49 protein-coding genes and 1 riboswitch (2 of these 50 running past the window's edge) are annotated in these 57671 nt (G+C 59.3%); of the genes, 26 read left to right on the top strand and 23 right to left on the bottom strand.

The window, feature by feature from the left end:
* On the top strand, nt 1–590 hold the 3' portion of the coding sequence (locus tag PMW67_RS01180) for a KUP/HAK/KT family potassium transporter (RefSeq protein ID WP_334204037.1). 1657 nt of this gene lie to the left of the window's left edge; the window shows 590 of its 2247 coding nt (coding positions 1658–2247); its start codon lies off the left edge, out of view; it ends in the stop codon at nt 588–590.
* Nucleotides 591–671: 81 nt separating this feature from the next.
* Here PMW67_RS01180 and bsh read toward each other — a convergent pair whose 3' ends face one another.
* Both bsh and PMW67_RS01170 read right to left on the bottom strand, forming a co-directional pair.
* Nucleotides 672–1637: a choloylglycine hydrolase gene (gene bsh / locus PMW67_RS01175; RefSeq protein WP_271738564.1), complete on the bottom strand. Its 966-nt coding sequence runs from the start codon at nt 1635–1637 to the stop codon at nt 672–674.
* Nucleotides 1638–1768: 131 nt separating this feature from the next.
* Nucleotides 1769–2188: a peptide deformylase gene (locus PMW67_RS01170; protein WP_117563534.1), complete on the bottom strand. Its 420-nt coding sequence runs from the start codon at nt 2186–2188 to the stop codon at nt 1769–1771.
* 193 nt (nt 2189–2381) lie between these two features.
* Here PMW67_RS01170 and PMW67_RS01165 point away from each other — a divergent pair, with 193 nt between their 5' ends.
* From PMW67_RS01165 to PMW67_RS01150, 4 genes are all read left to right on the top strand, one after another.
* Nucleotides 2382–3695 (top strand): NCS2 family permease, encoded by a 1314-nt coding sequence (locus PMW67_RS01165; RefSeq protein ID WP_117803754.1) that lies wholly within the window; start codon nt 2382–2384, stop codon nt 3693–3695.
* A gap of 208 nt (nt 3696–3903) precedes the next feature.
* Nucleotides 3904–5676: a carbohydrate-binding domain-containing protein gene (locus tag PMW67_RS01160; protein ID WP_253056557.1), complete on the top strand. Its 1773-nt coding sequence runs from the start codon at nt 3904–3906 to the stop codon at nt 5674–5676.
* A gap of 302 nt (nt 5677–5978) precedes the next feature.
* Complete coding sequence (locus tag PMW67_RS01155; protein WP_271738563.1) at nt 5979–7769, top strand: hypothetical protein; 1791 nt, start codon at nt 5979–5981, stop codon at nt 7767–7769.
* 207 nt (nt 7770–7976) lie between these two features.
* Nucleotides 7977–8642, top strand: a complete 666-nt coding sequence (locus PMW67_RS01150) for an alpha/beta hydrolase (protein ID WP_253056563.1) — start codon at nt 7977–7979, stop codon at nt 8640–8642.
* Between the two features lie 60 nt (nt 8643–8702).
* On the opposite strand, the gene PMW67_RS01145 is transcribed toward PMW67_RS01150, so the two are convergent.
* From PMW67_RS01145 to PMW67_RS01130, 4 genes are all read right to left on the bottom strand, one after another.
* Nucleotides 8703–10037: a uracil-xanthine permease family protein gene (locus tag PMW67_RS01145; protein WP_271738562.1), complete on the bottom strand. Its 1335-nt coding sequence runs from the start codon at nt 10035–10037 to the stop codon at nt 8703–8705.
* Between the two features lie 122 nt (nt 10038–10159).
* Complete coding sequence (locus tag PMW67_RS01140) at nt 10160–11293, bottom strand: 5-methyltetrahydropteroyltriglutamate--homocysteine S-methyltransferase (RefSeq protein WP_271738561.1); 1134 nt, start codon at nt 11291–11293, stop codon at nt 10160–10162.
* Nucleotides 11294–11448: 155 nt separating this feature from the next.
* Nucleotides 11449–12345 carry a LysR family transcriptional regulator gene (locus PMW67_RS01135; protein WP_271738560.1) on the bottom strand — a complete coding sequence of 299 codons (897 nt, stop codon included), beginning with the start codon at nt 12343–12345 and terminating at the stop codon, nt 11449–11451.
* A 10-nt stretch (nt 12346–12355) separates the two neighbouring features.
* Nucleotides 12356–13264: an HAD-IIB family hydrolase gene (locus PMW67_RS01130; protein WP_158549063.1), complete on the bottom strand. Its 909-nt coding sequence runs from the start codon at nt 13262–13264 to the stop codon at nt 12356–12358.
* Nucleotides 13265–13427: 163 nt separating this feature from the next.
* Nucleotides 13428–13538: riboswitch (TPP riboswitch) on the top strand.
* A 51-nt stretch (nt 13539–13589) separates the two neighbouring features.
* On the opposite strand from PMW67_RS01130, the gene thiM reads away from it, so the two are divergent.
* The 3 genes from thiM to PMW67_RS01115 are packed head-to-tail and all read left to right on the top strand — an operon-like array spanning nt 13590 to nt 15466.
* On the top strand, nt 13590–14429 hold the full coding sequence (thiM, locus tag PMW67_RS01125) for a hydroxyethylthiazole kinase (protein ID WP_271738559.1): 840 nt from the start codon (nt 13590–13592) through the stop codon (nt 14427–14429).
* Nucleotides 14430–14432: 3 nt separating this feature from the next.
* The gene (locus tag PMW67_RS01120; RefSeq protein WP_225093307.1) at nt 14433–14774 is read left to right on the top strand and encodes a thiamine-binding protein; all 342 of its coding nucleotides are present in this window, start codon (nt 14433–14435) and stop codon (nt 14772–14774) included.
* Complete coding sequence (locus PMW67_RS01115) at nt 14771–15466, top strand: thiamine phosphate synthase (RefSeq protein WP_117736476.1); 696 nt, start codon at nt 14771–14773, stop codon at nt 15464–15466. The genes PMW67_RS01120 and PMW67_RS01115 overlap by 4 nt, the downstream gene beginning before the upstream one ends.
* Nucleotides 15467–15702: 236 nt before the next feature.
* Here the strand turns inward: PMW67_RS01115 and PMW67_RS01110 are convergent, their stop codons facing one another.
* The gene (locus PMW67_RS01110; protein WP_271738558.1) at nt 15703–16572 is read right to left on the bottom strand and encodes a patatin-like phospholipase family protein; all 870 of its coding nucleotides are present in this window, start codon (nt 16570–16572) and stop codon (nt 15703–15705) included.
* A gap of 324 nt (nt 16573–16896) precedes the next feature.
* Between PMW67_RS01110 and PMW67_RS01105 the strand changes: the two genes are divergently transcribed.
* Nucleotides 16897–19614, top strand: a complete 2718-nt coding sequence (locus PMW67_RS01105; RefSeq protein ID WP_271738557.1) for a bifunctional diguanylate cyclase/phosphodiesterase — start codon at nt 16897–16899, stop codon at nt 19612–19614.
* Nucleotides 19615–19739: 125 nt separating this feature from the next.
* Complete coding sequence (locus tag PMW67_RS01100; RefSeq protein WP_271738556.1) at nt 19740–21272, top strand: diguanylate cyclase domain-containing protein; 1533 nt, start codon at nt 19740–19742, stop codon at nt 21270–21272.
* A gap of 286 nt (nt 21273–21558) precedes the next feature.
* Here the strand turns inward: PMW67_RS01100 and PMW67_RS01095 are convergent, their stop codons facing one another.
* Nucleotides 21559–21879: a DUF3784 domain-containing protein gene (locus tag PMW67_RS01095; protein ID WP_117635527.1), complete on the bottom strand. Its 321-nt coding sequence runs from the start codon at nt 21877–21879 to the stop codon at nt 21559–21561.
* A 404-nt stretch (nt 21880–22283) separates the two neighbouring features.
* Between PMW67_RS01095 and PMW67_RS01090 the strand changes: the two genes are divergently transcribed.
* From PMW67_RS01090 to PMW67_RS01075, 4 genes are all read left to right on the top strand, one after another.
* On the top strand, nt 22284–22907 hold the full coding sequence (locus PMW67_RS01090; protein WP_117640601.1) for a flavodoxin family protein: 624 nt from the start codon (nt 22284–22286) through the stop codon (nt 22905–22907).
* A gap of 17 nt (nt 22908–22924) precedes the next feature.
* A complete protein-coding gene (locus tag PMW67_RS01085; RefSeq protein WP_022093957.1) occupies nt 22925–23266 on the top strand; it encodes an arsenate reductase family protein in 342 nt (113 codons plus the stop codon).
* Nucleotides 23267–23352: 86 nt separating this feature from the next.
* A complete protein-coding gene (locus PMW67_RS01080) occupies nt 23353–24483 on the top strand; it encodes a GTP-binding protein (protein ID WP_271738555.1) in 1131 nt (376 codons plus the stop codon).
* A 99-nt stretch (nt 24484–24582) separates the two neighbouring features.
* Nucleotides 24583–25182, top strand: a complete 600-nt coding sequence (locus tag PMW67_RS01075; RefSeq protein ID WP_271738554.1) for a tRNA (cytidine(34)-2'-O)-methyltransferase — start codon at nt 24583–24585, stop codon at nt 25180–25182.
* 29 nt (nt 25183–25211) lie between these two features.
* Here the strand turns inward: PMW67_RS01075 and PMW67_RS01070 are convergent, their stop codons facing one another.
* The 4 genes from PMW67_RS01070 to PMW67_RS01055 all read right to left on the bottom strand — a co-directional run bounded on the left by PMW67_RS01070 (nt 25212) and on the right by PMW67_RS01055 (nt 31717).
* The gene (locus tag PMW67_RS01070; protein ID WP_271738553.1) at nt 25212–27704 is read right to left on the bottom strand and encodes an excinuclease ABC subunit UvrA; all 2493 of its coding nucleotides are present in this window, start codon (nt 27702–27704) and stop codon (nt 25212–25214) included.
* Between the two features lie 51 nt (nt 27705–27755).
* Entirely contained in the window at nt 27756–28874 is a 1119-nt protein-coding gene (locus PMW67_RS01065; protein ID WP_271738552.1) for an AAA family ATPase, read from the bottom strand.
* 93 nt (nt 28875–28967) lie between these two features.
* Nucleotides 28968–30971, bottom strand: a complete 2004-nt coding sequence (locus tag PMW67_RS01060) for a GTP-binding protein (protein WP_271738551.1) — start codon at nt 30969–30971, stop codon at nt 28968–28970.
* Between the two features lie 257 nt (nt 30972–31228).
* Nucleotides 31229–31717: a GNAT family N-acetyltransferase gene (locus tag PMW67_RS01055; protein ID WP_271738550.1), complete on the bottom strand. Its 489-nt coding sequence runs from the start codon at nt 31715–31717 to the stop codon at nt 31229–31231.
* A gap of 76 nt (nt 31718–31793) precedes the next feature.
* Between PMW67_RS01055 and PMW67_RS01050 the strand changes: the two genes are divergently transcribed.
* Complete coding sequence (locus PMW67_RS01050; RefSeq protein WP_271738549.1) at nt 31794–32090, top strand: hypothetical protein; 297 nt, start codon at nt 31794–31796, stop codon at nt 32088–32090.
* A gap of 48 nt (nt 32091–32138) precedes the next feature.
* Here the strand turns inward: PMW67_RS01050 and PMW67_RS01045 are convergent, their stop codons facing one another.
* Nucleotides 32139–32843 carry a class I SAM-dependent methyltransferase gene (locus PMW67_RS01045; RefSeq protein ID WP_271738548.1) on the bottom strand — a complete coding sequence of 235 codons (705 nt, stop codon included), beginning with the start codon at nt 32841–32843 and terminating at the stop codon, nt 32139–32141.
* Nucleotides 32844–33334: 491 nt separating this feature from the next.
* Here PMW67_RS01045 and PMW67_RS01040 point away from each other — a divergent pair, with 491 nt between their 5' ends.
* The 3 genes from PMW67_RS01040 (at nt 33335) to PMW67_RS01030 (ending at nt 37736) form a co-directional block, all read left to right on the top strand.
* Entirely contained in the window at nt 33335–34174 is an 840-nt protein-coding gene (locus tag PMW67_RS01040) for a transporter substrate-binding domain-containing protein (RefSeq protein WP_271738547.1), read from the top strand.
* Between the two features lie 12 nt (nt 34175–34186).
* Nucleotides 34187–37270: a mechanosensitive ion channel domain-containing protein gene (locus tag PMW67_RS01035; protein WP_271738546.1), complete on the top strand. Its 3084-nt coding sequence runs from the start codon at nt 34187–34189 to the stop codon at nt 37268–37270.
* A gap of 67 nt (nt 37271–37337) precedes the next feature.
* Nucleotides 37338–37736: a hypothetical protein gene (locus PMW67_RS01030; protein ID WP_271738545.1), complete on the top strand. Its 399-nt coding sequence runs from the start codon at nt 37338–37340 to the stop codon at nt 37734–37736.
* 240 nt (nt 37737–37976) lie between these two features.
* Here the strand turns inward: PMW67_RS01030 and PMW67_RS01025 are convergent, their stop codons facing one another.
* Nucleotides 37977–38858 carry a LysR family transcriptional regulator gene (locus PMW67_RS01025; protein ID WP_271738544.1) on the bottom strand — a complete coding sequence of 294 codons (882 nt, stop codon included), beginning with the start codon at nt 38856–38858 and terminating at the stop codon, nt 37977–37979.
* Between the two features lie 197 nt (nt 38859–39055).
* Between PMW67_RS01025 and PMW67_RS01020 the strand changes: the two genes are divergently transcribed.
* Nucleotides 39056–39460: a hypothetical protein gene (locus PMW67_RS01020; protein ID WP_271738543.1), complete on the top strand. Its 405-nt coding sequence runs from the start codon at nt 39056–39058 to the stop codon at nt 39458–39460.
* A 128-nt stretch (nt 39461–39588) separates the two neighbouring features.
* Here PMW67_RS01020 and PMW67_RS01015 read toward each other — a convergent pair whose 3' ends face one another.
* A complete protein-coding gene (locus tag PMW67_RS01015) occupies nt 39589–40404 on the bottom strand; it encodes a putative RNA methyltransferase (protein WP_271738542.1) in 816 nt (271 codons plus the stop codon).
* Between the two features lie 205 nt (nt 40405–40609).
* Between PMW67_RS01015 and PMW67_RS01010 the strand changes: the two genes are divergently transcribed.
* Together PMW67_RS01010 and PMW67_RS01005 are read left to right on the top strand one after the other, a co-directional pair.
* Complete coding sequence (locus PMW67_RS01010; RefSeq protein WP_271738541.1) at nt 40610–41992, top strand: MATE family efflux transporter; 1383 nt, start codon at nt 40610–40612, stop codon at nt 41990–41992.
* Nucleotides 41993–42205: 213 nt separating this feature from the next.
* Complete coding sequence (locus PMW67_RS01005; RefSeq protein ID WP_271738540.1) at nt 42206–42931, top strand: uracil-DNA glycosylase; 726 nt, start codon at nt 42206–42208, stop codon at nt 42929–42931.
* 50 nt (nt 42932–42981) lie between these two features.
* Here the strand turns inward: PMW67_RS01005 and PMW67_RS01000 are convergent, their stop codons facing one another.
* From PMW67_RS01000 to PMW67_RS00990, 3 genes are all read right to left on the bottom strand, one after another.
* A complete protein-coding gene (locus tag PMW67_RS01000; RefSeq protein WP_271738539.1) occupies nt 42982–43662 on the bottom strand; it encodes an SDR family NAD(P)-dependent oxidoreductase in 681 nt (226 codons plus the stop codon).
* Nucleotides 43663–43671: 9 nt separating this feature from the next.
* Nucleotides 43672–44394 (bottom strand): VUT family protein, encoded by a 723-nt coding sequence (locus PMW67_RS00995; RefSeq protein WP_226798280.1) that lies wholly within the window; start codon nt 44392–44394, stop codon nt 43672–43674.
* Nucleotides 44395–44550: 156 nt separating this feature from the next.
* Complete coding sequence (locus PMW67_RS00990; RefSeq protein WP_161161758.1) at nt 44551–46164, bottom strand: peptide chain release factor 3; 1614 nt, start codon at nt 46162–46164, stop codon at nt 44551–44553.
* A gap of 548 nt (nt 46165–46712) precedes the next feature.
* Here PMW67_RS00990 and PMW67_RS00985 point away from each other — a divergent pair.
* From PMW67_RS00985 to PMW67_RS00975, 3 genes are read left to right on the top strand one after another with little or no spacing between them, the layout of a single operon-like run.
* Complete coding sequence (locus tag PMW67_RS00985; protein ID WP_117766851.1) at nt 46713–47093, top strand: GntR family transcriptional regulator; 381 nt, start codon at nt 46713–46715, stop codon at nt 47091–47093.
* Between the two features lie 23 nt (nt 47094–47116).
* Nucleotides 47117–47998, top strand: a complete 882-nt coding sequence (locus tag PMW67_RS00980) for an ABC transporter ATP-binding protein (protein ID WP_271738538.1) — start codon at nt 47117–47119, stop codon at nt 47996–47998.
* Nucleotides 47995–48693 (top strand): ABC-2 transporter permease, encoded by a 699-nt coding sequence (locus tag PMW67_RS00975; RefSeq protein ID WP_118267413.1) that lies wholly within the window; start codon nt 47995–47997, stop codon nt 48691–48693. Before PMW67_RS00980 ends, PMW67_RS00975 begins: the two co-directional genes overlap by 4 nt.
* Before the next feature lie 88 nt (nt 48694–48781).
* On the opposite strand, the gene PMW67_RS00970 is transcribed toward PMW67_RS00975, so the two are convergent.
* From PMW67_RS00970 to PMW67_RS00960, 3 genes are all read right to left on the bottom strand, one after another.
* Entirely contained in the window at nt 48782–50083 is a 1302-nt protein-coding gene (locus PMW67_RS00970; protein WP_271738537.1) for a chloride channel protein, read from the bottom strand.
* 126 nt (nt 50084–50209) lie between these two features.
* Nucleotides 50210–50743 carry an LOG family protein gene (locus PMW67_RS00965; RefSeq protein ID WP_117757269.1) on the bottom strand — a complete coding sequence of 178 codons (534 nt, stop codon included), beginning with the start codon at nt 50741–50743 and terminating at the stop codon, nt 50210–50212.
* Between the two features lie 36 nt (nt 50744–50779).
* Nucleotides 50780–51205, bottom strand: coding sequence for a potassium channel family protein (locus tag PMW67_RS00960; protein WP_117862347.1), 426 nt, complete (start codon nt 51203–51205; stop codon nt 50780–50782).
* A 239-nt stretch (nt 51206–51444) separates the two neighbouring features.
* Here PMW67_RS00960 and PMW67_RS00955 point away from each other — a divergent pair, with 239 nt between their 5' ends.
* Both PMW67_RS00955 and PMW67_RS00950 read left to right on the top strand, forming a co-directional pair.
* Entirely contained in the window at nt 51445–54249 is a 2805-nt protein-coding gene (locus PMW67_RS00955; RefSeq protein WP_271738536.1) for a response regulator, read from the top strand.
* A 42-nt stretch (nt 54250–54291) separates the two neighbouring features.
* Nucleotides 54292–54771, top strand: a complete 480-nt coding sequence (locus PMW67_RS00950; RefSeq protein WP_271738535.1) for a pyridoxamine 5'-phosphate oxidase family protein — start codon at nt 54292–54294, stop codon at nt 54769–54771.
* 69 nt (nt 54772–54840) lie between these two features.
* On the opposite strand, the gene PMW67_RS00945 is transcribed toward PMW67_RS00950, so the two are convergent.
* Both PMW67_RS00945 and PMW67_RS00940 read right to left on the bottom strand, forming a co-directional pair.
* The gene (locus PMW67_RS00945) at nt 54841–57033 is read right to left on the bottom strand and encodes an ATP-binding protein (RefSeq protein WP_118205439.1); all 2193 of its coding nucleotides are present in this window, start codon (nt 57031–57033) and stop codon (nt 54841–54843) included.
* Nucleotides 57030–57671, bottom strand: the 3' portion of a protein-coding gene (locus PMW67_RS00940; RefSeq protein WP_271738534.1) for a substrate-binding periplasmic protein. The gene runs 228 nt beyond the window's last position; the window shows 642 of its 870 coding nt (coding positions 229–870); its start codon lies off the right edge, out of view; its stop codon occupies nt 57030–57032. Before PMW67_RS00940 ends, PMW67_RS00945 begins: the two co-directional genes overlap by 4 nt.

The raw sequence follows: 57671 nt of genomic DNA, 5'->3' as shown, positions 1-57671 counted from the left end.
ACGAGTATTCCGTCGAGACCTTTGGCACGGACTTTTTGTTCCGCGTGCGCCTGGACCTGGGCTTTAAGGTCAACCAGCGCGTCAACGCCTATCTGCGTCAGATCGTCGGCGACTTGATGGCATCGGGCGAGCTGCCGCCGCAACATCACACCTACTCCATCTACGAGACGCGCGGCAACGTAGGTGACTTCCGCTTTTGCATGCTGCGCAAGATGCTTGCCCCCGAAACGGACATCAACCGCAATGACCACCGCGTGATGGCCATCAAGTACGCCGTCCGCCGCGCCTGCGGAAGCCCGGCACGCTGGTACGGTCTCGAGAACTCGGCCATCATCATTGAGTACGTACCGCTCTTTGCCCGCATGCGCCCGGCCGTTAAGCTCGTGCGCACCCAAGTGCCGCTCGAGGTTCAGATCGAAGAGGCCGAAGAAATGGAAGTCGACATCTTCTCGGACGACCTGGTCAACGGCAACGAAGCCGGTAAGAATATGAACGTCGATCCCACTGAGCTGCTCGAGAGCGTCGCAGATACGCCCGAACAGCAACTCGACGGACTCGAGAGCACCCAGTTCAACGACGCCAACTTCTAACACGCCACCAGCCATTGACGACAACGGCCTCGCATCTCATAAGAGGTGCGAGGCCGTTTTATGTCGCAACGGACCAGTGAGCTACGAACGACGCGGCTCGGGAACCACGAGCCTATCGGGGCTCGCGCCCTCGGCATCCATCAGGCTCACGTAACGAATCGACGGATCCCCATACATCGCGTAGTAATAATTGCCCGTGCGCGCGCTAAAGCATCCGGTATAGATAGTCTTCTCGAACTTGCCATCGCCCATCCTGGACGCCCCCTCAATCATCACCACGCCCTCGAGCGAGCGGAACATGCGAACGACGTTTTCGGTCTCGCTCTCCTTTTGCGGGTAATTGGCATTGAGGTACGCCGCCTTTACAAAACGGCTCGGCGAATAGCAATCGCCCGGAATGCCGCGCATGCCGGCACCGGCTCCATAGGGCTTAAGCTCGGCGCCACGCCATGTCGCCGTCTGCGGAAAATCGCTTGTGGCGGTGATATAGGTGCGCAGGTTTTCCATGTGCCACGGGAAGGTCGGCTGGTTGGCAAGGGTGTCGACCGGATCGTCGTATACATGCAGGCCGTCAGCCATCATCTCGACCACGATGCTACGCTGGCTGTCGCCGATAATCCAATGAAGCAGCGACACGCCCAGCCCCTCTCCGGCAGATTTGGCGACAATCACCGTGTCGCACAGCGCGGCCTCGACCTCGTCGACCGTCGAAAACGTCGCTGCCACCCACAGGGGAAACTCATAGGCTGCGATATTGGTCTTGCCGTCGACAGGGTCCTCGGCATACTCGGCATAACCCGGGAAATTGAGACCCGCCACGGCGAGGCCCGCATCGTTGCCGCAGTCGAAGAACATAGGGTAGTTCTTGTAATCGATGCACATGCCGATTACCGCGTGTGCCGCCGACGCATCGTCGATAAACGAATACGGGATGTGGAACCCGCGCGGCATCACGCGAACCTGTTGTCCGTAGTCAAAGCTCCAGTCGAGGTTGCGGCCTAGATACATGTGGCCAGAATTATCGGTAAATCGAATGCTCGTGCACATAGCGCCTCCTAGCTTTACGTTCCTGCTAAGGTTATTGTCACCAAACAAAAAGGCGCTAAACACAAAAGCCCGGACATGACAACAATGTCATACCCGGACCAAAAGAGACGAAGTGCGGTGCTTTGGTCCCCTTAGACCAACTTTCCAAGACAGTGGTCGATCATATGCTGGACCATCTGCGCCTCGAAGCCCACAAAGTCCTGCTTGCGCTCGCGCATCTTGCCATCGACGATCTGGTCAAAGGCAACCTTGCACTTGATATAGCGCGTGGACTTGGTGACCTCCTCGTGCGTCAGGCAGCTCTCCTCCATCTTGCTGGCGCCCAGGCCAAACACCAGACGGGGGTTGTAGAGCACGTGGGGCTCGCCGGCGTCGTCCAGGTAGACGCAGACCTTCTTGGTAACGCCAATCTGGTTAGCGGCAAGGCAGCCGGCATCGTCGAGCGACTTGATGGTATCGATCAGGTCCTGAGCAACCGACTCGTCCTCGACGGTCGCAACCTCGCAACGCTGGGACAGGATAGCCTCGTCGTGGCAAAGCTCTTTAATCATACGTTCCTCCATAGGGGTCGTTGTAACCGCTTAAGTATACGGTACCCACACATTTTCATGCGATAAATACCGTCCGTCTGTTACAAAGCGCCGAACATCAACATGCGAGGAACAGCAAGGTTGTAAAGACGATATAGTAAGTGAGTTCGTGTCAATCGGCCTAAACTCGGGGCTGAACAAGGAAAGGGTATGCATGGACGAACTTTTTCACGTCAGTGAGCGCAAGTCCACAATCGGGACCGAACTTCGCGCTGGACTGACAACATTCCTGGCGATGGCCTACATCATCGCCGTCAACCCCGCAGTGCTCTCGGGCGCTGGCATTGATGCGGGAGCGCTCGCCTGCGCCACCTGCCTGGGCGCCGGCATCATGACCATCTGCATGGGCATCTTCGCCAACCGCCCGCTCGCCTGCGCGTCGGGTCTGGGCATCAACGCCATGATCGCGGGCATCGCCACCACCATGTGCGGCGGCGACTGGCACGTGGCCATGAGCGTTATCTTCCTCGAGGGTATCGTCATCTTGCTGCTCGTCCTGTGCGGCCTGCGCGAGGCCATCATGGACGCCATCCCCGTGGTCCTGCGCCACGCCATCTCGGTGGGTCTGGGCCTGTTTATCGCCATGATCGGCCTGTGCGACGCCGGCATCATCACCGCTGGCGCCGGTACGCTCGTCGGCCTGGGCGACATCGCCTCCCCCACCTTTATCGTCGGCATCATCTCCATCGTCGTGACGGTTGCCCTGGCTTCCCGCAACGTGCCGGGCTCGCTGCTCATCGGCATCATCGTCGCCGTTATCGCCGGAATCCCGCTGGGCGTCACCCATGCGCCCGAGGGCCTCATCGCACCGCTCGACTTCTCGACCTTCGGCGCCCCGTTTGCCAGCACTGCCGACGGCAACCTTGCCATCGTGAAGGTCCTGACCGACCCGATGCTGCTCGTCGTGGCCTTCTCGCTGCTCATGAGTGACTTCTTCGACACCATGGGCACCGCGATGGCCGTCGCCAAGCAGGGCGAGTTCCTGACCGAGGACGGCAATGTCGAGGACATCCGTCCCATCCTGGTCGTCGACTCCGTGGCCGCTGCTGCCGGTGGCTTTATGGGCGTCTCCTCCATCACCACTTTCGTCGAGTCCACGTCCGGCGCTGCCGACGGTGGCCGCACGGGTCTCACCTCCGTCACCACCGGCGTGCTGTTCATCCTCGCCGCGTTCTTCTCCCCCATCGTCACCATCGTTTCCAGCGCCGCCACCTGCGGTGCTCTGGTCTACGTCGGCTACCTCATGATGAGCGAGGCCTCCGAGATCGACTGGTCCGACGTGTCGCAAGGTTTCCCGGCGTTCATGATTGTCGCCGGCGTGCCCTTCACTTACTCCATCTCTGCCGGCATTGGCCTGGGCTTTATCGCCTACGTGATCGTCGCGCTCTTTAAGGGCGAGGCCTCCAAGATCAAGCCGCTCATGTGGATCGCAGCCCTTGCCTTCCTCGTCTACTTCTTCGTGGCGTAACAGCATAGTCTGCTAAAGCAAAACAACAAGGCGCGGAGTCGCATCGAGCGGCTCCGCGCTTTTCTTTTAAAGCCAGGCAACGCACGGACGCGCGATGTATTGCTTCCCGAGTTTTGGACATTTTGCCCTCCAAACGGCACTACCGCCGGCTACATCCTGCAGATATGCTGGGCGTAATCGCATAGGCCCTATGAGGATGGGAGTAGCCATGGCCGCCTTGTTCACGACCCCCAAGCGCAATGACAAAACCTCTGGAGCCCATTTTGTCGAGCCCGACGTTCGCCGTCGCATAGGACTCGCGCACAGCAGCTGGCGCCGCGTGACGCGCCGCATCGTCGTGGGTGCCGTGTGCGCGCTCACGGTGAGCTCGCTGCTCATGCCGAGCGTCTCGCTCGCGGCGGAGTGGGTGGACGTCGATGGCGTCCGCCACGAAGCGGCCGCGGGGCCCGCGGGAGACGCCGCCGGCACCTGGTCATGGGACGGCGCCGATGATATGAAGCTCAACGGCTACAACGGCGGTGCGATCGAGGCAGCGGGCAAGCTCAACGTGAGCTACGAGGGCAACAACACCGTCACTAACGACGACGGCCGCGGCATCAAGGTTAAGGATGGCGCGAACGAGAACGCCGAGCTTAATATTCAGGGCGACGCGTCCAGCACGCTCAACGTGGCATCTTCTCGTGACGCCATCACTTCCGTCGGCAACATCAACATCGACGGCGCTGGCACTGTCAACGCCACGAGCACCGAGCACGATGCCATCGATGCCGGGGGCGATGTCACCATCAAGGGCTCGGGAAACGTTAACGCCACGGGCGATTCGGATGGCATCAGGGCCGACGGCAACATCACGATCGACAACAGCGGAACCGTCACCGCCAAGGCCACCGAGGATCAGGGTATCGATGCTAACGAGAACCTCATCATAAAGGGCGGCGGCAAGGTAGAGGCAAGCTCTATCAAAGACAATGCGATTTGGGCCGACGGCAACATCGAGATCTCGGATGGCAGCCAGGTCAAGGCAAGTTCCGAGGAAGACGCCGCCATCGACGGTAAAAACAGCCTCACGGTCACGAACGCTTCCCTCAACGCAAGTGGCGTTGGGTATGGCATCTATGTCTACAAGGGCATCACGCTCGATGGCGCGACCGTGACGGCCCGCGCAAGCTCAGATGGCGGGGAAGTCAGCGCACTCTTCACCGATGAGGACGACATCGTCATCAAGAACGGCTCGACTGTGGATGCGCTCGCAGAAGGCAGGTTCTCGGTTGCAATCTCCACCAGTAATTTCTACTCCGGCGAAGCGGGTGGCCATATCTACATCAGCGACTCCGTTGTCAAGGCCATAGCCCGCTATGCCGAGACCGGCGGCGACGGCCCCGACCACTACAGTGCAGGCCAGGATGGCGAAACTAACCCTCAGCCCCGAGGCATGAACATCGGCATCTTTGCTCAGACCAAGGAGGGCATCACGCCCGCAACCATTTCGATTCTCCGCAGCAAGGTCACGGCCGAGGGAGACACGGCGGCAATCTTCGCCCTTGCCATGAGCGCGGATGGTAAGGCGATTGGCACCATCGAAATCGAAGGAGCCACCATCCAGACGCCTGAAGGCGGCAAGGTCATTGACTATCGCAACAAGGAAGAACTCAGCGACGGCATCGTCTACGAGGCGGGTCAAACCATCGGCACGGGCGACGCTGTGATCGACTCCCCCTATAACGAAGCTGTCGCCAAGAGCACGGTCATCGCGCCTCCCGAAGAGACCAAACCCGGGGAAAAGCCCGGCGAGACCAAGCCGGGTTCCAAGTCTAAGAGCGCGAAGACAACCAAGACCGTTGCAGTTGCAGCCACGGGAGCCAAGATCGCCGGCAAACTCGCAGCGACCGGCGACGCCTCGAGCGCAGCCATCGTGGCAGCCGCCCTTGCGGGAACAGCCGCCATCGCCGCGGGCGCCGTGGTGAGCCGCAAGCGCTCATAGACGCCCTTCATACACGAACCGACACTTTTAAAGCCGCCTAGTCCGCGCACCGTTTAGCAACGCCACCGCCGAGCCCCCCTCCGGCGGTGGCGTTTCCTGTTTGCACTCGTATGGTGCACACGCGAGCGGAGTCGCAACAGGCGGCTCCGCGCTTTGTGATTAATGCCCGACAACGCGTAGGTGCGCAGCTTATTCCTCTTCCGGATTTTGGACATTTTGCCCTCCAAACGGCACTACCGCCGGCAACATCCAGCAGATACGCTGAACCTAGCCGTATAGGCCCTTTGAGAACGGGAGCAACCATGGCAGCCTTGTTCACGACCCCCAAACGCAATGACACTACCGCCGGAACCCATGTTGCCGAACCCGACGTTCGCCGTCGCATAGGACTCGCGCACGGCAGCTGGCGCCGCGTGACGCGCCGCATCGTCGTAGGCGCCGTGTGCGCGCTCACGGCGAGCTCGCTGCTCATGCCGAGCGTCTCGCTCGCGGCGGAATGGGTCAAGGTCGGCGAAACCAAATACAACGCCGGCACTGCGGCGGGCGACGAGACCGGCACCTGGTCGTGGGACGGCGCCGACGACTTGAAGCTCAACAACTATAACGGCGGCGAGATCCAGGCCGCAGGCAAGCTCAACGTGAATTACTCGGGAAACAACATCGTCACTGCCGACTGGATCGAAGGCATCAAGGCTTCTCATGGCAAGAATGAGAACGCCGAGCTCAATATCCAAGGCAACGCGGGCAGCACGCTCAGCGTGACATCTACTGAGGACGCTATCCTCTCCACGGGTAATATCAACATCGACGGAGCCGGATCCGTCAACGCCACGAGCGCTGGATTTGATGCCATCGACGCCGAGGGCGATCTCGCTATCAAAGGTTCGGGCAACGTCAACGCCACGGGCGTATCGGATGGCATCAGGGCAAACGGCAATATCACGATTGACGACAGCGGGGCCGTCACCGCCAGGGCTACCAAGGACAAGGGTATCGGAACCGACAAGAACCTCACCATCAAGGGTGGCGGCACAGTCGAGGCAAGCTCAGCCGATGGTGAGGCCATTTGGAGCGGCGGCAACATCAATATCTCGGACGGCAGCCAGGTCAAGGCGAGCTCCGAGAAAGACGCCGCCGTCGAGGCCAAGGGCAGCCTCGCAGCCACAAACGCCTCCCTCAACGCAAACGGTGTTGAATATGGCGTCTATGCCCACAAGGGCATCACACTCGATCATGCAAACGTGACAGTCCGCGCAAGTAAAGGCAGATACGGTGGCGCCATTGCCCTCTTCACCTACCAAGACGATATCGTCGTCAAGAACGGCTCCACCGTGGACGCGTTTGCGGAAAGCGAGGTTTCGGCTGCATTCTCCACCAGAAACGATCGACCCAACGAGGAGGGTGGCCACATCTACATCAGCGACTCCGTTGTCAAGGCCATAGCCCGCTATGTCGAGAACGGCGACGGCCCCATCCCCTACAGCGAAAACCAAGATGGTGAGACGAGCCCCGAGCCCCAAGGCGAGAACATCGGCATCATCGCCCAGACCAGCGAGGGCGTCACACCCGCAGTCATCTCGATCATCCGCAGCAAGGTAACGGCCGAAGGAGATACAGCGGCAATCTTTGCCCGTGCCATGAGCGCTGACGGCAAGACAATCGGCACCATCAAGATTGAGAACGCCGCCATCCAGACGCCCGAAGGCGGCAAGGTCATTGACTATCGCAAGCTCCGTGACGGCATCTACGAGGCAGGCCAAGCCATCGGCACGGGCGACGCTGTGATCGACTCCCCCTATAACGAAGCTGTCGCCAAGAGCATGGTCATCGCACCTCCCGAGGTAGCCAAGCCGGAAGACCCCAAGCCCGACGAGACCAAGCCCGCAGAAAGCAAGCCCGCGGAGTCCAAGCAGAACCCCAAGCCTGAGGGCTCAAAGCCGACCAAGGCCGTTGCGGCTTCAATCACGAAAGCCAAGACTACCGGCGTGCTCGCGGCAACCGGCGACACCTCGGGTGCGGCCATCGTGGCAACCGTCCTTGCGGGAACAGCCGCTATCGCCGCAGGCACCATGGCGAGCCGCAAGCGCTCTTAGACGCCTCTGCGCACATGGCAGCTCCCGCGAAGGCCCCGAGTCCCAGCACCGTTTAACAACGCCACCGCCGAGCTCCCCTCCGGCGGTGGCGTTTTCCATATGCGTCCGCAGGGTATGCACGAGATTGTCTTTGGTCTAGCCCAACCTGCATGAGCCGGCGTGCGACAATGGGGGCCGTCGATATCACAACGCCGAGAGAAGCCCGTCATGGAAGCGCATCAAAAGCAGATAACCGTTCATGCACAGCATGCCGAAAGCGCACCAGTCATCTATCTTCCCGTGGTCATGGGCGACGGCACGGAGGTTTATGAACGCTGCCGAGAGCTCAACTGCCCGCCCTTCACGCTTGTCGGCATTGGCAGCCTCAACTGGAATCGCGAGCTGAGCCCCTGGGGATGCGACGGAACCGTGCGCGATGCCGAGCCCTTTGGCGGTCAGGCATCCGGATTTCTCGATGAGCTGTTGAACTGGATAATCCCAGAGGCCGAGTCGTCGCTTCCTCAGCCGCCCACCTGGCGCGGCATTGCCGGCTACTCGCTCGCGGGCCTCTTCGCGCTCTGGTCCCTCTGGCAAACCGACGCCTTTAGCCGCGCCGCAAGCGCATCGGGGTCGTTGTGGTTTCCCGACTTTGTCGATCGCGCCAGCACGGCCCCTTTTGCCGGCAACCCACAGGCCGTCTATCTGTCACTCGGCAAAAAGGAAACCAAGACGCCCAACCGCATGATGCGGCACGTGCTCGACGATACGCGCGCGATGGAAGAGCTGTTTATCGAGCGTGACATTCCAACAATGCTGGAGCTCAACCCCGGCAACCACTTTGCCCAAACCGACCTGCGCATGGCGCGCGGCATCCACTGGGTTCTTGCGCACTAAAAAGCCGGCCATGCGCATCGGACGCATGGCCGGCTTTTTTAACTGATTTGGACACAGCCGCTATTCGGTGGACTCCTCGAGCTCGGAGACATCAAACTCAAAGTCGTTACCCGGCAGAATCGCGTTGAGCACGATACCCACCAGCGAGCCCACGGCAAGGCCGGAAAGCGAAATCGTCACGCCGCCCAGCTCCAGCACGATGGCACCGGCGGTGCTATAGGCAATGCCGAGCGAAAGCACGAGCACCAGAGCTGCCACCAGCACGTTGCGGTTGTTCTGGAAATCGACCTGGTTTTCGATAAGGTTGCGTACGCCCACGGCACTGATCATGCCATAGAGCACGAGCGACACGCCGCCGATTACACACGCCGGCATGGCCGCAATGACGGCCGCGAACTTGGGGCAGAACGAAAGCACGATGGCGCAGCACGCGGCAATGCGAATCACGCGCGGGTCGAACACACGCGTCAGAGCAAGCACGCCGGTGTTCTCGCCATAGGTAGTGTTGGCCGGAGCACCAAAGAGCGAAGCCAGAATCGTGGCAAGGCCATCGCCGAGCAGCGTGCGATGCAGGCCGGGATCGGCGATGTAGTTACGCTCGCAAGTGGAGCCAATAGCGGAGATATCACCGATATGCTCGATCATGGTTGCGAAGGCCAGCGGCATGATAGTGATGATGGCCGTCGTGGCGAGGCCGCTATCAAACTGCGGCCCAAAGAGTGCAAACACTGTGTTGTCCCACACGACGGGCAAGCCAACCCAGGGAGCGGCGGCAACGCCCGAAAAATCGACCTCGCCCAGCGCGGCCGCAACGGCATAGCTCACCACAACGCCCAGCAGAATCGGCACGATCTTGACCATGCCGCGGCCCCAAATGTTGCAGATGATGATCACGGCAACGGCAATAGCAGCAACAAACCAGCTGGTCTGGCAGTTAGCAATGGCAGAGCTTGCCAGGATCAAGCCGATGGAAATGACGATGGGGCCAGTCACCACCGGCGGGAAGAAACGCATGACACGCTTGGCGCCAAAGGCGCGGAACAGGGCCGCAAGCACCGGATAGAGCAGGCCGGCACAAGCTACGCCCAGGCAAGCGTAGGGCAAAAGCTCAGCCTCGCCGTTGGGCGCAATGGCGGCATAACCCGCGATAAAGGCAAACGAGGAGCCCAGGAACGCGGGCACCTTACCGCGCGATAGAAAATGAAACAGCAGCGTGCCGATGCCGGCGAACAGAAGCGTCGCCGAAACGGAAAGGCCGGTGAGCACGGGCACGAGCACCGTGGCTCCGAACATCGCAAACATGTGTTGCAAACCCAACACAAACATGCGCGGGCGGCCGAGCGACGATGCATCGTAGATGGCATCGGTGACGGCGGGCGTCGAAGACTGGGACATGGAAGTCCTTTCGAATGGAAGGGCGATCAGGCATATCGGATAACCTGCCCGAACGATACGATCCGAACCATTGTACGCGATATGCAATACCTCGCACGCGCCGCCACCTGCAAACGCTAGCGCTATTTCCAAACGCGCTCGGCAATACGCCTGACCAGCGCAATCTTTGCCCACTGCTCGTCCTCGGTCAGCTTATTGCCAATCTCGCAGCTGGCAAAGCCACACTGCGGAGACAGATACAGGTTCTCGAGCGGCACGTACTTTGCCGCCTCGCGGATGCGCTCGACGATAACATCCTCGTTCTCGAGCTCTGCCGCCTTGGTGGTCACCAAGCCCAGCACGACCTTCTTGCCGGGAGCAACGTACTTGAGCGGCTCAAAACCACCGGCGCGGGGCGTGTCGAACTCCAGATAGAACGCGTCAACGTCCTCATGCGCAAACAGGTACGGCGCGATGGGGTCGTAGCCGCCCTCAAAAGCGTAGGTGGAGTGGTAGTTGCCGCGGCATACATGCGTGTTGATAACCAGATCGTCGGGCTTGCCCTCGATGGCGGCATTGTTGAGCGCCACGCCCAGCTCGCTTACCTTTTGCAGGTCGACCGGGCTCATGCCGGTTTTGGCAACAAAATCGGTATCGCAGTAGATGCCCCAGGTGCAGTCATCAAACTGGATGTTGCGGCAGCCCGCGGCATACAGGTCAGCAATCACGGTGCGGTATGCTGCGGCAATGGCACCGACGAGCTCTTCGTCGGTCTTGTAGACGGCGTGCAGACTCTCCTGCTGGCCATCGCAGCGGTCGAGTGTGACTTCGGAGAACGTCTGGATCGGCGCCGGAATGGTCTGGCGCGCGACCTGGCCCTCTCCCTCGAGCGACTTGATAAATTTGAAGTGCTCGACGAACGGATGATTCTCGCCGCTAATGGGACCGGTTACCACGGCGGTGTCGGCGGTAGTCTCCTCATCGTGGAACATGTAGCCCGTGCGCGAGGCGCGGCGCTCAATGCCGTTGAGGCCCCACATAAAATCGAGGTGCCAGTAGCTGCGGCGGAACTCGCCATCGGTAATCACCTGCAGGCCGGCAGCCTTCTGCTTGGCCACTAAGTCGCGGATGGCCTCGTCCTCGACGGCCTTAAGGCCGGAAGCGTCGAGTTTACCCGCGACATAGGCGGCACGGGCGTCCTTTACAGCCTGCGGACGAAGAAAACTGCCGACGATATCGGCACGAAACGGCGCGTTCGGTTGAATCGAAGTGCTCATAGATATCTCCCTTTGCATTGGTTGCTTTACTGGGACAGAGTATGAGCGCTCATATGGACATCGTAAAATATATGTTTATAACAGTTTGATATAGATGCTTCCTATATCAGTTTGGACTGCCATAAAGAGATTTGACCCGTGCAGAACGCAGCAGTCTAGATGTGCTGACGAATCGCTTCGATATAGGCCTGCCCGTAGCGCGTAAGTGTCGTGTTCTTGCGCGTGATGATGCCGATCTCCATGTACTCGTCTACATCGAGCGGAATGGAGATAATGCCGGGGCCGTTAAGTTCATGGCTGATCACGCCCGAACAAACCGTGTAGCCGTTAAGGCCCATGGCCAGATTGAACAACGTCGCACGGTCGCGCACGCGGATATTCTTGCGGCGCTCAAAGGTCGAGGTCAGCTCCTCGGAATAGTAAAACGAGTTGTAGCTGCCCTGCTCATAGGACAGGAACGGGTAGTCCTCGAGATCTTCGAGCGTCACGCTGGCGTGGTCCGCCAGTGGATGGTCGGCGCATACAAAGACATGTGGCGTGGCGCAGAAGAGCCCCTCGAATACGAGTTCGTTGGCGGCGAGCATGCGCTCGATGACCTCGCGGTTATGCTCGGATAAGTACAGGATGCCCAGTTCACTTTTCATATGCGCGACGTCCTCGATAATCTCGTGAGTCTGTTCCTCGCGCAGAGTAAAGTCGTAACGCGCGGCATCGAACTCGCGGATCACGTCAACAAACGCGTTAACGGCAAAGGAATAATGCTGACAGCTCACACTAAAATGCGGCACCTGCTCGGATGCGCTCTTGTACTTACCCTCGAGCAAATCGGCCTGGTCGAGCACTTGGCGCGCGTAGCCCAAGAAGGTCTCGCCCTCCTCGGACACAATGACGCCCTTGTTGGTGCGCTCAAAGATGTGTACACCCATCTCGTTTTCGAGATCGCGAATTGACGCGGTAATCGAAGGCTGCGACACAAAGAGCCGGCGCGAGGCCTCGGTGATGCTGCCGCATTCGGCAACTTTGACGACATATCTGAGCTGCTGGAGCTTCATGGCTTTCTCCCTAGACGTTCGTGACGTCGAAACCCGTCGCGTCCATCTGACGCATAAACGACGGCATCTCCCCCGTCGCGGCGCAGGCGGCAATCTGATGCAGAGCCCCGGCAACCGCATCATCTGCCGCAGCGCCGATATGCCAGCGCGCGGCAGCCGTGACGGCCTCGTTGGCATTGGCGACTGCAACGGAATTGGGAACGGCATCGATCATGGGCAAATCGTTATCGGAATCGCCGAATACGGCCACCTCGTCGGGCGTCAGGCCCAAAGCGCGCGCCAGCTCCAGCGCAGCACAGCCCTTGTCCCAGCCGGTCGGAAGAACGTCGAACAGGCGCACGCGGTTGTTGGGAAACACGAGCGAGAGCTCCGGCACCTCGGCGGCAACACGCTCGCGCAGCTCGGCGAGCTCCTCGCGCGAACGGGCACTCCAGATATTCGCCTTGTATACCGGGGCATCGTCAACGACAGGGCGACAGGGAGCCTCTTCGCCCTTGAGCCACGCGTTGCCGCCTGACTCCATGGCGCGACGCACACGCTCGGGATCGCTTGTCACGCAATAGGCGTCGTTGTCCCAAAAGTCATCACCCAGACGGTAGACCTTCAAATAGGTATCGTCGGTCTCTTGCTCCAGGTAGTCGGCCAGGCGCATAAGGGCATCGTTATCAGTTGCGCGCGAGGCAACCGCCTCGCCATCGACAAACATCACCTGGCCGTTGCAAAACGCACCGGTCGAGAAGCACTCGGAGCGATTGCGGAACATCCAGCTCATCGCGGACGGCTGGCGACCCGAAACCGGGCCAAAATGCAGGCCCGCCGCCTGCATGGCATGAATGCCCTCGATGGCGCAGTCGCTGGCGCCATCGTGTCCAGCAGGAATCAGCGTATCGTCCATATCGGTCAGCACAAGTTTGATCATAAGGTCCCCTCGGTCATTCTTTATCCCGTCTATTGTAACGACCTGCCAATAAGGGACAGGTTTATCTTGGCAGGTTTTATCTGGGAAAATGCAGCGCCCCTGTTGCCACCTGCCAAAATAAACCTGTCCCATATTGGCAGGTGCGCTAGTATAGGGAACAACAGATTCGATGCGGGAGTGCCGGCGGTGCAAACCACAAGGCTGAGAGGGCATAGGGCCCAATCCTTTGAACCTGTCAGTTAATGCTGGCGTAGGGAGCATGCCGCCTTTACAGGGGCGCTGTCTATGCACAGCGCCCCTTTTCTATGCCAAGGAGGCATGTGCAGTGATTGATTCGGAACAGCTTAAGCAACATATGGTCAAGGCCGTAGAGGAGATTCGAGCCACCAATCCGATGGCCGGCTCCATCACCAACACGGTGACGATCGACTTTGTCGCCAACGCGCAGCTCGCCGTGGGCGGTTCGGCCGCCATGGTCTATCTGCCCGACGAGGGCGAGGCGCTCGTTGCCGGCGGCGGCGCCATCTATCTCAACATGGGCACGCTCTTCCCCATCTACGAGCAGACGATTCCCCGCGCGGCCAAGGCGGCACACGACGCCGGCAAGCCCTGGGTGCTCGATCCGGTGGGTCTGGGCATCGGTAGCCTGCGCACCCAGCTGGTAAACGAGCTCAAGCAGTACAAGCCCGCCATCGTACGCGGCAACGCCTCCGAGATCATCGCACTCTCCGGCCTGTGGGGTCTTGAGGGCGAGTCGGCCGATCTGAGCCGCGTACGTGGCGTCGATACCACCGACACGGTCGACGCCGCTCGCGGCGCCGCCGTGGCGCTCGCCCGCTACACCGGTGGCGCCGTGGTAGTCTCGGGCGAGGTCGACCTGATCACCGACGGCACGACCGTGGCCAAGTCCCACGGCGGCAGCCCGCTCATGTCCAAGATCACCGGCTGCGGCTGCTCGCAGGGCGGCGTGCTGGCCGTGTACGCCTGCGCCGCCGACCCGTTTACGGCAGCCATCTGCGGCACCGCCGTCTACAACGTTGCCGGCACGCGTGCCGCCGCGCTCGCCGACGCCCCGGCAAGCTTTAAGGTCGCCTTTATCGACGAGCTCTACCGCGCAACCGCCCGGGACATTGCCGACAACCAACTCGAGCTCGAGGAGGCATAAGCCATGTCCGAGCCCGCAACCAATGCCGGCATGAACACCCTGGTCGCCGTGGCCATCGCCCCGTGCGGCACCGGTGACGAGCTATCCGCCGAGGTCGCCGAGGTCGTGCGCGTCATTCGCGAGAGCGGCCTTCCTAATCGCACCACCTCGATGTTCACCGAGATCGAGGGCGACTGGGACGAGGTCATGCAGGTCGTGCGCGACGCAACCTTTGTGTTGGCGAGCAAAGGTATCCGTACCGAAGTCGTGCTCAAAGCCGATATTCGCCCCGGTTTTACCGATACCATGACCGGCAAACTCGAGCGCATGGAAGCTCAGATCAAAAAGCAGGAGGAAGCACGATGAGCATCCGCGACAACCTTGATATCTCTGCCTATCTGGTACTCGGCCCCGAAAACACCCTCGGACGCCCCGTGGGCGATGTGGTGGCCCAGGCACTCGACGCCGGCTTTACCTGCATCCAAGTGCGCTCCAAGGTGGCAAGCGCCCGCGAGATCATCGCACTGACGGGCGATGCCGCGCAGGCCATCGCCCAGGCCGGCAAAACCGGGCAGGTCGCGCTGCTGATCGACGACCGCCTTGACTGCGTACTTGCCGCACGCGAGCAGGGCATCGCCGTCGACGGCGTGCACGTGGGCCAGAGCGATATCCCCGTCGAGGTCTGCCGCAAGCTGCTGGGTCCCGATGCCATCGTGGGCCTTTCCGCCCGCTGCGAGGAGATGCTCGAGTACGTCAAGACCGCCGATATGAGCCTGGTCGATTACCTGGGCGTGGGCCCGCTTCACGAGACCGAGACCAAGCGCGACTGCGGACGCGCGGCAGATGGCTCCATCATCACCAAGAGCTTTGAGGACCTGGCTGCCCTCCATGCAGCAAGCCCCGTGCCCATCGTGGTGGGCGGCGGCGTCAAAACGGCCGATCTGCCGCAGCTCAAGACTACCGGCGTCGACGGCTTCTTTGTGGTGAGCGCCGTCTGCAGTGCCGACGACCCCTACGCCGCAGCCAAGGAGCTCGTCGACACCTGGCAGCAGGCATAAGCCTAGACCGAGCAGTTGCTCCGCAGTCCCATATCTTCAATAGCGGAAAGCGCATCCCAGTTTGGACGTCCATTCTGGGATGCGCTTTCCGCATGAAGCTCCGTTGGGAAACCGCATCCCGTTCTAGGCGCAGATTCTGGGACGCCGTTTCCAAAACCCGCCGTCCGGGAAACTGCATCCCGTTTTGAGCGCAAATTCTGGGATGCGCTTTCCGCCGACGACCGCGACCGCGGCCCCTACCCTGCCAGATACGCTTCCAGCGCGGGCAACGTCGCCTCCGCATCGCGGCGGCCGATCTGGTAGATGCGCTCGAGTTCCTCGGGCTCGCGGCACAGCGACGGCACCTTCACCGATTCGCTCGGCCGCACCACAAAGATCTCGCCAGCGGCTTCGCGACGCGCCAGGTCATCGAGCGTGGCATTGTAGACCTCGTGCCGATGCTCAAGCGCCGCAACAAACTCCGGATAGTGACGATACACGCGACGCAGCATAGGCATCACGCTATTGGGCTGCTTTACAAAGCCTGCCGGCTGCGTCAGCACCACCACGTTGCGATCATAGCCCTGCGCAAACAGCCAAGCGCTGGGAATGGAATCGGCAACACCGCCATCCAAGTACTTACGACCCTCGATGGCAACAGGACGCGTCGCCACGGGAATCGCCGACGACGCCCGAATCCACTCGATATCGCGCTCGTCGCCATACGGCAGATCGTGATAGACGGCCTTGCCCGTCTCGATATCGGTACACACGCACGTAAATCGCATGGGGCAGGCGCGATACGCCTCCAAGTCGATGGGATCGCGCTCGATAGGCACCTCGTGATAGGCAAAATCGGCATTGAACATATCGCCGGTTCGCAGCCAGCTGGTCACGCTCGCATAGCGCTTGTCAGCGCAATAGGCCTTGTTGTAGCGAATGGCGCGGCCGATCTGGCGCGATTTAAAGTTGTAGCCAAACGCCGCGCCCGCCGAGACACCCACCATATGGTCGCAGGTTAAGCCGTGCTCCATCCATACGTCGAGCACGCCCGCCGTATACATACCGCGGTAGCCGCCTCCCTCGAGCGCAAGCCCCACCGTGCGCGTCGTGTCTGGCTGTGCCATGCGACCATCTCCGTTCCCGTGTTTTAAAGCGGAACAAGTATACCCGCCAACATATATCGACTCAGTCGCATTTATATCGAGCATCGCATCGTCACGCTACCGATTGGCGAATAATAGCCGCCCGCGGCAGGGGCACCCATATACAATCCTCTATTGTTGTTTATACTACTCAATAGTTATCAGCAGCGAACACGGACCGACATATTAAACCAGCGACGCAGCAAGGCGGGGGCCTGGATACACGCAAAGCGTTGAGCAGCAACGCGTGTGTACAACGAGCTCGCCCGACGCAATACACCCCGACCTCAGGAAGCCGCTTACAGCATGGATATCGCCAGCAATTACACCGAGACGCTCGAAAAGACCATCCGTGACCTTCTCGAGCGTCAGGACGATCTGATCAGGACTGCCTTTACCGACGAGCTCACCGGTCTTGGCAACCGCGGCGGCTTTACCCGTTCCCTCGAGGAAATCTGGGAGCAGGAATTGCCCGTAACCATGGCGTTTATCGACATCGATAACCTTAAGCACTGCAACGACATCTTTGGACACGACGAGGGCAACCGCTATATCTTGCAGGTGAGCCTCTATCTCAAGCTGTATATGAAGGTGGATGAGGCGGCATTTCGCCTGGGAGGCGACGAGTTTGCCATCCTGTCCACAATCGCGACCGAGGATGACCTTGCCGAACGTCTGGAGCACTGTCGAGAGGTCCTGCTCAAAAATAACGATTCCGAGATGCCTCACTCATTTAGCTACGGAGTGTCACACGCCGACCCCGCCCTGGGCGAAGCCTCCAATCGCATGACGCTCGATGCCGACCATCGCATGTACGACTACAAGCTGCGCCATGCCGTGCACCTTGATCGACGCAATATCACGCAAGTCCACGCCGACGATTTCGAAGTTAGCGATCGCATTTTCGACGCCCTTTCGATGCTCAACGAAGGCCGCTATTTCTTTATCGAGAACCTGGACAAACATCGCACCCTTTGGTCACAAGGCGCTATGCGCGATCTTGGCCTTCCTTCGGAGCATATAGACAACTGCCACGATTACTGGAAAACGCGCGTCCATCCCGATGACCTCGAGGCCTATAGCGACGATATCGACCAGATCTATAACGGCTCCAAGCACCGTCGCGTCATGCAATACCGCGTGCGCAACGCCACCGGCGACTACGTTCTCTGCCGTGCTCGCGGGTTTCGTATCGACGGCGACGGAAATGTCCCCTCGCTCTATGTTGGCGAGCTCGTCAACCACTCGCTTGCCGAGACCGTCGACGCCGCCACGGGCCTTGGAACGCAGCGCATGTTGCTCAACGCTATCGATGCCTGCCGTCGCGACTGTTGCGAGACGGGGCTTATAGCGGTGCGCGTTCGCGGCACGACAAAGCTCAACGAGCTTTACGGAGCCGAGGCTGTCGACAACATGCTCGCCGAATACGCAGGCCGCATGTTGTCGATCACCCGTGGCAGGAGTCGCGTCTACCGCTCACGAAGCGTCCAGTTTGTCGTGCTCAGTAACGATTTGGACCATGAGGCATTCGAGCAACTGGTCCATCATATAAAAGAGGCCGTTTTCGCTCCCGTTCGAATCGCGGGCGATACCATTACTCCCGTCTGTCTTGTCGTCCCGGCCTTCTACGAGCGCCTAGCCAACCAAGCGACCGCCGTTTTAGGCGAACTCGACCGTCGCCTTCGCACGGCCGGCGGACTTGTTCCCAACGACAGCCTCCCCATACCCGAGATAGAGCGCAAAAGCGCCATCGCCGAACGCATCGATACGCTCACAGGCCTCTGTCGACCCAGCGAGTTTATGCGACGCGCCAACGCATTTCTCCAGACAAGGCGTGACGGCGCCTGGTGCATCGCCACCGTCGACATGGGACACATGCGACTGTTCAACGAATGGCACGGACAGGCCGAGGGCGACCGCATGCTCGCCGACGTGGGCACGGTCCTCAAGGACATCGAGAATGCCGACATGGGCGTCGCAGGGTACTGGGGCCAAGACGACTTTTGCATACTCATCCCCTTTGAACACGACACCGTCCATCAGATTTATAGCCGCGTTCGCCAGGCCGTGGCCAAGTATGATGACGGCGTGGGCTTCTGGCCGTCCATGGGCGTCTACCCCATCGACTCCAACGAGGAAATCACCATCGATGCGCAGGCCAAGGCTATGTTTACCAATCGGCGCGCAAAAAACGACTTTAAGGAGCGCATTGCCGTTTTCCGCCCCGAGGAGTACGAACGCGAAATCGCGTTCCACCGCACGCTGACCGAATTCCAATATGCGCTCTCAAACGGCCGCATTACCTACTACCTGCAGCCCCAGGTCGACATGGAAACCGGCGAGATCATTGGCGCCGAGGCGCTCACGCGCTGGATCGACAAGGATGGTTCCCTCATTTCACCCGTCACCTTTATCCCCGCTCTCGAGGAAAGCGGTTTTGTGGTGACACTCGACAAATACGTTTGGCAGGGCGTTGCCCTGTGGCTGCGCAAGCGCATCGATCGAGGGCTGCGCGTGGTTCCGATCTCGCTCAACGTGTCGCGCGTGGATATTCTTACCTGCGACGTTGCCGAACACATGGGGGCACTCGCCGCCCAATACAACCTGCCGCCCGAGCTCATGCGCATCGAGATCACCGAGACGGCTTATACGGGAGAGTCCGAAGCTGTGGATAAGCTGACGGCCGACCTGCACAACCGCGGCTTCTCGACCTACATGGACGATTTTGGCACCGGCCAGTCCACGCTCGCGATGCTCAAGAACGTCAACGTCGATGTCATTAAGCTCGACCGCACGTTTGTGCCCGTCGACGGCGATCAAGACCGCAGTGCGCAAATCATTTCATCAATGCTCGAGATGGCGCAGTCGCTCCATCTGCCCGTGGTGATCGAAGGCATCGAGACAGACGAGCAGGCGAACATGCTGCTCCAAATGGGCGCCCGCTACGCTCAGGGCTTCCTCTACTACCGCCCCATGCCGGCGGAGGATTTTGAAGCATTGCTCGACGGTGGCGACAACAACTGATACGCTCGCGCGCAAAACGCCACCGTCGAGGGAGCGTTTGTTCCCATGAGCTAACTAATACCCCAATCTAAACCAAATTGGGAGTAAGATACAAACCATTGTTCCATCCAAGGAGGTCATCCATCATGAACGAGTCGTATCGCCTGGGCGAGCAATCAATCATCGCTCATCTTCAGCGACTTGCGAACGGGGCCTCAACCACCGAGCTCGATGTTGCCGCGCTGCCCCCGGAGCTGCGTGCCATCGGCGAGCAACTGCAGAAAACGCTCGCCATCCTGCAACAAGAACGCGAGCTGCTTGAGCACGGCGCCTATATCGACTCGCTCACCAGTCTTGGCAACCGTGGCGGACTCGACCGCCATGTCGATCAGCTCTGGCGCAAAGGCACCCCCTTCACCTGCGCCTATATCGATATCGACCGCCTTAAGCATTGCAACGATAAGTTTGGCCACGCCGAGGGCAATCGCTACATTCTGAGCATCTGCCGCGCACTCACCGAGACAATGGAGCACGATGAGTTGCTGTTCCGTATCGGTGGAGACGAATTTGTACTTATATCCCCCACGACAGACGAAGCCGAGCTCGAGCAGCGCCTGGAGCGGACGCGTGCCAATCTTATCGAGGCAACATCGGACGGCAAGGCGCCCATGATCGCCAGCTTTAGCTTTGGCTGCTCGCGCGTCGACCCGCTTGCAGGCGATACGCGTCGCCAGATGACAAAGGACGCCGACCGCAAAATGTATCGCTACAAGCTCATGTACCGTGTGCAACAACCGGAAGAAGGCGATGCGCCGCAACGCCCGGTCACCGAACAACCCCCCCCCTGCAACGACCGAGTGTTCCAAGCGATCTCCATGAGCTCCGAGACACGCTATCCGTTCATCATTAACCTCGACACCGGCGAATCGCAATGGTCGGTTAATGCCGTGCGCGATTTTGACCTACCCTCCCAGCATCCCTACAACTCGCTCGATATATGGCTTGCCCGTGTTCACCCCGAGGACCGCGACAACGTACGTGCCGAGCTCGATATGGTGGTAAACGGCACGTGGCACTTCCACTGCATGCAGTATCGCGTCATGAATACCGCCGGAAAATACGCGCTTTGCGACTGCACAGGTTACCGCCTGGACGGCACCGATACCGAGCCCAACATGTATGTGGGCATTGTCACCAACCGAAGCTTGGCAGATACGACCGATTCCGTGACCGGTCTGGGCGATATCCACGCCCTGGTCAACGCCATTGGCGAGATGCGTCGCGTGGCACGAAACGCGGGCTTGATCGCCATTAAAATCGACGAAATCGCACAGGTCAATGCCCGCTTTGGCTTTGATGCAGGCGACCGCGTTTTGGCAGAAAGCGCCGCCTGCCTCATGGATTGCTCGCGCGGCAAGGGTCGTCTGTTCCGCTCGACCGGACCGATGTTCGTGGCGCTCTTTGACGACTTTGATCCCGAAGAGACCGACGCGGTTGCAGACGAAATCGAACGGTTCTTGGGATCGCCCGTGCTCCTCGGCTCATTTGAATATCAGCCGCCCCTTCGCGTGGCGACGCTTCATCTGGACGCCGTCGACCGACAGCCCGTTTCCATTTTGAACGAACTTAATGCGCTGATTAAAGAGGCGCCACAGGTACCGGGCACCAAGCTGGACTAGCGTTATGGGGCGCATGATGGTTAATTTCCGATCTCGGGCGAACACATTGGGCAAATAGGCCGTACCCGCAGTTAGCCGAACGCCCCCCCCGCAGTCCCTAGCGGGCCCGGGGGCACCGTTTCGATACTCTTGGTTTACTTTGCCTGATGCAAATAAGTGCTCAACAAGATAGAACCTATCCCCCGCCACGGATATGCCCTCGAGTAAATCTGTTAAGCCAAGCCTATCAAATTCTATTGACAATTGGCTGCATTGGTCCATTTTGTCGTCCAGCCACTTCCGCTGGCTATCGCCTCATAAACACAAACCTAACGAGCCGCACGAACGACAAAGAGGCCAAGCTGAACAGAAGTAGAACCAAAACTTCAAAAACGCTGGTATTCCAATCGCGTACCCAGCCCTCTACCGCCCACAAGAAAAACAGCAGCCCCATCCATAACGTCACAGAAGAAATCAGCTTTGCGTAGGGGCGTATATCAATCTCGCTCTCCCTTTTTGTGACATCATATCCAGCAATTGAGCAGAGCCATCTTCCTCTTCGGTATTGGATTGAAAGGACAATCAAGGCAATCGAAGTCATCAAGCAAACAGCATCCTCTGTTTCCATAGAGTTTCCTTTGCTTTCCATCCTAGTTACGCATTCACAATCGAATCAAACCAAGTATGAATTACTCGATAGCAACCGCCTTAGTATAAACCATAGCCGCCGCAGCAGCCCGCCTTCTAAGACCTCAGAGTTCGCCATCGAAGGCGACCTGCCCAGACTCCTCACAATCGGCTTGCATGAGGCCCCGAGCTCCAACATACTCTGGACCGTGTCCCTCTCGTACCTGGTGAGCGAGCCCGCCGTTGGCCCTCGGGGCCGGCTTCCCGGCCCCGAGAAACACTCGGATGAAGCTACCGATCGAGACGGGGCGCATGATGGGCGGTCGCTGGAATCGCGCCCCACGCCATCTGCCCGCTCGTGCGATAATCCTCCGCAGAAGTCACCGACAGCAGAGGGAGTTTGTGATGAAGGTTCTTTTGGTCAATGGCAGCCCCAAGGCAAACGGCAACACCGACCGCGCACTCGCCGAGATTGCCGAGCAGCTCAACGCAGAGGGCATTGAGACGCAGGTGTTTCAGCTGGGCGCCAAGCCTATTCGCGATTGCATCGGGTGCGGCCAGTGCGGCAAGCTCGATTGCCGCTGCACCTTTGACGACGATATGGTCAACGAGCTGATTGCCGCTGCCGAGCAGGCAGACGGCTTTGTCTTTGGTTCGCCCGTCTACTACGCGCATCCCAGCGGACGCATCCTCTCTGCCCTCGACCGTGCATTCTATGCTGGCAGCAAGGCCTTTGCGCACAAGCCGGGCGCCGCTGTCGCCGTTGCCCGTCGCGGTGGCACGTCGACCACCTTCGATGTGCTCAACAAATACTTCACCATCAACCAGATGCCCGTGGTGGCATCCACCTACTGGAACAACGTCTTTGGCGCCATGCCGGGCGAGGCCGCCCAGGACGCCGAAGGCCTTGCCACCATGCGAAACATCGGCAAAAACATGGCCTGGCTCCTACGTTGCATCGAGGCGGGAAAGGCCGCCGGCATCGAAGCCCCCCAGGCCGATCGCGCTAGGACCAACTTCATCAGGTAGAACGGCGGAACATAGATATGAATATTCAAATTTTCGGGACTAAGAAGTCCTTCGATACCAAGAAGGCCCAGCGCTATTTTAAGGAGCGACGCATTAAGGTGCAGTTTATCGACCTTAAGGAAAAGGAGATGAGCAAGGGCGAGCTCACGAGCGTGATGCAGGCGGTCGGCGGCATCGACAAGCTGCTCAACCCCAAAGCCAAGGACGAGGAGACGCTCGCACTCATCCAGCACCTCACCCCCAGCCAGCGTTTCGATAAGCTGCTCGAGAACCAGCAGGTTCTGGCCGAGCCCATCGTACGCAACGGCAAGAAGGCCACCGTCGGCTATTGTCCCGATGTATGGGGAGCCTGGGAGTAGCCTGTGTTATTTGTCAGCGCGTGGGTATAAGAGCAGGCGTTTGGCATAAGATTCAACTGTAAGCCATGTCTAACAAAGGAGGGCACATGCCCAACAAACCCGTAAAGATCATCATGCTTACCGGATACCTCGGTGCCGGCAAGACTACACTGCTCAACCACATCCTCGCTAACGACGGCGGCATCCGCGCTGCCGTGATCGTCAACGATATCGGCGAGATCAACGTCGACGCCAGCCTCATCGCCGACGGCGGCCTTTCCGAGACCGACGACCTCATCCCGCTCACCAACGGCTGCATCTGCTGCACGCTTTCGGACGATCTTGCCAACCAGCTGCAGGGCATCGCCGATTCGGGCAACTTCGATTACATCATCATCGAGGCCTCGGGTATCTGCGAGCCTATCCCCATCGCCTACACCATCTCGAGCTTCTGCGACGAGGCCAAGGTGGGCGGCGAGCCCAAGCTCGCGCTCGACAACATCGTGGCCGTGGTCGACTGCGCCCGCATGTACGACGAGTTCAACGGCGGCCGCGACCTGCTGGCCGAGGATATCGACGAGGACGACATCGAGAGCCTGCTCATCCAGCAGATCGAGTTTTGCTCCACGCTGGTTCTTAATAAGACTGACACCGTCACCCCCGAGCAGATCGCAGAGCTCAAGGCCATTGTGCGCAGCCTGCAGAAGGACGCCGTGATCGTCGAAGCCCAAAACGGCGAGGTCCCCATGGAGGAGCTGCTCGACACCGGCCGCTTCGACTTTATGCGCGCCTACAACTCCGCCGCTTGGATCGAGGCCATGGAGCATCCCGAGGAGCACGACGACCCCGAGGTGCTCGAGTACGACATCGAGACCTTTGTGTACTCGCGCCGCAAGCCGTTTGACCTGCAGAAGTTCACCGATTTTGTTGAGCAGGAGTGGCCCGACGAGGTCATTCGCGTCAAGGGCCCGCTGTGGCAGACCGGCAATCCGGACATATGCTACATGTTTGAGCAGGCCGGCCACCAGATGCGCCTAATGGAGAACGGTCTGTTTGTCGATTCTGCGCCCGAGGGCGAGAAGCAGAAGATTATCGACGAGAACCCCGAGATCATGCAGATTTGGGACGACGAGACGGGCGACCGCATGACGAGCCTGTGCATCATCGGGCGTCACATGGACAAGGACGCGCTCATCGCCGCCCTCGATGCCTGCCTGACCGACTGGCACCGCGCCTAGGTTATCAAAGCGGGCGTTTTCCGCCCACGTAACCGCCTAACCACCACGAAGGTGCCTGTCCCCTTCGTGGTGGTTTTTCATTCTGAGCCAAGGAGATTCATGTTCAATATCGTGCTGTATGCACCCGAGATTCCGGCCAATACGGGCAATATCGGCCGCACCTGCGTGGTTACTGGCGCCCGCCTGCATCTGGTAGAGCCGCTGGGCTTTTCGCTCGACGACAAGACGGTGCGTCGCGCCGGCCTGGGCTACTGGCAAAACTTGGACGTGACGATCTATGCCGGCTGGGAGGATTTCCTTACGCGCAACGACCTCTCCCCTGCCGACGAGCGCCTGCATCTGCTGACCAAAAAGGCGCGCCGCACCTATGCGCAAAGCACCTACCGCGACGGTGACTATCTGGTCTTTGGCAGCGAGAGCTCGGGGATTCCCGAAGACCTGCTTGCTGCGGCGCCCGCGCGCTGCGAGCGCATCCCGATGCTGCGCGATTGCGACTCACTCGATAACGCCGAGGCTTGGGAAGCCCACGAGGAGGCGCTCGGACATACCGAGGACAGCCACGAAGCCATCCTTCGGCAGGATATCTGCGGCAACTTTATCGACCCGGCCGACTACCGCATTAGTGCACTCAACCTCTCCAACAGCGCCGCCATCGTCCTCTACGAGGCCCTGCGCCAGACAGACTTCCCGGGAATGTGACAAAGGGACAGTCCCTTTGTCACATTCGGCTAGAGGTAGCGGCCAGTGACGCTTGCGGAGCAGGCAGCGATGTCGCCCGGCGTACCGGTGCAGACGATTTGCCCGCCCGCGTCGCCGCCACCCGGACCCATGTCGATCACGTAATCGGCGTTACGGATAAGGTCGAGGTCGTGTTCGATCACGATAACCGTGGCGCCCTTGGCAACGAGTCCGTCAAACACACTCAGCAGCACCTGAACATCGAGCGGATGCAGGCCGATCGTGGGCTCGTCGAACACGAATACGGCATCGTCCTGCACGCGGCCCATCTCGCTTGCAAGCTTAAGTCGCTGCGCCTCGCCGCCCGAGAGCGCCGGCGTGGGCTCGCCAAGTGTCAGGTAGCCCAGACCCAGGCCATGCAAGGTCTGCAGGCGCGCCTGAACTTTCTTGAGTCCCACCGTGGCGTCGAGGGCCTCGTCCACACTCATGTCCATGAGCTGCGGCAACGTGAGCAGACTGCCGTCCTTGCCCTCGCGATGAATATGCGAGGCTGCGTCTGCATAACGCGAGCCACGGCATGCAGGACAGACAATCTCGACATCGGGCAAAAACTGCACGTCGAGCGATATCGAGCCCGTGCCATCGCACGTGGGGCAGCGCAAAGCGCCAGTGTTGTAGCTAAAGGCACCCGCCTTATACCCTGACGCCTTGGCCTCGGGCGTACGGGCGAAGGCGCGGCGCAGCTCATCATGGATGTCGGCATAGGTCGCTACCGTCGAGCGTACGTTGGCGCCGATGGGCGTGGCGTCAATCAGGTTGGCGCGCGCGATGCCCTCGGCATCGACCCAACGCACGTGCCTTGGCAGGCGCTCACCGGCTGCCTGTGCCTTGAGCGCCGGGATGAGCGTCTCGAGCACCAGTGTCGTCTTGCCCGAACCCGAAACACCCGTCACCGCGACAAGGCGGCCGCGCGGGATATCGACTTCGAGTGGTTTGACGGTATGGATGGCATCGGTCGCCATGCGGATATGGCCTAGGTCGAACATTTCGTCGTCAGCCACCTGCGGGCGCAGACGCTTGGGGTCCGAGCGCAAGAACGGCGCGATGCGGCTGCCCTGCGATTGTTCGACCTCGTCTACCGTACCGGCGGCGATTACATGGCCGCCGCCTGCTCCCGCAACGGGGCCCATCTCGACCAGATAGTCGGCTTCTGCCAGCACGCGCGTGTCGTGGTCGACAACAACCACGGTATTGCCGTCGACCACCAGATCGCGCATTACGCCTACCAAGCCGTCGACGTTCGCGGGATGTAAGCCAATCGAAGGCTCGTCCAGCACATACAGCACGCCCGTCGATCGGTTGCGGACCACGCGGGCAAGCTGTACGCGCTGGCGCTCACCCGTGGAGAGCGTGGCGCCGGCGCGGTCGAGCGAAAGGTAGTCGAGACCCAGATCGACCAGGCGACGGGCCGTGCTCAAAAACGAATCGCAGATATCCGTCGCCATGGGCTGCATCTCGGTCGGCAAGGATGCGGGCACTCCGCGCACCCACTCAATCGCCTCGCCCAGCGTCATGGCCGCCGCCTGCGCCAGATCGATACCGCGCACCTGGGGCTGGCGCGCGGCCTCGGAAAGACGCGTGCCTCCGCAATCGCGGCACGGTCCCTCGCGCAAAAAGCGCGCAACGCGCTTGAGCCCCTTATCGTCCTTAACCTTGGCGAGCGCATTCTCGACGGTATAGACGGCGTTGTAATAGGTAAAGTCGAGCGGCGTGGCGCCCTCGCCGTTTTTGGGAACGTAGAGAATGTGCTTCTTAACTGCTGGGCCATGGAACACGATGTCGCGCTCTTGAGGCGTGAGCTGGTTAAACGGCACGTCGGTACGCACGCCCATCTCGCCGGCCACCTGCTTCATCAGGTCCCACATGAGCGTGCCCCAGGGAAGCACCGCGCCCTCGTTGATGGTCTTTGACTCGTCGGGCACCAGGCTCGCCTCGTCCACCTCGCGCATGACGCCGGTGCCGCCGCAGGTAGAACACGCGCCGCCACTGTTAAAGGCAAGGTCCTCGGCACCCGGCGCATAGAACTCGCGGCCGCATGCGGGGCACGTGAGCGACAGGCCCGCGGCCACGTTAAGGCTCGGCTCCACACGCGTCCCGCAATGCGGGCACACGTGATGGGCGCAGCGGCTAAAGAGCAGGCGCAGGCTGTTGTTGAGCTCGGTCATGGTGCCAAAGGTCGAGCGCACGCCTGGCACACTAGGACGCTGATGCAATGCGAGTGCCGCCGGCACGTGCAGCACCTCGTCCACCTGAGCATGCTCTGCCTGTGTCAGCCGACGGCGGGTATAAGTGCTGAGCGCCTCCAGATAACGACGCGAGCCCTCGGCATACAGAACCCCCAGCGCCAGCGAGCTCTTGCCTGAACCCGACACGCCGGCAATGCCCACGAGCCTTCCCAGCGGAATATCGATATCGATGTCCTTGAGGTTATGGACGCGCGCACCACGTACCTCGATAGCACTCGGCTGTTGCGACACCGTCATCGCCCCCCTTCCTGTTGATCGAATGTGACAAAGGGACTGTCCCTTTGTCCTTTACTTGTGCCATAAAACACGATCTCGAATGTACTCGCCCAGCATGGGCACGGTAAACCGGACGAGACCGTATCCGGCAGCCTCGATGACGCGCTCGCGAATCAGGCTTGCGCGATATTTACTCGCCCAGCTCTGGGTACGGTCGCAGCGCTCAATGATATCCGCCATGCGCGTCGGCTTGTCCTCGTCAACCGCCATGGCCTCGATAAAGAGACGCTGTGGGGTGCGCAGCCCGTAATACAGAGGCGCGTCAACCGCTTCGTAGAACTCGGAGACGGCATCCGTATGGCCATCCTCGACATCACAGCTTTCGATGATCTGCGAGCCACGCCGGACAGCAGAGCGCCACATGTAATATCCCACCAGCTGGACCATGTAGGGATGCCCCATGCTCTTGCGCGCCGCAAGGTCCGCCGTCTCCGCATCAACGTAAAGACCGGCGTCCTTGACCGTCTGGACATATGAATCGCGCACCTTGGGCAAAGAAATCGCCCCCAGCGCACGCTGCTGAGCACGGCGCAAAAACGTCACGCTCGGCTCTTCGAGCAGGTCGTCAACCATACTGGGTAAGCCGGCGAACACCAGCGCAAGACCGCGCTGGTCGCTATCGGGCAAGCCCGTGGCATCCTGGTCTCCGAGCACCTGCTGATAGAGAACGGCAAGAGCCGCCAGTTCCTCGATAGACGCCGATTGTGCCTCGTCAATCGCAAACAGTATGCCCTTACCTGGACCGAGCTTCTTGAGGCGCTCGTTGACCAGCCCTCGCAGCGTCTCGCCTTTTGCCCGCGCCGCCTCGACCGACATCCGGCCAAACGACGGCCCAAACTCCATTGACGTCACAACGGGTTTATTCGAGCGAAGCGCGTCGGCCAAGCGGTCGCATAAGCCAAGCGAAGCGGAATCGGAGACAACCGCCCATCCGCGCTCATTGGCCAGACGTTGCAGCTCCCGCAGGAGAACCGTCTTGCCGCAGCCGCGGTTTCCCGTAATGAGCATGAGCCTGCCCGGCGCTCCGGCGCCGTTATCGAGCCCTTCCTCAAAATCTTCGATGACCGACTCGCGACCGATGAGCACCGGAGGCCGCTTACCTGCAGTTGGCTTAAAGGGGTTTGGATTCATGTCGGCCTCCTCGGATTGGCAAACGCTGTAAATAGTTATACCAACTTGTACCGAGTTGTACCAACTAAATGTGACAAAGGGACTGTCCCTTTGTCACATGTGGCCGAAAAATTCCGCGTCGGCGGAGCGATAGGGGCGGAAAGTGGCGGGATCGACCTTTACGTGCGCCGCGGCGGGTACGTCGTACCATTTGACCGTGTAGCCGGCGCCGTGGGCGCAAAAGACCGAGTCGGGCGTGTTGGGCAGATCGGCCTCGGGCTCATAGGCGGCCGCCTCGATGACGCGCTCGGCATCATGGCATGCCGCATAACCGGCGAACTCAAGGTACAGATGTCCGCGGCCGCTCGTGTAGGCAGCCACCTCCAGCGCATAATCCTGTACCTCGGATGCTGGCACGCGACCCACAAGCTTCGCCCGGTCGCCCGCCATCGCCGGCGGCTTGTACTCGGCGCCCATGCGCGTGACATCCGAAAGCGCCCGGCCCACGCACTCCCCCGGCACCTCGAGCTCAAAGCGATACCACGGCTCCAACAACACCGCCGCGCCGGCCTCGCGCGCCTGCATCAAACCCTGGCGAATCGCGCGGTACGTGGCCTGGCGAAAATCGCCGCCCTCGGTGTGTTTGGCATGCGCGCGGCCGCCCGTGAGCGTAATGCGCACATCGGTGATGGGCGAGCCCGTCAACACGCCCAGGTGATCGCGCTCCATAGCGTTGGCGAGCGCCAAACGCTGCCAGTTAAGATCGAGCTCATCGGTCGAGGTGACGGTGCCAAACTGCACGCCCGAACCCGCCGGCAACGGCTCCAAGCGCAAATGCACCTCGGCATAGTGGCGCAGCGGCTCAAAGTGGCCCACACCCTCGACCGGCTGCGAGATCGTCTCCTTATAGAGAATGCCGCCGGGCTCAAACTCGACCGCAAGGCCAAAACGATCGGCCAGCACGCGCTGCACGACCTCGAGCTGCACGGCGCCCATCAACTGCAGGTGAATCTGCTCAAGATGCGTATTCCAGCTTACGCCGAGCATGGGATCTTCGTCCGCCAACTCAGTCAATGCTTTGAACACCGTATGGACGTCGTGTTCGCCCGGCAGCACCGTATAGGTGAGGACTGGCGCAATGACGGGCGCATCGCCCGCGGACTCCGCGCCCAGGGCGTCCCCTGGGCGAACGTGCGCAAGGCCCGTCACGGCGCAGATGCCGCCAGCGGCAACTTCCTGGGCAAGCTCGTATTTCTCACCGTTATAGATGCGCACCTGGTCGATCTTTTGCTCCCATGCCTCGGCGCCGGAACGTCCGTCAATCATCTGTTTGGCATGCAGTGTGCCGCCGGTCACTTTAACCCAAGCCAAGCGCTCGCCACGAACACCTCGGCTGACGCGATAGACGCGCGCGGCGAACTCCGGGGCCCACGCCTGTTCACGCATCAGCGTGCACATGCCATCCAGCAGCTCGCCCACGCCCTGGTCCTTGAGCGCCGAGCCGGCAAAGCAGGGAAAGAGCTTGCGCTCGACAACCATGCGCGACAGCGTTGCGACAGAAAGCTCGCCCGTCTCAAGAAACTCATCGAGCGCCGCCTCGTCCAACGCAGCAGCGTCCTCCTGAACGGCACCACCCGCCAACAGTTCGTTGGCATCCAGGCAGGCCTCGGAAAGACGCTGCCCAAGCTGTGTCAGCAAAACATCGCGGCCAGGATTCTCCAAATCGATCTTGTTGATGAAGATGAACGTCGGAATGTCATAGCGCGCAAGCAGGCGCCACAGGGTTTCGGTGTGCCCCTGCACGCCGTCGTTGGCACCTACCACCAAAATCGCGTAGTCGAGCGCACGCAACGTGCGCTCTGCCTCGGCCGAAAAATCCACGTGTCCGGGAGCGTCCACGAGCATGACGCGGGTATCACCGTGGTCGAACACGGCCTGCGACGAGAAAATCGTGATGCCGCGCTCGCGCTCGATGGCGTTGGTATCCAGGTGCGAGTCGCCATCGTCCACGCGGCCGCGCTTGCGAATGCGACCCGCGCAGAACAGCATGGCCTCGGCCAGCGTGGTCTTGCCGGCATCGACATGCGCCAAGATTCCAACGACCGCTTGCTTCGACATGGCTCTCCTCTTATTGCAAGCCCGTCGCACTCGGCAACGGGCATCCTCGTTCCACACTGGATGATACAATTTACGGGCCGGCGGGCGAAGCGGGCCCTATCCCCCGACCGAGCTCATCGCCCCGCGTTGCCGCGCGGCGATTTTCGTAGGTTCGCGCCTTACGAAAGCCGGCACCTCCCCTTAACAGCCCAGCGATCAAAAAGGCCCCACCCGGGGCCATTTTCATGTATGTGGATTGCTGATACGCGTCCCCGCTCTTATGCCTCGCGCAGCCAGTCGAACGCAACACGCGGCGTGCCGTCCGAAACATACACGACGCCGGCGCGCTCGAACCCCGCTTTCATGCTCGCGCCCTGCATAGGCAGGTTGTCCGCGTGCGTGTCGATACGCAGGTGGTCAGCGCGCGCCTTGGCAAAGGCAAACATCGCGGCCGCGATACCGTGCACGGTGCCGTCGGATGCCACGCGATGCAGAACGGCATACGGAGTGTCGCTGCGCCATTGACCGTCCTCAATTACGTCATAGCACTCGTCCGGACCCGGTAAAAAGGCAAACGTCGCCACCACACGGCCGTCGACTTCGCACACGTAACTGCCACCAGCGGCAATATCGGCAGCCAGCTGCTCGGCCGAAGGCGTGCCCTCGGGCCACTGCGTGGCGTTGCCATGTGCGCGCATATAGGCGCGGGCCGCGTCATAGATAGCCATGACGGCGGGAATGTCGGTCTCGAGGGTTTTTCTGATCATCACGCGGCGGCCTCACGTTTATTGGTATCACTTTGATTGGGCAATGATACCAGCGTTTGGAAAGGGCAGGGAGCGGATGGGAAGCAAAAAGCGAGCCGCCTGGTCAAAGGCCAAAAGCGAGTTTTTGGGCGCTGCCACCGGCGGCGATATGAGCGACCTGTTTGCGCGCGAGGACGAGCGCCGCGATGCCCTGGACGCCGAGCGCGATGAGGCTTGGCGCTACAAGTCGTGCGAGCGCAAAAACCGCTACGACACACGCACCGAGGCCGAGGCCGTTATGGCCGACTGCGAAAACCGTGGACGACGTGGCTTGGCCTGCTACAAATGTGAATACTGCGGCGGGTGGCACCTGACGTCGCACCCCTGGAAATAGACTCCGCAGCGGCACGGCACCGACACATCGCCGGCCATCGCGCGCAGGCTACGGGCGCGGCGGCACCAAGACATCGTAGCGGACAGCCTTGCCCGCAAGCTGATAGCTCGGCTTGATGCCGGCAAACAGCGGCCCCTTCACCGGCCGCTTGATAACAACCTTGCGCGGGTGCACCGCAAGCGCGGCTTCGACCAGCGTCTCCTCATCGGCGCACGGCTGCTCCAAATGGTGCAAGAGCTGGAACTTCTTTTTAACCGCCGCGCTCTTGGTGCGCTCGGGAAACATGGGATCCAGGTACACCACGTCGGGAGCCGCAAGCTCGCCCCGCTCGACCAGCTCGGCCGTATGGCGAAGACCGGCAATGCTGTCCTCGCCCGCATGTAAGTGCATGCGCGCCACGGCGGCCGCAAGCGCCGGATCATCTGCCGCGCGATCCAGGGCATCCTGGAGCAGCGCCGCGATCACGCAATCCTGCTCATACAGATCGACGGTAAAGCCCGCGGCCGCCAGCAGCAGCGAGTCCTCGCCAAAGCCTGCTGTGGCATCAATCGCCCATGGTTGCTCGATGCCTTTTGTGCGCGCAGCCTTCACCAGTAGCTCTTGCTGCAAACGGCCCTGCTTGAGCCGTGGAAGCATGCGGCCAAAATCGGCACGCAACTCCATCGTGCCGTCGGTGAGCGTAAGGCCCTCGGGCTTCCCGGTCAGCTCAAGCCCCGCGGCCCGAGCAACAGAAAAGGGATCGACGACGCCCATGGGCACTCCTTCACAAGCAAAACGGATACGCAGGCGCCGTTAATGTCGGCACCCAACCGTCCGCTATTGTCCCACATGCGACATGGCCCACAGCATCCCAATGCAAAGCACCGCCATCAATCCCGTGCACACGGCAGCGATCACAGAATCACCCATGCGCCTTCCCAACGACCGCGGCTCACGCACTTGCCCTGCTCCGTACATCATGGCTCCTCCTTGAGACCAGCTCCTTGTTACGGCCCCATCATCTCAGCGCCGCACGTGAGCTGCCATCGATTTGGCTTACAGCTGGCTTTCTTTTTTGAAAGATTGCCCTGCACAGGCGAGAAGCGCTTTCAGGCGCATGCTGGCATCTATTGAGCAATAACGTGCCAAATCCCAACAGATTTTGCCCTCCACCTCAACCCTTCGTTTACCTACCGCTTCACGACGCTTCCATAGTTACCCGTCCATATCATTGAAGAACTGAACATTCGTCGTGAGGAATGCAAATGGACCATTCAGTCACACGCCGGAAGGCCTGCCGGCTGGCAATCTCGGCAACCGGAGCCGCGCTTGCAGCCATGGTGCTGCCAGCATGCTCAAACGGCAATTCCGGCATGTCGGGCAAGGGCAAACTGAGTGTAGGCGTCCGCTCAGATATCGTCGGGTTTAGCGAGCGTAATCCCAACAACGGCAAGTACTACGGATTCGAAATCGACCTCGCCAATGAGCTGGCAAACCGTCTCGGTTATGGAGACTGTTCGTTTGTAACCGTAACGCCCGAAACGCGCGAAGAAATGCTCTCGTCGGGAAACGTCGATTGTCTGATCGCTTGCTACTCGATGAGCGACGAACGCAAAAGGCTCTTTGACTTCTCTGCCGCCTACTACACCGATTCGGTCATTCTTGTTGTCGAAAACACATCGCTGATTCAATCCTTTTCCCAGCTTGAAGGCGGAACCATTGGCACGGTAACCGGAACGAACGCCGCGCCTCAACTTGCCGCGAAGTTTTTGGAGCTGGGGGTTTCGGACGGCACACCCCGGCAACAGGATGCCGAGAGCGGCAGCATCGACTACGACACATGGCATCTAAGCCAATACGCAAGCTACGCTGAGCTTTCCCAAGCATTGGAAGCCGGCGACGTCGACGCCATGGCGACAGACGGCGCCATTGCCAAAACCTATCTCGATGACGAGCGCACCGTCCTGCCCGATTTTGGCATCAACCCACAGCGCTACGCCGTCGCAACACAAAAGGGCTCCGAGCTTTCACCCGAGATCGCCGCCGAAGTGCGCTCAATGCTCAAAGACAAAACAATCGATACGCTCATCAAGAAATGGAACTAAGGAAATCCGCCTATGTCCAAGCGACTCAAACAGAAGTCCGTGGCGCTTGCCATTGCCGTAGCCGTCTGCACGTTAGCGATGGGACTCCTACTCGCCTCGATGCAAACACGTCTATCGCAAGAGGAATATGCCCTGGAATTCGATCGCGTTGCCGCCGAACTCCCCGCTCTCGTTAAAACGGCCCGGTCGGAAACGAAAGACAACACCCAAACATTTGATGACCTGTATCGCACGCGTGCCGCAAGCATCGCATTTATGGCGGCCAACGATGCCGGTTATGAAGCGACCGATGCCAAAATGGCCGAGTTCAAGAATCTGCTCAAGGTCGATAACGTTCTTATCGCTCGACGCGACGGTTCCATCATCGCCAAAGCAGCCGACACCAAAGCCGATTTTAGCCGTGCCCGTTTCAACCTGCTACGTCAGTGCTTCGAGACCGGAAAGCCCTCCGATCCAGTTGAGGTCGATCTTCCCGATCAAGACTGGCTCATGCGATACTATGCCGCCAAAATCGACGACGACACCATGGTCATCGTAGAGCAAAATCCCCAAGAGCTGCACGACCTTGTCAAGGACACCGGCTCGACCGAGAGCACGCTCAAGAACATCTCGCTCGGCAGCCACGGATATGTCCTCGCCGTATCGGCAAAAACGCACCTGATCACCTACCATCCCGATCAGAACATGATAGGTACCGATGCGCTCGACCACGGCATCGACATGGGCAATCTTGAGGACGGCAAGACGTTCGTCACGTCCGTCAAAAACACAAGCCTGTATTGTCGCGTCAAGTTGGTCGATGACACCTATTACGTTCTCGCCATTCCCGAAAGCGACACCGCCACCGCACGCAACATCACCGTGGGCGTCATCCTCTTTGCCTTCATCGCAATCGTCGCCGCCGTGGCGCTCTATGACCTGTTTGTCCTAGCGGATGACGAGCATAACGACCACGGCGACCACGAATACGTCAAGATCGGTCGCGACCTTCGGTTTAACCCCGCCGTGGGCAGGCGCGCAACAGCCTTGTCCGTTGCAGGACTCGTCTTGCTTTTGGCGGTAACCTTCTATATGCAAACGCTCTTTGCCCTTTCGAGCCAGGCGACGGTCAATCGAGAGCGCATAGAGCAGATTGATCAAACGCTCAAAAACAATGCGATGCGCGAGGATGAACTCACGAGGCAATATAGCGAGCACTATGCCACCGCCTGCCACATTATCGCCTACATCGTTGAGCACAATCCAGAACTCGCCACGCGAGCCGACCTGCACGGCTTGGCAGAAACGCTCAACATCGAGTCAATTTATCTCTACGACGGCGACGGCAATATGACGAGCTCGAGCACGTCGCAGCGATCCTATAGCCTTTCGACCAAGTACGGCGACTCCTCCTACGAGTTCCGCTCGCTTTTGGGTGGTAAGGATGAGTATATTCAGCCCCTCTCTATCAACAGAACCACCGGCGAGACATATCAGTACATCGGAGTCGCGCTCTACGATCAGGATGGCATTGCAGATGGAATCGCGCAGATTGCCGTGCGCCCCATGCGCTTAGAAGAAATGCTCAAGAGCACCAAGATCGACGCAGTGCTCGATGGCATCAAGGCAGGCGCCGGAGGCTTCGCCTTTGCAATCGACAAAAAAGACGATGCCGTCGCATATCATCCCAACAATCTTCTTGTGGGGAAAAAGGCATCCGAAATAGGACTGACTGACGAGCACCTTGCAGACGGCTTTAACGACTTCGTCTACATCGACAACCAAAAACTCTACGCCTCCTGCTTGGAAACTGGCGACTATTACGTTTACGTCGCGGCACCCGAAGACTCCTTTATGCACCAGCGCGTTCCGCTCACCATCGCAACCGGAATCATCGCCGCCATATGCTTTGCCCTTATCTACCCGTTGCTGACGCTCGACACCATAAAAGTCGAAGAACATCATTCGAAGCGCGAAGGCGATGTCTCGGCAAGACGGCAAAACATAACCGTCACGACGTCCGACGGCCGTGTAAAAAACAGCGAAAGTGCCATTGGCCGATGGCTCAACATCTCCTTTAAGTGGGAGGATAAAACCCCTGAGCAAAAACTCGGCACGGTCCTTAGATGGTTTACCGGTATCGCCGTGTTTATCGTCTTTTTGGCCGTCTTGTTTAAAGACACGCTGTTTGGCCCGCGGTCGGTATTCACCTATATCCTGGGTAACGACTGGCAGCACGGCCTCAACATATTCGCGCTCACCGCCTCAATCATGTACGCCTGTGTGGCGCTCACAGTGTGCGCAATCGCACAGGCGCTCCTTCGCATGTTGTCCAATGTACTTGGAGCACGCGGTGAGACGATCTGCCGCCTTCTCTCGAGCCTGACACAATACGGAACTCTCATCGCGATGCTCTATTGGTGCCTCGGTGTTTTGGGCGTCGACACCGCAACGCTTTTAGCCTCGGCGGGCATCATCACGCTCGCCGTCTCCTTTGGAGCCAAAGACCTCATCACGGATATTCTGTGCGGGCTCTTTATTATCTTTGAAGGCGAGTTCCGCGTTGGAGACGTCATATCGGTTGGTGGCAACACCGGCACCGTCATGGAGATTGGCGTGCGAACCACAAAGATCAATGACGGCAACGGTAATGTTCTACTGCTGCGCAACAGCTCGATTTCGAATGTCACCAACATGACCAAACTTAATTCTTACGCCAGCATAGACATCACCTTGCCGGTGGGAGAATCTCTGCCCTATGTCGAAAAGGTGCTTAAAGACGAGCTCAAAAGCGTGCATGACCGCGTTCCCGCCATTATCGATGGCCCCTTCTACAAGGGCGTGGTCGACCTTAGCAGTACCGCTATGACCATTCGCGTCGTCGCCACCTGCAAGGAGATAGACCGCGGCAGCGTCATGCGTTCTTTGCGCCGCGAGGTAAAGCTCTTGCTTTCCCGCCGCGACATCGCCCCCTATCAGCTCGTTTTCGATCATTGCGATGCCGTTGAGCCCGCTCCAAGGGCAGTCACCGCCGAAGAACTCGCCGAAGCGGACGAGTTTAACGAAGAACAGAAACTCGCCTCGCAAGACCTGGGCAACGAACCCGCCAACCAGTAACCGGTTATTCATGGTGCCAGGCAATACACGCACGGCATCATAACGGCTCAAGGGAAAGGAACCGAGTATGAGCAACAACCGTAAAGTCCTAAAGGTCATGTCCATCATCTATCTACTGGGAGGTATGTTCAGCATCGCCGCGGGCGCGTTTGCATTCACTGCGGCTTCGGGCGACGCCAGCGGCGATCTCTCGGTTTACAGCGTCGCCGTCATCGTAATGGGCGTCATCGAAATCATCGCTGCCGCGCTGGGCATCCGTGCCTCAAATAACCCCAGCAAGATCGGTATTGTTTGGGTCTGGGCTATCATTTGCCTGGTATGCGCCGTGGTGAGCCTGCTGCTTTCCGAGCCCTTCTTGGGCGGAATCGGCACCAGCGCCACCGATGTCACTGCCGTGGTCGTAAGTGCCGTGTACTTCGTTTTCGCCAACCGCGTTAAAAGGGAAAGCCAGGAGCGCCTGAGCTAGGGTATCTGGCCCAACTGTACAGAGCGCTACATATAACAAGCCGCCCTCCGCTTCTCAAGTTGACGAGAAACGGAGGGCGGCGCGCTATGGTTGGTCTTCGCATGCTGTCGATCGTCGCGGTATGCCGCAATCGACAGTATGCCGCCGGGCGGCCGAGCCGACAGCGGCAAGCGCATCGACGGATATGCTAGCGAGCAGCGGACCCGTTGACACAGCCCACCATGCGAATCAAGTAGTTCTCTACGACGTGATAGGCTTGGGGTTTTCATCTTTAAGGGAAACTAAGCACACCGGAACCGTCAGGGCCCCTTCACCCACAATGGGAACAATCTCAAACCCGCTGGCGATCTGACCGGGAACGGGAAGAATGGCGTTTAAGAAAAAGCCGCGCTCGGCCACCAAAAACGACCCAAATTGAGCGGGGCTATCGATAACGCGCGTCTCGCCTAGGACACCGCTGCTTTTGTACTGCCAAAAAATCGAGTTGTTAAAGCTATCGAACGCGGCCGACTGTCCTACCGGATATGAACTCAGATCAGCCACAGTCACAAAGGGCCTCTTGCCGAGCGGATGGTCGGCGGCGACGACAATACCCGTGGGCAGGGTTCCCAGCTGCTCGCAATCATCATTGGTATGTTCATAGGTACCCACCGTAAGCAAAGCATCGAGGCCGCCCTCCTCGAGCTGCTGCTGGGCAACTCCGGGATGCACGGTGCAAAACTTCACCCGCACGCTCACGCTACGCATGATAAGCGCAGACAGTCCCTTATAGAGCTTATCTTCGTTATCGAGTGCGGGAGCGCACAGGCCAATCGAGAGCTCCGGCATCGTTTGCGGCCCAGAGGCCGACGAGACGGTCAGGTCGCATCCAGACGGGTCAAAGTTTTCAACTTCGCGATATGCTTCGACGGCGAGGCGAGCCTTGGCATAAAAGCTGCGGCCGGCCTGAGTCGGCTTGACGCCGCTATTTCCACGCTCAAAAAGCTGAACGTTAAAAAACTGCTCGAGCTCACTAATGGACTTGGAAATGGCCTGAACGGTCACGTTGCGCTGATGCGCCGCAGCAGTGAAACTCTTCGTCTCGAATACGGCGACAAAATAGCCGACCTGCTTGATATTCACTATTCACCTCTAAAAAAAGCACAGTTTGATCCAGTTAAACAAAAACCTAGCACAACGCAAGTGTCATCCCCGTCACGAACGGAGCGTTCAACTATTGGATGAACGCACACCGTACCTCGTTGAATTACAATATGTTTCGCGACATGCGTCATGCGTGCGCATCAAATACGTCATGTCCACTTCGAAAGGACCCAGCCATGAGTTTCGCTCGCAAGACACTCAAAATCCTTGCCCTCATCTACTTAATTCGGGGCATCTCCGACCTCGTCATCGCCGGCGTCGGCATTGCCACGAACAACCTCGATTATTCCACATTCGGCCCGAACGCCATGCTCGCCGCGGTCGTGATTATCGCCAAGGGCCTCGTCGACCTTGCCGCGGGCGTTGCGGGCATCAAGGGTGCCAACAAGCCTTCGCAAGTAGATGGCGCGTTTAAGCTCGGTATTGTTGCCGCGGTAGTCACGCTTGCCCAGGCGGTGCTTACCCTTCCTGCGCTGGGCGGCAGCGCCCTCAATATTGGGGCCTTTGTCATCGTGGTCTACGACCTGTTCTTTGTTCAGCAGGCACACGCCGTTAAGGTCGAGAACAAGGACCGCCTGTAAGCGACCACTTCTCATAACCTCTGCTATCAAGCAGCTAAAAAGGGCCGATCGCGTAGCAACGCGGTCGGCCCTTTACGTTTGCCCAGATAAAACCTACCAAAATAAACCTGTCCCTTTTTGGCAGGTTGTTAGCAGTGACGGTACTCGGCGATGATGAAGTCGATGTCGGTTTGAAGGGTGTCAAAATTTGCCAGACGCTTTTTGTCGGCAGGGTGCGTGCGGTAGTAGTACGGCGTCATCTGGAACACCGCCTCAATGTCGGCCTGGGTCTGAAGCGTAATAGTCGCAAACACCCGCTGCGTTCCGACCAACTCGAGCTCGGTGGTCTTCGGCAGCTTCTCATCGTTAAGGTACGGCGTGTCGTAGAGTACCTCCTTGAGCCCAAACAGATGACGGGCGCCCGGCACCACGGTGTAGAGCGAGCCCTCTGGCGCCAGCACGCGGGCAAACTCACGCTCGTTAAAGGGAGCGAAGAGCTCGGTCACCATATCGAAGGCGCCATCGGCCACGGGGATGTCCTTCATGTTGGCCACGAAGTAGGTCGCATCGCCGCGCTTGGCGGCCAGGCGCACCATTTCTTTGCCCAGGTCAAAGCCGTAGGCATCCACGCCCGGCACCGCGCCCATGGCGCTCGTGTAGTAGCCCTCGCCGCAGCAAATATCGAGCAACGTCATGGGGCCGTTCGCAGACGCGGCGTGCCCAGCCGCCCGCTCGCGCACCAGCTCGACCATCGCATCGCGCAACGGCGCATAGTAACCGCGGTTCAGAAAGTCGCGACGGCTGCGCGCCTGCGACTTGGGATCTCCCATCGAGTCGCCGCTCTTGGACGAGCGCAGTAGGTACAGATAGCCCTCGCGCGCGCGGTCAAACCGATGTCCGCCTGCGCATGCAGCACCGCGCTCGTCGTCCACCAACGGCTCATGGCAAACGGGACACAACAACATGGCAACTCCTTAGCGCGAACAACACAACGCCCACCATTGTCGCACGCCTTCCCCACCTAGTCATTGGGGACGTTCTTTAATGACTAGTCGTTGGGGACGTTCTTGAATGGCTAGTCGTTTAAGAACGTCCCCAACGACTAGGTGATTAGGAGTATCATCGTCTGCGCAAATGAGCACGAAATAGCATATTAGAGATTGAGAGCGTATGGCTGACACCGCATCTAAGCACATTGACATGACCACCGGCTCGCTGTGGCGCAATATTCCCCTGTTCGCCTTCCCCGTGGCCGCCACGAGCATCTTGGAGCAGTTGTCGAACCTCATCGCCACGGTCATCATCGGTAACTTCTCGGGCGACCAGGGAACCCTCGCCATGGCGGCGGTCGGCTCCAATGTTCCGCTTACCAGTCTTATGCTCAACCTGTTTATCGGCATATCACTTGGCTCCAACGTGGTCATCGCCAACGCTATCGGCCGCAACGATCGGAACATGGTCAAACGCGCCGTCCATACCTCGATTTTAATGGCGCTCGTGGGCTTTGTCGTCATCGCGCTGGGCGAGATCTTTGCCGAGCCCATGCTCGCCGCGCTCAACGTTCCCGCCGAAACCATGCCGCTCGCTTCGCTCTACCTGCGCGTCTTTTTGCTCAGCATGCCCTCGATCTTGCTCTACAACTTTGAGGCCGCGATCTTCCGCTCCGTCGGCATCACCCGCATGCCGCTGCAGGCGCTTGCCGTGTCCACCGTCCTCAACATTGGCCTGGACCTCATCTTTGTCCCCGTACTCCACTGGGGCGTCGCGGGCGTCGCCATCGCCACCGCCATCGCCTACACCGTCAGCGCCGCTACGCTCTTCATCCGCCTGCTCAAGACCAACTCCGTCGTCCGCGTCACCCCGCGTGACTTAGGCTTAGACCCCGTCGCCCTCAAGCGCATCGTCAAGATCGGCCTGCCCGCCGGCATCCAAAGCGCCGTCTTTGCCGTCGCCAACATTATCATCCAGTCTGCCATCAACAGCCTGGGCACCGAAGTCATGGCGGCATCGAGCGCCGCCATGAGCCTGGAGTACGTGTGCTACAACCTGCTCAACAGCTTTAGCCAGGCCTGCACCACCTTTGTGGGACAAAACCACGGTGCCCGCCAGATCGACCGGTGCACCAAAACGCTCAAGGTCTGCCTGACCGAAGGCGGTATCGTTGCACTCACCACGATTGTCGTTATTGTCGGTCTGGGACGCGAGATCTTGTCGCTGTTCAACAGCGATCCCAACATCGTCTCAATCGGTTATATCCGCGTGTGCTCGATCTTCCCTGCCTACGCCTTTAGCATGTTCTACGAAAACATGTCCGGCTACCTGCGCGGCTTTGGTATCTCGCTCATGCCCGCCCTCATCACCATGATCTGCGTCTGCGGTATTCGCTTCTATTGGGTGTTCTGCGTGTTCCCGCACTTCCGCACCTTTGCGAACATCATGATGGTCTATCCCATCAGCCTGGGCACCACGGCATTCTTTATGGTCGTGGCGGTGCTACTCTGCCACCCGGCACGCACCTATCGCACCGCCCAAACCAAAGCGACAGCCCGCTAAACACCGCACTCAACGCCCCGCCAGTCATTAATGGACAATATGCGAGCTCATATGGTCGATAAAGCGCCTCGTGGCGATAGGCATGGTCTCCCAGCTGCGCCAGGCCGCCACCACGTCGCGCGAGGGAGCGTGCACAATGGGGCGCACGCGAATATCGGCCGACGAAAGTCTTTACAATAGATGTCAACAGAGCATCTGCCATAAAGGAGCCCCATGGACACCGCAACTCGCGACCGCAACATAGCAACTTGGTTGGGCGATGCGCCGCAGCCGGTACGTGACACTACGAACCAGCTGCTCGGACGCATCGCCCTTTTGCGTGCCGAGCAGACCATCTACCCGGCACAAGACGACATCCTCAATGCCCTTGCCTACACGCCGGCCGACCAGGTCAAAGTTGTCATCTTGGGTCAAGATCCCTATCACGGACCCAACCAGGCCATGGGGCTGTCGTTCTCGGTCCCCGCGACGCAAACCAAGTTGCCGCCGAGCCTGCGCAATATCTACAAGGAACTCAATGCCGATCTGGACTGCCCCATTCCCGCCACGGGAGACCTAACCCCATGGGCACAACAGGGCGTCCTGCTCCTCAACACTACGCTCACCGTGCGCGAGCATGCCGCGAACTCGCACGCCAAACTGGGCTGGAGCACGCTCACCGACTACGTTATTGAACGCTGCTGCCAGCTGCCCCAGCCGATAGTCTTTTTGGCATGGGGCCGCTTTGCCCAGCAGATGGTCGAGAGCAAGCTCGCCGCGACCGGCGCAGGCAAGGCGACCGGAAAGTTCTGCTTGGCTTCCACGCACCCCTCGCCGCTTTCGGCCAACCGTGCCACGGCAGAACTCCCCGCCTTTATGGGGTCGCGCCCCTTCTCGGCAGCTGATCGGCTACTCGAACAGCACGGCTCGACCCCCGTCAACTGGACTTGCCTCGGCTAAAAATCGATACATCAAAAACGCGCCCGACGGCTTTCCATCGGGCGCGTTTATTATTCGGGCCAAATAAACTGGGTGCGGCCGGCCTCGCCGCCATCGATCAACAGGCTCTGCCCGGTCATGAACCGGTTGGTCACGCCCACAAAGTAGATCCACTCGGCGATCTCTTGGGCGGTAGCCCAGCGCTTAAGCGGTGTGAGCTCCATAATCTGGTTCCACAGGTGCTCGTCTTCCATCACGCAACGGTTGAGCGGCGTGATAACGCCGCCCGGGTCCACACTGTTGGCGATGGCCTGCGGCGCCAAGCGGTTTGCAAGGTTCTTGGTGTAGGCGATAATGCCGCCCTTGCTGGCGGCATAGGCGGGAAACTCCGATCCCGTATGCCCGCTCGCCGACCCCACATTGACCACGGATTTGATAGCCGGCGCCGGCTTGGCGGCAAGCCCCTCCCCCACAAAGGCGTAGCGCTCGGTCACGTTGATGGTGCCACACAGGTTGGCCGCGATGTCGTCGGCCGAATCCTGCGTGCCGGCAACGTTCACGATCACCTGGGGCTCAAGGTCGCCTGGAAACGAGTCCGGCTCGCGGACATCAACGATCAGATGGCGGTAGCGCTCGTGTTCGATCGCCGCCGGCAGCAGGTCAAAGCCCACGACCTCGTGGCCCTCGTCCAAAAAGCGCCGCACGCATGCGGCTCCGATACCACCCGAAGCGCCCGTGATCAAAACCCGCATACTTGCTCCTTAGGCGGTTGCGTGACGCTCGAGGTACTCGGCGCCCACGTTCTCGCGCTCCCAGCTGCGCACGACCTTGTAGCCCACGGGGCTCAGGAAGACCTCGCACAGCAGCTCGGCAATAGCGCCGGTCAGCGAGCACATAAGAACCTGCACCCAGGTCCAGCCAAAGAACGTGTGGCTCACCACGATGGCAAAGACCAGGTTGTCGATAAACTGGCCAACGCCCGTGGACACATAGGAGCGGAAGGCAAAGCTCGCAAAATTATTCTTTTTGACCATACGGCCGAGCGACTGATTGAGCGTGGAGTTAACCACGGCAGAAACGAGCATGGCGAGCGACGAGCCAAGCACCACGTACCAGGTGCCACCGATGGTGGCGTTAAGAGCAGTGTTGACCTCGATCATGCCGGTATCGTAGTAGGCACCCCACATGCCGGGCGTGAGCGAGCATACCCAAAAGCACAGGCTCACGGCCAGGTTGACCAGCAACGCGAGGATAGAGATTTTGATGGATGCCCTGGCGCCGAAGCGCTTGCAGATCATGTCCTGGCACAAAAACGAAACCCAGCTCACCACAAAGCCACAGTCGAGCGCCAGATACGGCAGGCTGATCAGCTCTTTGTTGGCCAGCAGGTTCATCATGATGACGCTCACGAAAAACAGCGAAACCGTTGCCGCGGGAATGCTCCGCAACAGGACCTTGTAGTCCTCCATGACCTTCTTGATCATTATGTACTCCTTTGGTTTTAGGTTTAACGAGCAGGATATCGGACCCGAACTGCTCGGACGCCCCGGTCTTGAGACGACGGTGGGTATGATAGCCGCTCACACGGCATCAGGCAAGCAAGCGGCGCGGCAGCCCCACAGGGCCACCGCGCCGATGCGTTAAAAGGCTACGTTGCCAAACTCCGACAGGATAAGGTCGGGGTTGTGGTCGGTCGCCCAATCCACGTTCCACGGGCTCGTGAACAGCAGCAGCTTGCCGCCGCGCATGTCCTCGACGCGCAGCGTGTCGCGCGTGAGCGAAAGAGCCGGGATATCGATGGTATCGGGGTCGTTCTGGATCCAGCGGATGTCCGTATAGGGCAGCGGCTGGCGACGAACCTCAACACGATACTCGGCCTTCAGGCGGCGCTCGAGCACCTCAAACTGCAGCACGCCGACCACGCCCACAATGACGCTCTCCATGCCGGCACCCAGCTCGCGGAAGATCTGGATGGCACCCTCCTGGGCAAGCTCCTCCATGCCCTTGACGAACTGTTTACGTTTGAGCGTATCGACCTGCGTAATGCGAGCGAACATCTCGGGGGCAAACGTCGGGATCTGCGGATACTGCACGTGGCGCTTCCCGGAGCACACGGTGTCGCCGATGCTAAAGATACCCGGATCGAACAGGCCCACGATATCGCCCGCGTACGCCTCGTCCACGATGGCGCGGTCGTCGGCCATCATCGACGTGCCCGTGGCAAGCTTAAGCTTGCGGTTGCCCTGCACGTGGAAAGCGTCCATGCCGCGCTCGAACTTGCCCGAGCAAATGCGCACAAAGGCGATGCGGTCACGGTGGTTCTTGTCCATGTTGGCCTGGATCTTAAACACAAAGCCGCTAAAGTCGTCGCGGCAGGGATCGACCGGCTCGCCGGTGAGCGTATCGGTATAGGCGCGCGGCGTCGGGGCCAGGCGCAGGAACTCCTTGAGAAAGGGCTCCACGCCAAAGTTGGTGAGCGCCGAGCCAAAGAACGCCGGGCTCAGCTTGCCGCAGGCCACGGCATCCAAGTCGAGCTCGTCTCCGGCACCATCGAGCAGCTCGATGTCGTCCATCAGGTTCTTATGGTTCTCCTCGCCGATGAGCTCGTCCATGGAAGGATCGCCCAGCTCGGCCTCGACCTCGGCGACCTTCTTGGTGGCGTTGGCGTGGCCGTCGCCCTCAAAGGCGATAACGCGACGGGTCTGACGATCGAACACGCCGCGGAAGTTGCGGCCGCTGCCGATCGGCCAGTTCATGGGATACGTATTGATACCCAGGACATTCTCGATCTCTTCCATGAGCTCAAACGGATCGCGAGCATCGTGGTCGAGCTTGTTCACAAAGGTGAAGATGGGAATGTGGCGCAGTGTGCAGACCTTAAAAAGCTTTTTGGTCTGGGCCTCGACGCCCTTGGCGCCGTCGATGACCATGACCGCAGCGTCGGCGGCCATAAGGGTACGGTAGGTATCCTCCGAGAAGTCCTGGTGGCCGGGGGTATCGAGGATATTGACGCAGGCGCCGTTGTAGGTGAACTGCAGCACCGAGGAGGTGACGGAGATACCGCGCTCCTTCTCGATGTCCATCCAGTCCGAGACGGCATGCTTGGCCGAGCTCTTGCCCTTAACCGAGCCGGCGGTCTGAATGCTGCCGGTATAGAGCAGCAGCTTCTCGGTAAGCGTGGTCTTACCGGCGTCCGGGTGGCTGATGATCGCGAATGTGCGGCGCGACGAGATTTCATCCGACAGGCTTGCCATGCGGATCCTTTCTTGCATTGAGTGCATTACGTCGATGTAACCGCACTATTGTAGCCGCGAAACCTCGCCATAGGGCGCCTATCAGGACAAATTCATTAGCCGAGCTCGCTGTGCACCTGGCAGCCGCCTCAAGGACTGTCTCGATCTGTAACAGAAAGACGGGTTTTACCGTTCCTGGTGTTACAGATCGAGACAAACGGCTGGGAAGATCGACGCCATCTCAATCTGTAACAGGAAGACGGGTTTTGAGCTTCTACCTGTTACAGATTGAGACAAACGCGCAGGCGGGCAACCAATGTCTCAATCTGTAACATCTAGCCACCAAAAACGGGCCCTAGTGTTACAGATTGAGATAAACGGGCAGGAAGGTCGGAGCTGTCTCAATCTGTAACATCTAACTGCCAAAATCGGCTCCAGATGTTACAGATCGAGACAAACGAACGAAGGGACAGACGAGCCCACATTTCCTCTTGCATAACTGTGCATAGTGTATATATACTGTGCTTACCGGTTATATACACGTGTAGCCCAACAGCTAAGGAGCCGCTGTGGACATTATCCTATCCAATTCGAGCGACAAGCCCATCTACGAGCAGATATCCTCGCAGGTCAAAGCTCAGATCCTTTCGGGCACACTCGCTGCGGGAGCCAAACTCCCCAGCATCCGTGCACTCGCGAGCGACCTGGGTGTGAGCGTCATCACCACCAAGCGCGCCTACGCCGACATGGAGCAACTCGGGTTTATCTGCACCGTGCAGGGCAAGGGCTGCTTTGTCGCCGAGGGCAACCAGAAGCTCTTGCGCGAAAACCAGCTCTGCCATATCGAAGAGCTGCTTGCGAAAGCGGCGAGCCAAGCCGAAACCCTGGGCGTCACGCGCGACAAACTGCACGAAATGCTCGACCTGGTGGCCCCCGAAACCATGCAGTAGCCATCTGCAAGAAAGGCTATACCATGCAAAACTTGCTAGAACTCAAAGGTGCGTCGCGCCATGTGAGCGATCGCTTTTCGCTGCGCGACGTCACGCTTGCCGTGGAGCCTGGCCAGATCGTTGGCTTTGTTGGTGCCAACGGTGCTGGCAAAACAACGACGATTCGAGCCGCGCTCGGGCTTATCAAACTCGATGCCGGCGAGGTGCGCCTGTTTGGGCAGCGCTGTGGCGCCGAGGCGCCCGATGAATCGCAACGCCACCTGCGCTCCCGCGTCGGTCTTGTCCTGGACACGTGCCCCTTCCCCTCCACGCTCAAGGTGGGCCAAATCGAGGCGCTCGTAGGCCCTGCGTACCCCACGTGGGACCGCAAAACGTTCGCCGGATTCATCAACCGATTTGGCCTCGATCCCAGGACAAAGGTCAAGGACCTCTCCCGCGGCATGGGCATGAAACTGCAGCTTGCCTGTGCGCTCAGCCACAATGCCAAGCTGCTCGTTTTGGACGAAGCCACCGCGGGCCTCGATCCCATGGCACGCGAGGAACTGCTTGATGAGCTGCTTGCCTTTGTCGCCGACGGCCAGCGCAGCGTGCTGCTCTCGAGCCACATTACGTCCGACCTCGATCGCACTGCCGACCGCGTCATCTGCATCGATAACGGCTCGATTGTGTTTGACCTGCCGCGCGAGGACATTACCGACCGCGCCGGCATCGCCCACTGTACCCAAGCACAGGCCGCCGAGCTTACGGCTTGCGTCGAAGGCGCCCGCGCCGCCCACCACGCCTACAGCGTGGACGTGCTCGTGCCCAACCGTCGCGATACGCTCGAGGCCTTTCCCGAGATTCCCTGCGATCGGGCAACCATTGATGACTATCTGCGCCTCATGCTGAAAGGGGCTTCGAAATGAAACGCGCCTTTATGTCCGAGCTCGCCATCGTTCGCACGCTTATCCCGAGCATTGCGGGCGTCGGCCTGTTCATCTTCGTCGTGTTGACCCTCGCCAACGCATCGGATGGCGATTCCGGTATGAGCGCCGGCGCCTGCGCGGTCAGCGCCATGTCGCCCATCACGGTCATGAATTCGCTGGCCGGCTTCGACAATCAAAATGGCTGGGAGCGTTATCGGGCGACGCTGCCCTTCTCGCGCAAAGACATTATTTGTGCCCGCTACCTGTGCATCGTTGTCTTCTCGGCCATCATGGCCTGCGCCGCCGTGCTTTTGAACATCATCGTCCTTCCGCTCTTCAACAGTGCGGGCGTGACCTCGACAGGACAAACCGTCTTTGAGATCGCAATCGCCTCAGCAGCCTCGATGCTCATCTCACTCATGATGGTATTTCTGGCGCAGCCGCTGTTCTTTCGCTTTGGACACATGGAGGCGCTGCGCCTTTCCGTCGGCCTGTTTGCCCTGCTCGGATGCCTTGCCATGGCCGCACTGAGCTCCTCCAACCCCATCAGCAACTGGCTTATGTCGATTGCCGGGGCGAACCCCGATCCTGCCGTCCTCGGCTGTCTGTGCGCAGGAATTGCCGCGCTGGCCCTCGTGCTATGTGCACTGAGCTGCGCCGTCAGCACCAAGGTTTATCGAGTACGCGATCTGTAAGCATGCGAGTCTCGATCCACGAAGGGAGTGATCGCCCCCTCCCCGCAAATCCGTGGCAAACGGCATGTCCCCGGCGTGCGCCACCGTGCTACTTGCGCAGCGGCTTGGGCAGCGGAATGCCTGCCGCGATGACGGCGGCGATGATCATGCAGACGATGCCCTTGAGTGGGAAGCACATGAGCAGCAAGCCCACGACCATGACGGGCTGACGCATAACGGCGCCCATCGTCGAGGCCGTGCAGACGGCGACGCAAAAGACCGGATCGGCGCCGGTAAGGATGGCAAGGCCATAGCCCAGGCTTACGCCCGAGAAGATAACCGGGAAGAAGTGGCCGCCACGCCAACCAAGGTTGATGAGGGCGGGCGTCAGCATAGCCTTGACCAGACCGGTCGCGATAAGCACGCCGGCGGGGATGGTCAGATAGGTCTCCATGAGCACGTCGGCCTGCGTCTCGCCGGCAAACATGGTGAAGGGCAGGACCGTGCCACAGATGGCGAGCGCCAGACCAGCCAGCATTGCCTTGACGACAGGGCGCTCCCCTATGGCATGGGACAGTGCCTCGCTTGCATGCTCAGAGACAAAGTACAGCCAACCGCAGACCGTACCGACGAGCGACAGGGGAATAAGCCAGGCAAGCTCGAGGTTACCCACCTGAGCGGCCTCGAACCTCGGCATGCCCATACCGCCGCCCATAAGCTGGCCGAGTAGCAGATAGGTGCCCAGGCCGCCGGCAATTGCGATGCCGTAGACCACGGTCTTTTGCGCCTTGGGCAGCTTGATCGTGATCTCATCGGACGCGGACTCATCGTCATTAGCGCCCTGGCCGTCGGCGCTACCGGCGAGCGGCGCCACAAAGCCAAACACGGGCGCGGTGAAGAGCGCCGTTAGGGCAGCTTGGGTACCCAGCAGCGTGAGCTGCCTAAACTCGGCGCCAAAGCGACGCATGCGGTCGCCGACCCAGCTGCACAGGCCCGCGATGACGCCGGTCAGACCGGCTTCCGGTCCAATACTTCCGCCAAACAGCAGCGGCAGCAATGCCGCAAGCGAAAGCTTGCCCAAGTTGTCGTACGGGTAGCGGCCGTCGCGCTTTACCTTGGCCATTACCTGATTGAGATCATCGGTCTTGGTGCCCGTAAGCTTTTCGTACAGACCGATCAGCAGGCCGCCCAGCAGGCAGACGAAAAACGGATACGGCAAAAAACCGAACGGACCGCTCGCGAGCTCGGGCGAAGCGACGCCCAGCATATGCGGGATTTCGGTCCATAGATAGTCGATGCCGTGCTCCATCGCAAAGAAAAACAGCCAGACCGCGGCGCCTGCAAACGCACCGGTCACGGCTACGCTCACTAAAAACAACGCACGGTTTTTGGGTTTGGAAAGGTTACCCATCGGATCCTCCCGTGGTCAAAAGCGACAAAGATAACTTTTATTGTAAGACGGGCACAGCGCGGACGTGCCGACCATCCACGCCTCAAACGGCACCGTTGGGCGCCGCACACGCGATGACCCCAAGGCCTAGTTGTCGATAATCGATACAATTTGGTGCAGGTCGTCGGCAAAGTAGATGCCGGCCTGACGCTGCGAGCTCGATAGGCCTTTATCGATCATGTGCTCGAGCAACGACCTAAGGTCGTTGTAGTAACCGTCCAAGTTGTACAGGATGCACGGCGCGCTCAGATGTCCCAACGACACGGCCGACATGACCTCGGCAATCTCCTCGAGCGTGCCCGTCCCACCGGGAAAGGCAATGAACGCATCACCGAGTTCGATCATCTTTGCCTTACGCTCGGCCATGTCGCTCGTCACGATGAGGTTGTCGATTCCGTCGTGCTGAAACTCAGCCTCGATAAAAAAGCTCGGCTCCACACCCGTCACGTGCCCGCCGGCATCGAGCACGCTATCGGCGAGCGCACCCATCAGGCCTGACTTGGAGCCGCCGTACACCAGCGCGTGTCCGTTGGCGCCAATCCAGTTGCCCAGCTCCTGCACCGCGGGCAGAAACGCCGGGTCATTACCGACGCTGGCGCCCAGATACACGGTGATATTCAAATTCAGTCCCCCTCATCGTGACGCGCGGCGCCCGCCCTAGCGTTGGCGTCGGCGATATTCGCGCACGCGGCGCGACAGGTCGGCGAGCTCATCGCGATCGAGCTCTTCCAGATGCTCAAGATCGTCCATAAAGCGCGCCATGGTGTCCTTTTGGCGCATCTTGATGAGCGTATTGCAGTAGTTCACCGCCACGCCCGTGAGCATGGCGATGTAGAAGATGCTGATGACGCTCAAAACGACGGTGATAGCGCGGGCAACCGGCGTTTCGGCCGGGATATCGCCAAAGCCGATCGTCGATACGGTCTCAAAGCTAAACCAGAGGCCATCGCCAAACGTAAGGGTCGCAGGGTCGGACAGCCAGACGGCCGTCGAGCACAGCAGGTAGAAGATAAGGAACAGGCCGGTGATGCGCGCAAAGCCAGCCTGGCGCAACACGTCGGCAAGCGTCCTCAACTTGTTCATCGCGACCCCTTTTCCCAGACGCCCCATCACGTTGCTCGGTATTGTCGCACATCCGGCACTTGGGGACGTTCCTTTTGTGTCAAACAGATTGGGAACGTCCCTAAGTGCCAACTCCGGCAAAGAGTGTCCCCAGCGACTAGTCGTTTAAGAACGTCCCCAATGACTACCCATCTGCCGGGTGTTATGGTGGCTGAGCTGGTATCCTTATGCGGTATTATCTCAACTCGATAGGATTGTCTGTGAAACCTTCCGCCGTCCTTCGCTTAGCTCTATATCGCACCCTAGCCGTCGCGCTTGCTGCGCTCACACTACTGAGCGCCGTCATGCCCACCCCGGCCTTTGCCGCCGACTCCGACCAGCAGGTCAAGACGGTCCGCGTCGGCTGGCTTGTCAACAACGAGGGCTTCCAGGAAGGCACACCGGGCGAGCGCCTCTCGGGATGGGGCTACGAGTACCTCCAGACCCTCTCGTACTACACCCCTGGCTGGCAGTACGAATACGTGTCCGGCACCTTCACCGAGCTCATGGACATGCTCGAGAAGGGCGAAATCGACCTCATGCCCAACATCTCGCATTCAGTAGAACGCGAGCAAAAGTTACTCTTTTCCTCAAACCCCGAGGGCACCGAGCGCTACTACATCTACGCCAAGCCCGATCGCGACGATCTGGCCAAGGGTGACCCCCAGGCACTCCAAGGCCTCACCATCGGCTGCAACTCTGGCGTTATGCAAACCTTCGTCGGCCAGCAGTGGCTCGCCAACGAAGGCGTCACCTGTACCTATAAAGAAATCGACACCGGCGGCGCCCTCTTTGAGGCACTTTCAGACGGCGAGGTCGACGCCGTCATCATGAACGACACCATTTCGTCGCCCGATGCGTCGCCCATGTTCTACGTAGGCTCGAGCGACTACTATTTTGCCGTCCCCAAAAGCCGCCCCGATCTGATGAACGACATCAACTCGGCCATGGCGGCAATCAACCGCACCAACCCGCGCTACAACGACGAAGTCAAATCCAACTACTCGGCGCAAAATAGCGGATCCGCATCACTTACCAACTCCGAACGGTCGTGGCTCAAGGCCAATAACAACACGCTTACACTTGGTTATCTCAACAACAATCTCCCCTTCTGCAACCAAGATGCAAACGGAGAAATGGAAGGGTCACTCGTCTCACTCGTTACGACGCTCCACGACAAATTTGGCATTACCGTACACACGCTCGCTTTTTCAAGCAACCAGCAAATGACGGAAGCGCTCTCAAAGGGAAATATCGACATCGCCCTACCGGCATTTCGCGACTACTGGCTTGCCGAGCAAATGGGGACCGTTCAATCGATTTCGATGGGAACGATCTCTCTTACCGCCATCCACGCCACCAGCGATCTCAACAAGGATCTCCGCAATATCTGTTGCACAGGGTTTTCCATCGTCAACCGCAGCGAATTAAAAACTATGTTTCCAAATGCAAATGTAACCGAGTATCCGTCTGCAGACGACATGCTTTCTGCCCTTAAGGACGGAAGATCAAGCTGCATCGTTGTTCCCAACGCACGGCTGGAAACCATCCGAGATAGCTACGATATCAGAGACTACGAGATACAGGAACTCTCACGCACGGCCGAACTATCTTGCCTTATGCGACGCGGAAATCCCGAATTATTGAGTATCGTCAACAAGGGCATCATCAACGCCGGAGAATCGCTTTCTGCGAGCAATTATTCCTCTACGTCGTATAGCGCACAGGAATCAGACGCGTTCAGGTTTATATATCGTCATCGTAGCTCGATTGTCGTCATCATCGTCGGTGTACTGTTGACTGGGGTAGCGGTTCTAACCTGGGCCCTGCAGCGAGCCAGAGTAGAGCAAAACAAGGCACTCGCCGCCAATGCGGCCAAAACGGCCTTTCTCGCCCGCATGAGCCATGACATCCGCACGCCGCTCAACGGCATTCTGGGGCTCATCGAAATTGAAGAATTGCACGAAGACGATGTCGATGCCGCCCGTAAAAACCGAGCTAAGGCGCGAATCGCCGCCAACCATCTGCTCTCACTCATCAACGACATTCTAGAAATGGGCAGGATTGAAAATGGTAAGCTAACGCTTGAGCATGTCTCATTTAACCTCGAAGATCTCTGCAACGATGCAATTGTTCTGTGCAAGCTCCGCGCTTCCGATCGCAATATTACGATGCAGGATCAAAGAGCACATCCCCTCTGCAATCCACATGTAATGGGAAGCCCCACTCATGTACGTCAGATTATCATCAACCTGCTCGACAACAGCATCAAGTACAACAAAGATGGCGGAACTGTCGCTTTTGCATCGCAGATTAAACCGATCGATGATAGCCAGGTGCTCTTTTGCTTTAGCGTCTCGGACACCGGCATCGGCATGTCGCCCGAGTTTCTTAAGCACATCTACGAACCGTTTGCCCAAGAGGGCAACGATGCCCGCAGTAAATTTCAGGGAACTGGCATGGGCATGCCGATCGTCAAATCGCTCATAGACATGATGGGCGGCACGATTGAGATTTCGAGCGAGGTCGGCGTGGGAAGTACGTTCAACGTCCAGATTCCGCTCGATATCGACAAGAACCCTCAGGCAAGAGAAGGTGCGGACGAGCAGGCGATCAGCTGCTCGCTTGCCGGCATGAACGTTCTTTTGGCCGAAGACAACGAGCTCAATGCCGAAATTGCCCAGGCCCTGCTCGAAAGCGAAGGCATCGTCGTAACTCGCGCCGCCGACGGCAAAGAAGCGGTCGAACTATACACTAGTCGTCCCGCCGGCAGCTTCGATGCGATCCTGATGGACATCATGATGCCGGGTATGGATGGCTACGAGGCAACTCGCGCGATTCGTCTGAGCGAGAAGGCCGATGCAGCCGACATCCCCATCATCGCGCTCACCGCCAATGCCTTTGCCGAGGACGCCAAGGCGGCACACGATGCCGGCATGAACGCCCATCTGCCCAAACCGCTCGACTTTAACAAGCTCAAAAACATCCTCGCCCGCATCAAGAAAAACGGAACTGTTTCGCTATAGTTTGTGCCCACCCACCATGCACAGTTAGAAAGGAAGCCAACGATGTTTAGGCCCTTACGCCGAAAGAAACGCGCCATCACTGACGAGGAAGCGCGCGAGTTGCTCGCTATCTGCAAGCGCGGTGTCTTTGCCGTCAACGGCGATGGTGGCTACCCGTATGCCATTCCCGTCAACTACTTCCTTGACGCCGAGCACGACAAGATTTATTTCCATGGTGCCAAGGCTGGCCACAAGGTCGATTCACTCAGGCGTGATGATAAAGTCTGCTTTACCGTTTACGGCAACGAGTGGTACAAGGACGATGACTGGGCTCCCTACGTTATGAGCGCCGTGGTCTTTGGCCGTTGCCGTCTGGTAGATGAGGCCCCCGCGTTTATCGAGGACAAAGTCCGCCAGTTAGCGCTTAAGTACTACCCTTCTGCCGAAGAAGTCGAGGAGGAAATCGCCAAAGACATCAAGGGCGTCCAACTCTACGAGATTTCGATTGAGCACCTTTGCGGCAAGCAGATTCAAGAAAAGTAAGCCCAAAAACAGGTCCTGCAAATAGCAAAATGGCTCGGTTCCAACCAGTATTGGAACCGAGCCATTTGTTTATGAAGCGTCGGCAGCTATGTGCGCAAGCGCCTCAACGAGATCCTGAGAACTCACGGGTTTGCTCAGATGCGCGTTCATGCCCGCCTCGCGCGAAAGCCTACGGTCGTCGGCAAAGGCATTGGCGCTCACGGCGATAATCGGCGTGGTCGCGGCGTCCTCGCGATCGAGCGCTCGAATCTGACGCGTGGCCTCAAGGCCATCGATGCCGGGCATCATGATGTCCATCAATACCACGTCGTACTCGTGCAGCGCACTCGCGGCAAACGTCTCGACGGCAGACTCGCCATCTTTGACATGTGTCACGACGGCACCGGCGCGGTCGAGCGTAAACTGTGCGATCTCGGCATTCAGGTCGTTATCCTCTACGAGCAAAACGCGCAGGCCCTGGAGCACGTCGCTGTCGCCTGCATCCACGCGAACTGCCTGGGGAATCTCGGAACTCTTGCACTTCTCAAACGGCAGGCAAATGGTAAACGTCGTCCCCTGCCCCAAGGCGCTCGTAAAGCTCATGGTTCCGCCCATAAGCTCGACCAACTGCTTGGCAATAGACGCGCCCAGGCCAGTTCCCGATGAAGCGCCTTCCACCTGTTGTTCCTCGCGGCTGAACGGCTCGTAGAGGTGCTGTTGAAACTCCTCGCTCATGCCAATGCCGTTATCGGCGATCGTGTATTCATAGACGGGGACACCGTCCACCGGCTCCACCTCGCGGCATGTCAGGCGAACATAGCCGCCCTGGCGGTTGTACTTGACGGCATTACCGGCAATATTGAGCAACAGACGCTTGAGGTGCGTCACGCTCACCCGGGCATAGGGATGATCAAGAGTCCGTTGGTCGCAGATAATTGTCACCAGGCGCTCCTCGGCCTGGCGCTCCAGAATATCGCACACCTCACGGTTGAGGGCCACCATATCTGTAGGCACGAGATTCAGGTCGACCTGCCCGCTCTCCAAGCGGCTCATATCGAGTGCCTCGTTCGCAAGGTCGAGCAGCAGTCCCGACGCCGTCCAGATCTTTGAGCGGCACTCAGTCTGCTTTTGCAAGTCGTCCGCGTTGGCATTGCCCACCTCGACCATACCGCGAATGCCGTTGATGGGCGTGCGCAGGTCGTGACTCATGCGACGCAGGAACTCCGTCTTTGCAGAGTTGGCAGACGAAGCTTCGCGCGCCGCTTTTGCCAGCTTGTCGCCATAGTCGCGCTCCTGCAGCAACAGGTCGGCAAAGCGTTGGCTCTCGGCGCGGCGGCGCACCAACACAACAGTGGCTATAACACCGCCGTAGAGTGCCAACACACTGGCAACAACAGCGGCAACAACCTCAAAGTAACGCTGCGCGGGAGCATAGGTGTACACGTAAAAATCGCGCGCTTTACCAAATGTGCCCAGATACCACTCACCGCTGTCGTTAACCAATCTGACCTTACCAGCCAGGCAACGCTCCTTAATGCCGTTGACAACGATGGCATCCGTCGCAGGCAAATCGAACACGCCTGACACGGCGGGCTCGACAGCGTTGGTCGCAACGACCTTACCGTCGTTTTCGATCACGATATTGCCGCTATCGATAGTCTCATAACCATCGAGCAAGCTCTGCAACTTGAGCGTATTGCTCGCGACCGCCTTGGCGCTCTGGTGCCTCACCGCGACAACGATGCCCTCACCGTCCCGCCGGGCCACGCAGCCAATGTCTGCGACCGAATCGTCCGCAAGCGTAATGCGAGCGGTATAGGACTTAAGCGGATGGGCTGCCACCTCCAGCACAGGCGCCTCTTTGAGATTCGCAGCGAGCGACTCGTAGCCCACATCATCCTTCGAGGACTCGGACACCAAGTTGCCCGATGCATCCGTTACGATCAGCGCTGTCACATTAAACTGGTCAGCATATTGCTCCAACGTAGCGTTATCCACCGAGCCGTCGCGCTCCATATCGCGCGCCGCCTCTCCGGCGATCTCCATAACGCGAATCAGGTTTTTGGTCGCATAGGCGCTGTTGAACGCATCGTAGGAAAGGCTCTGTGTCGCCACGTAATCGACAACGTCGGCAAAGCGCTGCTCGGCCTGAGCTGTCGTGTAGGCGTAGCTCGTCACGCCGGCAACAATCGAGAGCGCTATCCCCAACAGGACGACGATGAGCCATTCCCGTGCCGAACGATCGCCCCGCTCCTGAGCGGTGTGGTCGGACGCATCAATCATGACAGGCCCTCCACATTCAAAAAGGGCGAAGGGTCATCAAAATACTTTGACACCAGGCGCTCCATGGTGCCATCGGCAAGCATTTCTTGGTAGGCATGGGTGAGCTTAACGTCGATGCCGCGTGTGTCGTTGATATCGAAAGCGGTGCCCAAACCAACCTCTAGCAGCGGCTCAGACAAAATGCGATACGTCACGCCATAGTCTTTTTCGTAGGTGAGCAGCGAGGACTCATGCGCGGCGATGGCGTCGACTAGGCCCTCGACAAGCGCCGGGTTCAGGTACGAGCGGTCCGAAAAGCTGTAGAGCTCCTTAATCTGCGGAACGTTTTCATTGGTGTGATTGAGCAGAATCGATTCGGGCTTGGTGGTGGACTGGACCGCCACGACCCTACCCTCAAGATCGGCAAGCGTGTAGATATCGCTTTCGGGATCGACAGCAACCACCTGTCGGCTCGCAAGGTACGGCCCCGCCCAGCGATACTCGCCTTCGCGGCCCGTCATACTAAAGCTGCCCATGACGCAATCGAGCTCGCCGCTCGCCAGCAGCTCTTTCTTCTTTTCCCAGTCGATCAGCTGGTACTTTGGCTTGTAGCCAATGCGGCCCAAAGCCTCGGTCAAAATATCGATATCCAGGCCAAC

It is taken from the genome of Collinsella aerofaciens, from assembly GCF_028209395.1.
In the GTDB taxonomy this organism is placed as follows: domain Bacteria; phylum Actinomycetota; class Coriobacteriia; order Coriobacteriales; family Coriobacteriaceae; genus Collinsella; species Collinsella aerofaciens_AZ.
The sequence above is the reverse complement of the archived record's forward strand: the minus strand, read 5'-3'. Positions and strand labels throughout refer to the sequence as shown.

What these genes read in the sequence shown, in the direction of transcription:
- bsh (WP_271738564.1), bottom strand. Translation starts at nt 1,637, where the DNA reads ATGTGCACGAGCATTCGATTTACCGATAATTCTGGCCACATGTATCTA.
- PMW67_RS01170 (WP_117563534.1), bottom strand. Translation starts at nt 2,188, where the DNA reads ATGATTAAAGAGCTTTGCCACGACGAGGCTATCCTGTCCCAGCGTTGC.
- PMW67_RS01165 (WP_117803754.1), top strand. Translation starts at nt 2,382, where the DNA reads ATGGACGAACTTTTTCACGTCAGTGAGCGCAAGTCCACAATCGGGACC.
- PMW67_RS01160 (WP_253056557.1), top strand. Translation starts at nt 3,904, where the DNA reads ATGGCCGCCTTGTTCACGACCCCCAAGCGCAATGACAAAACCTCTGGA.
- PMW67_RS01155 (WP_271738563.1), top strand. Translation starts at nt 5,979, where the DNA reads ATGGCAGCCTTGTTCACGACCCCCAAACGCAATGACACTACCGCCGGA.
- PMW67_RS01150 (WP_253056563.1), top strand. Translation starts at nt 7,977, where the DNA reads ATGGAAGCGCATCAAAAGCAGATAACCGTTCATGCACAGCATGCCGAA.
- PMW67_RS01145 (WP_271738562.1), bottom strand. Translation starts at nt 10,037, where the DNA reads ATGTCCCAGTCTTCGACGCCCGCCGTCACCGATGCCATCTACGATGCA.
- PMW67_RS01140 (WP_271738561.1), bottom strand. Translation starts at nt 11,293, where the DNA reads ATGAGCACTTCGATTCAACCGAACGCGCCGTTTCGTGCCGATATCGTC.
- PMW67_RS01135 (WP_271738560.1), bottom strand. Translation starts at nt 12,345, where the DNA reads ATGAAGCTCCAGCAGCTCAGATATGTCGTCAAAGTTGCCGAATGCGGC.
- PMW67_RS01130 (WP_158549063.1), bottom strand. Translation starts at nt 13,264, where the DNA reads ATGATCAAACTTGTGCTGACCGATATGGACGATACGCTGATTCCTGCT.
- PMW67_RS01120 (WP_225093307.1), top strand. Translation starts at nt 14,433, where the DNA reads ATGTCCGAGCCCGCAACCAATGCCGGCATGAACACCCTGGTCGCCGTG.
- PMW67_RS01115 (WP_117736476.1), top strand. Translation starts at nt 14,771, where the DNA reads ATGAGCATCCGCGACAACCTTGATATCTCTGCCTATCTGGTACTCGGC.
- PMW67_RS01110 (WP_271738558.1), bottom strand. Translation starts at nt 16,572, where the DNA reads ATGGCACAGCCAGACACGACGCGCACGGTGGGGCTTGCGCTCGAGGGA.
- PMW67_RS01105 (WP_271738557.1), top strand. Translation starts at nt 16,897, where the DNA reads ATGGATATCGCCAGCAATTACACCGAGACGCTCGAAAAGACCATCCGT.
- PMW67_RS01100 (WP_271738556.1), top strand. Translation starts at nt 19,740, where the DNA reads ATGAACGAGTCGTATCGCCTGGGCGAGCAATCAATCATCGCTCATCTT.
- PMW67_RS01095 (WP_117635527.1), bottom strand. Translation starts at nt 21,879, where the DNA reads ATGGAAACAGAGGATGCTGTTTGCTTGATGACTTCGATTGCCTTGATT.
- PMW67_RS01090 (WP_117640601.1), top strand. Translation starts at nt 22,284, where the DNA reads ATGAAGGTTCTTTTGGTCAATGGCAGCCCCAAGGCAAACGGCAACACC.
- PMW67_RS01085 (WP_022093957.1), top strand. Translation starts at nt 22,925, where the DNA reads ATGAATATTCAAATTTTCGGGACTAAGAAGTCCTTCGATACCAAGAAG.
- PMW67_RS01080 (WP_271738555.1), top strand. Translation starts at nt 23,353, where the DNA reads ATGCCCAACAAACCCGTAAAGATCATCATGCTTACCGGATACCTCGGT.
- PMW67_RS01075 (WP_271738554.1), top strand. Translation starts at nt 24,583, where the DNA reads ATGTTCAATATCGTGCTGTATGCACCCGAGATTCCGGCCAATACGGGC.
- PMW67_RS01070 (WP_271738553.1), bottom strand. Translation starts at nt 27,704, where the DNA reads ATGACGGTGTCGCAACAGCCGAGTGCTATCGAGGTACGTGGTGCGCGC.
- PMW67_RS01065 (WP_271738552.1), bottom strand. Translation starts at nt 28,874, where the DNA reads ATGAATCCAAACCCCTTTAAGCCAACTGCAGGTAAGCGGCCTCCGGTG.
- PMW67_RS01060 (WP_271738551.1), bottom strand. Translation starts at nt 30,971, where the DNA reads ATGTCGAAGCAAGCGGTCGTTGGAATCTTGGCGCATGTCGATGCCGGC.
- PMW67_RS01055 (WP_271738550.1), bottom strand. Translation starts at nt 31,717, where the DNA reads ATGATCAGAAAAACCCTCGAGACCGACATTCCCGCCGTCATGGCTATC.
- PMW67_RS01050 (WP_271738549.1), top strand. Translation starts at nt 31,794, where the DNA reads ATGGGAAGCAAAAAGCGAGCCGCCTGGTCAAAGGCCAAAAGCGAGTTT.
- PMW67_RS01045 (WP_271738548.1), bottom strand. Translation starts at nt 32,843, where the DNA reads ATGGGCGTCGTCGATCCCTTTTCTGTTGCTCGGGCCGCGGGGCTTGAG.
- PMW67_RS01040 (WP_271738547.1), top strand. Translation starts at nt 33,335, where the DNA reads ATGGACCATTCAGTCACACGCCGGAAGGCCTGCCGGCTGGCAATCTCG.
- PMW67_RS01035 (WP_271738546.1), top strand. Translation starts at nt 34,187, where the DNA reads ATGTCCAAGCGACTCAAACAGAAGTCCGTGGCGCTTGCCATTGCCGTA.
- PMW67_RS01030 (WP_271738545.1), top strand. Translation starts at nt 37,338, where the DNA reads ATGAGCAACAACCGTAAAGTCCTAAAGGTCATGTCCATCATCTATCTA.
- PMW67_RS01020 (WP_271738543.1), top strand. Translation starts at nt 39,056, where the DNA reads ATGAGTTTCGCTCGCAAGACACTCAAAATCCTTGCCCTCATCTACTTA.
- PMW67_RS01015 (WP_271738542.1), bottom strand. Translation starts at nt 40,404, where the DNA reads ATGTTGTTGTGTCCCGTTTGCCATGAGCCGTTGGTGGACGACGAGCGC.
- PMW67_RS01010 (WP_271738541.1), top strand. Translation starts at nt 40,610, where the DNA reads ATGGCTGACACCGCATCTAAGCACATTGACATGACCACCGGCTCGCTG.
- PMW67_RS01005 (WP_271738540.1), top strand. Translation starts at nt 42,206, where the DNA reads ATGGACACCGCAACTCGCGACCGCAACATAGCAACTTGGTTGGGCGAT.
- PMW67_RS01000 (WP_271738539.1), bottom strand. Translation starts at nt 43,662, where the DNA reads ATGCGGGTTTTGATCACGGGCGCTTCGGGTGGTATCGGAGCCGCATGC.
- PMW67_RS00995 (WP_226798280.1), bottom strand. Translation starts at nt 44,394, where the DNA reads ATGATCAAGAAGGTCATGGAGGACTACAAGGTCCTGTTGCGGAGCATT.
- PMW67_RS00990 (WP_161161758.1), bottom strand. Translation starts at nt 46,164, where the DNA reads ATGGCAAGCCTGTCGGATGAAATCTCGTCGCGCCGCACATTCGCGATC.
- PMW67_RS00980 (WP_271738538.1), top strand. Translation starts at nt 47,117, where the DNA reads ATGCAAAACTTGCTAGAACTCAAAGGTGCGTCGCGCCATGTGAGCGAT.
- PMW67_RS00975 (WP_118267413.1), top strand. Translation starts at nt 47,995, where the DNA reads ATGAAACGCGCCTTTATGTCCGAGCTCGCCATCGTTCGCACGCTTATC.
- PMW67_RS00970 (WP_271738537.1), bottom strand. Translation starts at nt 50,083, where the DNA reads ATGGGTAACCTTTCCAAACCCAAAAACCGTGCGTTGTTTTTAGTGAGC.
- PMW67_RS00960 (WP_117862347.1), bottom strand. Translation starts at nt 51,205, where the DNA reads ATGAACAAGTTGAGGACGCTTGCCGACGTGTTGCGCCAGGCTGGCTTT.
- PMW67_RS00950 (WP_271738535.1), top strand. Translation starts at nt 54,292, where the DNA reads ATGTTTAGGCCCTTACGCCGAAAGAAACGCGCCATCACTGACGAGGAA.
- PMW67_RS00945 (WP_118205439.1), bottom strand. Translation starts at nt 57,033, where the DNA reads ATGATTGATGCGTCCGACCACACCGCTCAGGAGCGGGGCGATCGTTCG.